Here is a 57,671-nt window from a genome sequence, read left to right as displayed (position 1 = left end):
GAAATCGACGCTGGTTTCAGGGATTCTCGCTGTCATTCTCGGGATCCTGGTCCTGGTATGGCCCGGCATCACCATTCTGGTCGCGGCGATTTTTCTCGGCGTCTATCTGTTGATCACCGGCATCTCCCAGCTCGTCCTGGCATTCAGTCTGCGCTCATCGGTCGGGGGGCGCGTGTTGCTGTTCATCGGCGGTGCCGCGGCACTCGTGCTGGCCGTGCTGTGCTTCATCAGCTTCTCCAACGACCTGCAATCAGCGGTCGAACTGCTGGCGATCTGGATCGGCGTCGGATTCGTCTTTCGCGGTGTCGCCACGGCGATGTCCGCCATCGGAGATCCCGCGCTGCCGGGCCGGATCTGGGAGATCATCATCGGCATCGTCAGCGTCATCGCGGGCATCATCATGTTCGTCGCTCCGTTGGAGGGGCTGGTCGCCCTGGCTCAGGTCACCGGCATCATCCTGATCGTCGTCGGGGTGTTCGAGGTGATCTCGGCCTTCGCAATCCGCAGCGGCGCCAAGCAGCTCAAAGCCGCGTTCTCGCCGCAGGGTTCTGCGTCGTGACGTAAGACACCGGTCAGGGTCATCCGCCGGTTCCCGACTATCTACTACACTTCGTCGTAGATTGATCTGAGACCTCGGAAGTAGGGCCAGATGGACGCTTTGGACGTGTCACGGTGGCAGTTCGGCATCACCACCGTGTACCACTTCATTTTCGTTCCGCTGACGATCGGATTGGCACCGCTGATCGCCGTCATGCAGACCGCGTGGGTGGTGACCGGCAACGAGAGCTGGTACCGACTCACGCGGTTCTTCGGCAAGCTGTTCCTGATCAACTTCGCGATCGGCGTGGCGACCGGCATCGTGCAGGAATTCCAGTTCGGCATGAACTGGAGCGAATATTCGCGCTTCGTCGGCGACATCTTCGGCGCACCGCTGGCATTCGAGGGTCTGGTCGCCTTCTTCGTCGAATCCACCTTCATCGGATTGTGGATCTTCGGTTGGACGCGACTGCCCAGGGCGATTCACCTGTTCTGCATCTGGATGGTCGCCTTCGCGGTCAACGCGTCGGCGTTCTTCATCATCGCGGCCAACTCGTTCATGCAGCATCCGGTCGGCGCCAAGTACAACCCGGAGAGCGGTCGTGCGGAGCTCATCGACTTCGTCGCCCTGCTGACGAACAACACTGCGGTCTGGGCCTTCCTGCACGTCGTAGCCGGATCTCTGCTCACCGCGGGCACCTTCGTCGCGGCGGTCAGTGCCTGGCTGATGGTTCGGGATCGGCGCCGGGCAGCCCGCGCCGAGAGCGTGGACGCCCCGGCCGCCGAACTCGCCGCCGACTCTGCCGGAATGTACCGCCCGGCAACGATTCTGGGCAGCGTGGTGGCATTGGCGGCCGTGGTCGTGCTGTTCTTCACTGGCGATGTCCAAGGCAAGCTGATGTTCGTCCAGCAACCGATGAAGATGGCGTCGGCCGAATCGCTGTGTGACACGGCGACCGATCCCGACTTCTCGGTGCTGACCGTCGGCACACACAACAACTGTGCCAGCGTGAGCCACGTGATCGAGGTTCCGTACGTGCTGCCCTTCCTGGCCGAGGGCAAGTTCAGCGGCGTCACCCTGGAGGGCGTCAACGATCTGCAGCGGCAATACGAATCACGGTTCGGCCCCGGCGACTACCGGCCGAACCTGTTCGTCACCTACTGGTCCTTCCGGGCCATGATCGGCCTGATGCTGGTACCGCTGACCTTCGCCCTGCTGGCGTTGTGGCTCACCCGCGGTCGTCGACTACCCGATCAGCGGTGGTTCGGCATTTTCGCCCTGATCACCCTGCCGACACCATTCCTGGCCAATTCCGCGGGCTGGGTGTTCACCGAGATGGGGCGTCAACCCTGGGTCGTGGTGCCCAACCCGACCGGTGACCAGATGGTGAGGCTGACCGTGCAACAAGGTGTCTCAGATCATTCGGCCGGCACGGTGTTCTTCTCACTCGCGGTCTTCACGCTGCTCTACGGCGCTCTCGCAGTCGTCTGGTTCTGGCTGATGCGTCGGTACGTCACCGAAGGACCCCAGGAACACGATTCCGAACCGGCACCTCCCACGCCTCCGGGCGAGGACGAGTCTGCCCCCTTGTCTTTCGCCTACTGAGAGGACTGATCGCAGATGGGACTCCAAGAGGTTTGGTTCCTCCTCATCGCCGCGCTGTTCCTCGGGTTCGTGGTGCTGGAGGGCTTCGATTTCGGTGTCGGGATGCTGATGGCACCGCTGGGCAGGGCGGGCGAAGGTGATCCGGAAAGCCGCAGACGAGCGGTGCTCAACACCATCGGACCGGTGTGGGATGCCAATGAGGTGTGGCTCATCACGGCGGGTGCTGCCATGTTCGCCGCATTTCCGAACTGGTATGCCACGTTGTTCTCGGCGTTGTACCTACCGCTGCTGGCAATCCTGTTCGGGATGATCCTGCGCATCGTGGGAATCGAATGGCGCGGCAAGATCGACGACACCAAATGGCGTAAATGGGCCGATCTCGGCATCGCCCTCGGATCGTGGTTACCCGCCATTCTCTGGGGTGTGGCGTTCGCAATCCTGGTGCGTGGTTTGCCGATTGACGCCGATCATCGCGTCAACGCTTCCATCGGTGACGTGCTCAACGCCTATACCCTGCTCGGCGGACTGGCCACCGCGTCGCTGTTCGCGTTCTACGGTTCGGTGTTCATCGCCCTGAAAACCGCTGGGCCCGTGCGCGATGACGCCTTCCGGTTCGCCCGGGCACTGACACTTCCGGTGATCCTGCTGGCCGGCGGCTTCGGGCTGTGGACGCAGCTGGCCCACGGAAAACCGTGGACCTGGGCGCCGCTGGCGGTCGCGGTTGTCGCGCTGCTGATCTCGGTCGCACTCATGTGGTCGCGGTCGCGGGAAGGCTGGGCCTTCGTCGCCACCGTGGTGGTCGTGGCAGCTGTCGTGGTCCTGCTGTTCGGTTCGATGTACCCGCATCTGTTGCCGTCCACCCTCAATCCGGAGTGGGGCGTGACGATCTACAACGGCTCGTCGACTCCGTACACCCTCAAGATCATGACCTGGGCGTCGTTGACATTGCTGCCACTGGTCCTGGTGTACCAGGGCTGGACGTACTGGGTGTTCCGCAAACGGATTTCGGCCGATCGCATCCCGGCGCCCGTCGGATTGTCACGGCGGTCGGTCTGAATCTCTGGCGCGCACTCGGCGTCCGCGGCGCCACCGGGTCGACGAAGGTTCTGCGGCGCCATCTCCTGGCGGCCGTGGCGTGCGGTGTGACGATCAGTGCCTGCACCATTGCCGCAGCCGTCGTGCTGGCCCACATCGTTGCCGCGATCATCACGGAACCGGGCTCGGCGACCCGCCACGGTGCGGCCCTCGCAACGTTGTCGGCGCTCTGGGTTCTGCGCGCAGGTGCACAGTGGCTCCAGGGCCGGCTCTCACAACGCGGCGCGACCGCCGTCATCGGCGAGCTGTCCGGCCAGGTGCTGCACTCGGTAACCGCCGAGCCGCCAAGGCGATTGGCGGCCGACCGCGATGCCGCCGCCGCGGTCGTAACCCGGGGCCTCGACGGGCTACGTCCCTACTTCACCGGCTATCTGCCCGCGGTGGTGCAGGCCGCGGTCCTGACCCCGCTGGCGGTGGTGGTGATGGCGTGCTACGACCTGCAGGCCGCGGCGATCGTGGTGATCGCCCTTCCCCTGATCCCGATATTCATGGTGCTGATCGGTCTGCTCACCGCCGAGCGGTCGGCGGCATCGCTTGCCGCGATGACCACCCTGCAGGCCCGGCTGCTCGATCTGGTGGCGGGCATCCCGACGCTGCGGGCGGTCGGCCGGGCCGGCGGATCGGTTCAACGGATCACCGAACTGGCTGCCGCGCATCGTCGTTCGGCCATGGCAACATTGCGGATCGCCTTCCTGTCCTCCCTCGTTCTCGAACTGCTCGCCACTCTCGGCGTCGCCCTGGTGGCGGTAAGCGTCGGTGTGCGGCTGGTGTACGGCGAGATCACGCTGGCCGCCGGGTTGACGGTCCTGCTCCTGGCCCCCGAGGTGTTCTGGCCGCTGCGCCGGGTAGGCGCGGCCTTCCATGCCGCACAGGACGGCAAAACGGCAGCAGAACAAGCATTTCGGTTGTGTGAGGCGTACGTTCCGACCGAAGGTGGAGCCCGGGTCCCCGATACCGCACCGACGATCGAATTGGACCCCATGGGCCCGCCGATCGAACCGGGCCGGATCACGGTGCTGACGGGCCCCAACGGCGCCGGAAAATCCACTGCACTGCAAGCGATCCTCGGATTGACCACGCTGCCGTCCGGGCCCGTGCGGGTCGACGGGGTCGATGTCTGCGACCTGGATCTGAAGGCGTGGTGGCACACCATCGCCTGGCTGCCCCACCGGCCGGTTCTCATACCAGGCACCATCCGCGACAACCTGGAGCTGCTCGGACCGCTCGACGACCTCGACCGCGCCTGCCGCGACGCAGGATTCGACGATGTCCTCGACGATCTTCCCGAAGGTCTGGACACTCAGATCGGTCGTACCGGCGTGGGCTTGTCCCTGGGACAACGCCAACGACTCGGGTTGGCCCGCGCCCTCGGTTCCCCGGCTCGGCTACTCCTGCTCGACGAGCCCACGGCCCATCTGGACGCCGCATTGGAGCAGCGGGTTCTGAAGGCTGTCGTCGCACGCGCACAGTCAGGTGCCACGGTGGTGGTGGTCGGGCACCGGGATCCGGTACTGGCCATCGGCGATCGCGTGATCACGATTGGTGCCGCACATGTTTCGTAGCGATCCCCTGCTGCGGCTGACAGTGGAACTGCTGCGGCCCCGGTTGAGCCGGGTGGTTCTGGCGAGTGTGCTCGGGGTTCTCTCTCTGGGCAGCGCACTGGCGCTTGCCGGCGTCTCGGCCTGGTTGATCACCCGGGCCTGGCAGATGCCCCCGATTCTCGACCTGTCCGTAGCCGTGGTCGCGGTTCGCGCGCTTGGTATCTCGCGCGGCGTGCTCGGCTACTGTCAGCGCCTGGCCGCGCACGATACGGCGCTGCGGGCCGCGGCAAATGCCCGTACCGGGCTCTACCGCAAGCTCGCCTCTGGGCCCGACGACGACGCGACGCGGCTGCCCAGCGGTGAATTGGTGGCCCGGGTCGGTAGCTCCGTCGATGAACTGGCGGACGTGGTGGTGCGCTCGGTACTGCCCATCGTGGTCGCCACGGTGCTCAGCTGTGTGTCGGTCGGCGTCATCGCACTCATCTCACCAAGCGCCGCAGCCCTATTGGGACTGTGTCTGCTGATCGCCGGAGTCGTCGCCCCGGCGCTGACAGCTCGCGCTGCCAGCGCCGCGGAATCCGTTGCGGTCCAATATCGTAGCGACCGGGATTCGGCGGCGATGCTGGCGCTGGAGCATGCACCGGAGTTGCGGGTCAGTGGACGCCTCGACGAGGTGATCGCGACCGCGCAGCGACGCCACCGAGATTGGGGACAGGCCGCCGACCGCGCCGCGGCCCCGGCCGCACTGGCCGCCGCCATGCCCAGCATCGCCATCGGTGTCAGCGTCCTGGGTGCGGTCGTCGCGGGCATCGCCCTGGCTCCGACGACCGCGCCGACCACCCTCGCCATCCTGATGTTGCTGCCCCTGTCCGCGTTCGAGGCCACCACCGCACTGCCCGATGCCGCCGTCGGGCTCACCAAGGCCCGCATCGCCGCACGGCGCCTGCTCGAGCTCACCGAGAGCGCTCCCGGGGCCCGCCGGCGGCCCGCGGCTCCGGCGGTCGATCTGCCCGCGGGCGGCCGGCTCGCCGTCGTCGGCCCCAGTGGTTCAGGCAAGACCACGCTGCTGATGGCGCTGGCCGAGCGACTCAACGAGAGTCCCGGGCGCGCAGCGTTTTTCGCCGAGGATGCACACATCTTCGAGACGACGGTGCGGGACAACCTGCTCGTCGTCCGCGGAGACGCCACCGACTCCGAATTGCTCGCCGCGATCCGGCGGGTGGGCCTCGGCGAGTGGCTCGCGGCCCTGCCCGAGGGCCTGTCGACCGTGCTCGAAGGCGGCCACACCGCGGTCAGCGCCGGGCAGCGACGCCGGCTGCTGCTGGCCAGGGTGCTGCTGTCAGATTTCCCGGTGGTTCTGCTCGACGAACCCACCGAGAACCTCGATGCAGCGGACAGCGAGCGAATTCTCACCGAAATCCTCACTCCCGGTGATTGGTTCGCCGCAGAGCGGTCCGTCGTCGTGGCCACCCATCACCTGCCGGACACGCTCGACTGCCCCGTCATCGGTTGCCCGCAGCCCGGCACTGCCGTCGGCGGGTAGCCTCACAGGCATGACCGACGAGCGATCAAACCCGCCCGGGTCTGACGAACCCCAGCCGGGCGGGCCTCCCCCACCACCGGCCTACCCCTACGGGCCTCCTCCGGGCGCGTATCCCGGGGCCTATCCATCAGCCCCGCCGCCCTACGGCGGATACCCGATGCAACCAGCTCCGCGCAGCCCCGCCAACGGGTTGGGCACCGCCGCGCTCGTGCTCGCGATCTTCGGCCTGCTGTTGACCTGGTCGGTGATCGGCGGACTGATATTCGGCGTCACGGCGCTGATCCTCGGATTCCTCGCCCACGGCCGTTGCCGGCGCGGCGAAGCCACCAACAGCGGAGTCGCCGTCACCGGAATCGCACTCGGCGCGATCGCCTGCGTGTTGTCCCTGGTGTTCATCGGCATCTGGGTCTACTACGGCAAGCAATGGTTCGACGACGTCGGCGGCTCCGACTACGTGCACTGCCTGCAACAGGCCGGCGACGACCCCGCGGCCCAGCAGCGGTGCGAAAACGAGTTCGAGCGCCGGGTCGAGGATTCGTTCGGTGTGACACCGACCCCTACGCGCTGAGCGGACTCAGGCCTTGGGCCCGCCGGGGAAATACTTGACGATGCCCTCTTGCACCACCGTCGCCAGCAACTGACCCGATGCGTCGAAGAAATGTCCGGTACCCAGACCGCGCGATTCGGCCGCGACCGGCGACGTGGTCGAATACAGCACCCATTCGTCGAACTTGATCGGCCGGTGAAACCACACCGAATGGTTCATCGTCACCGCGAAGATCCGGTCGAACCCCCAGGACAATCCGTGGGTGGTGATGATCGAATCGAGCACCGTGGTGTCCGAGGAGTACACCAGGGCGGCGCCGTGCAGCACCGGGTCGTCGGGCATCACGCCTTGGGTCTTGAGCCAGACCCGGTTGTGGTCGAGCTTGCCGCCCTTCTTGCGCATCACCCAGGCCGGATCGTTGGTGTAACGCCATTCGATCGGCCGCAGCGCTTCCACGAAAAGCGGAACCGTCTTCTCGTAGCCGCGTAGCAGTTCATCGATCCTGGGCAACGTGTCCGGATGAGGAACCTCCGGCGCCGGCACGCTGTGCTCCAGCCCTCGGCCGCCGTTCATGTACGAGGTCATCACGGTGGTCAGCAGGTTGCCGTCCTGCATGACGTCCACCCGGCGGTTGGCGAACCTGCGCTCGTCGCGCAGCCGCACGATGTGGAACTCCAGATCCTTCTCGGGATCGCCGCCGGCGATGAAATGCGCATTCAACGCGCTCGGCGCCAGCTTGTGCTCCAGCGTGCGGCCGCCCGCGACGAATGCCTGCGCGACCATCTGCCCACCGAAGGTGCGCACCGGGTTCTTGCTCGGATGCGAACCGATGAACAGATCGTCGCCGACGCGTTCCAGATCGAGGACAGCCAGCAGCTCCGCGAAATCCGGGTGTGTCAAGGAATGCCTTTCGAGATCTTTGCAGGCGCTCTTTGGCAGCCGACCACTCGCTAGAGGTCGTCCTCCCCGATGCGGTGCACGTGGATCAGATTCGTGGAGCCTACTGTGCCCGGAGGAGCGCCCGCGACGATGACCACCAGCTCACCGCGCTTGTAGCGGCCGAGTTCGAGCAGCGATTTGTCGACCTGGCGAATCATGTCGTCGGTGTTCGACATCTGGGGCACGATGAACGTCTCGGTGCCCCAGGTCAGCGCCAGCTGGCTGCGCACCTCGGGCAGCGCGGTGAACGCCAGCACCGGAAGCGGGGTGTGCAGCCGGGCCAGACGACGCACAGTATCCCCGGACTGGGTGAAGGCGACCAGCGCCTTGGCGTCCAGCCGCTCGCCGATATCGCGGGCCGCGTACGAGATCACACCGCGTTTGGTGCGGGGAGTGTGGGTCAGCGGCGGCACCGTGACCGAGTTGTCCTCGACGGCCTTGATGATGCGGGCCATCGTCTTGACGGCCTCCAGCGGGTACTTGCCGACCGAGGTCTCGCCGGAGAGCATCACCGCGTCGGCACCGTCGAGCACGGCGTTGGCGACGTCGGAGGCCTCGGCCCTGGTGGGCCGGGAACTTTCGATCATCGACTCCAGCATCTGGGTGGCGACGATGACGGGTTTGGCGTTCTCCCTTGCCATCTGGATGGCACGCTTCTGTACCAGCGGCACTTCTTCCAGTGGCAGTTCGACACCGAGGTCACCACGCGCCACCATGATGGCGTCGAACGCCAGCACGATGGCCTCGAGGTTCTCGACCGCCTCGGGCTTCTCCAGCTTGGCGATCACCGGGACTCGTCGACCGACGCGATCCATGACCTCGTGGACCAACTCGACGTCGGCGGGTGACCGGACGAACGACAACGCGACCAGATCCACGCCGAGCCGCAACGCGAACTCGAGATCGTCGATGTCCTTTTCAGACAGCGCCGGCGCCGTCACGTTCATGCCGGGCAGGGACATGCCCTTGTTGTTGGAGACCGGACCGCCCTCGGTGACCGTGCACACCACGTCGTTGCCGGTGATCTGCTCGACCACCAGACCGACGTTGCCGTCGTCGACGAGCACCCTGTCCCCCGGCCGGGCATCCTGGGCCAGCCGCTTGTAGGTGGTCGACACCCGATCGTGGGTCCCCTCACAGTCGTCGACGGTGATCCGCACCGATTCGCCCGCCGCCCAGTAGGTCGGCCCCTCGGCGAAGCGGCCGAGACGGATCTTGGGTCCCTGCAAGTCGGCGAGCACACCGACCGCATGACCGGTGGAATCCGATGCCGCCCGCACCCGCTTGTAGGCGGCCTCATGATCCGAATAGTCACCGTGGCTGAAGTTCAGCCGTGCGACATCCATACCCGCCTCGACCAGAGCCCGCACGGACTCATCCGTGCTGGTAGCCGGGCCAAGCGTACAAACGATCTTTCCGCGTCTGCTCACGTCATGTCAGCATAGTCGTTAATCGATTCAGACGACGGCCAGCGGCAGTGTGCCGGGCCGCACCGGAGACGGCAGATCCGACTCCCCCATCAGGTAGGCGTCCACCGCGTGCGCCGCGCTGCGGCCCTCGGCGATAGCCCACACGACCAGGGAGGCCCCGCGGTGCGCGTCGCCGCAGACGAACACCCCCGGGGCGTCGGTCTGCCAGTCCGAACCACAGGACACGGTCCCGCGTCGCGTCAGTTTCAGGTTCAACCCGTCGAGCAAGGCCATGTGTTCGACGCCCTCGAAACCGATGGCCAGCAGCGCCAGGTCACACGGAATCTGCAGCGACTCGCCCACCGGCGTGATCTCACGCCGGCCCTCGGCATCCCGGGTCACCCTGACCTCGGCGATCTCGATCGCCCGGACGTGACCGTTGTCGTCGCCGACGAACCTCTGCACCGCCACCTCGAAACGGCGTGCACCACCTTCGGCGTGAGCCGGGGAGGTGCGCAGCACCAGCGGCCAGGTGGGCCACGGCGAGAGCTCGTCATCACGCGTCTCGGGCGGCTCGGTGTTGTAGTCGAGCTGAGTCACCGAGGCCGCACCCTGACGGTGCGCGGTACCCAGGCAGTCGGCGCCGGTGTCACCGCCGCCGATGATCACCACATGCTTGCCCGCCGCCGAGATCGCCGCGGACGCGTCGCCCTCGCACTCCTTGTTGGCCGGCACCAGATGTTCCATCGCCAGGTGCACACCGTCGAGTTCGCGCCCGGGCACCTCATTGTCACGGCCGCGCAGCGCACCGACCGCCAGGACGACCGCCTGGTGGCGGTCGCGCAACTGCTCGACGGTCAGGTCGACGCCGACCTCGCATTCGGTGACGAATCGGGTGCCCTCGGCCCGCATCTGAGCCAGCCGCTGGTTGAGCACCGACTTCTCGAGCTTGTATTCGGGTATGCCGTAACGCAGCAGCCCGCCCACCCGGTTGTCGCGTTCATAGACCGTCACCTCATGGCCGGCCCGGGTGAGTTGCTGCGCGGCAGCCAAACCCGCGGGCCCCGAGCCGACGACCGCGACGCTCTTGCCGGTCCGTATCGCGGCAGGCTGGGGCTCGATGATGCCGTTCAACCAGGCGTGGTCGGCGATCGTCTGCTCGATCCGTTTGATCGTCACGCTGCCGCCGGTCTGCTCCTCGGAGATCGACAGCACGCACGCCGCCTCACATGGCGCCGGGCACAACCGCCCGGTGAACTCCGGGAAGTTGTTGGTGGCGTGCAGGCGATCGCTGGCCGCATCCCAGCGGCCGCGCCGCACCAGGTCGTTCCATTCGGGGATCAGGTTGCCCAGCGGACAACCCGCCTTGCCCGAGTGGCAGAACGGGATCCCGCAATCCATACAGCGACGCGCCTGTTGCGACACCTCGCCTGCGCGTTCGTTGGGATCCTCCCGCTCGTACACCTCGCGCCAGTCGCCCACCCGTTCCTCGACCGGCCGCTTGGCCGCCTCGATCTTGGGTACACGAAGAAATCCGGTCGGATCAGCCACGGCTGGCCTCCATGATCGCGCTGTCGACATCACGTCCCTCGGCCTTGGCCATCCGGGTCGCCTCCAACACACGCTGGTAGTCGGTGGGCATTACTTTGGTGAATTGCGCACTGCGCCTTGGCCAGTCAGCGAGGATCGAGCTCGCCAGCGTGCTACCGGTGTGGCGGGCGTGGTTGGCCACCACATCGTGCAACCAGGCCAGGTCCTCGGCTTCGAGCCGCTGCAGTTGCACCATGTCGGTGTTGACTCGGGCCGGGTCCAGACCGAGCACGAACGCAATGCCACCGGACATGCCCGCGGCCAGGTTGCGGCCTGTCTTGCCCAGGATCACCACCCGGCCACCCGTCATGTACTCGCACGCGTGATCACCCACGCCCTCGACGACGGCCAGCGCCCCGGAATTGCGGGCGCAGAACCGCTCACCGACCCGGCCACGCAGGAACACCTCACCCGAGGTGGCCCCGTAGAGAAGAGTATTGCCTGCGATCACGTTGTCCTCGGGCAGGAACAGCACATCGTCCGGCGGCCGCACGATCACCCGGCCTCCCGAAAGGCCCTTGCCCACATAGTCGTTGGCATCGCCGACCAACTCCAACGTGATGCCGGGCGGCAAAAACGCCCCGATCGACTGGCCCGCCGACCCGATCAGGGTGACGTGGATCGTGTTGTCGGGCAGGCCCGCCGCACCATAGCGACGGGTGACCTCGGAACCCAGCAGCGTGCCCACCGTGCGATTGACGTTGCGGACCGGAAGCTCCAGACGCACCGGGTGGGCGTCTTCCAACGCCCCTTCGGCGAGTTGGATCAGGGTGCGGTCGAGGGCTTGGTCGAGTCCGTGGTCCTGAGCGCGCACCCGCCGCCGCTGGGTCATGTTGCCGTGGGCATCGAGCGGTACGGCGAACACCGGGCTGAGGTCGAGTCCGCGGCTCTTCCAGTGCGCCACACCCGGTTCGGTGTCCAGCACCTCCGCATGACCCACAGCCTCGTCGATGCTGCGGAATCCCAGTTCGGCGAGGTAGCGGCGGATGTCCTCGGCGATGAAGGTGAAGAAGTTCTCCACGAACTCGGGCTTACCGTTGAACCGCGCCCGCAACTCGGGATTCTGCGTGGCCACGCCGACCGGGCAGGTATCCAAATGGCAGACCCGCATCATGATGCAGCCCGCCACCACCAACGGCGCGGTGGCGAAACCGAATTCCTCGGCGCCGAGCAACGCGGCCACGATCACATCGCGTGCGCTGCGCATACCGCCATCGCACTGCACCGTGATCCGATCACGCAAACCGTTGAGCACCAGGGTCTGCTGGGTATCGGCCAGCCCGATCTCCCATGGCGCGCCGGCATGCTTGAGCGAGGTCATCGGCGCCGCACCGGTACCGCCGTCATACCCGGAGATCAACACCACGTCGGCGTGCGCCTTCGACACCCCGGCCGCGACGGTGCCGACCCCGACGCTGCTGACCAGCTTGACGTGGATCCTGGCGTCGGCGTTCGCGTTCTTCAGATCGTGGATCAGTTGTGCGAGATCCTCGATCGAATAGATGTCATGGTGCGGCGGCGGCGAGATCAGCCCGACGCCAGGCGTGGAGTGCCGGGTCTTGGCGATGCTGGGATACACCTTGTACCCCGGAAGCTGGCCACCCTCACCGGGTTTGGCGCCTTGGGCCATCTTGATCTGGATGTCGGTGGCATTCACCAGGTAGTCACTGGTGACACCGAAGCGCCCGGAGGCCACCTGCTTGACCGCACTGCGCCGGCTCGGGTCGTAGAGCCGATCGACGTCCTCTCCGCCCTCGCCACTGTTGGACCGCCCGCCGAGATTGTTCATCGCGATGGCCATGGTCTCGTGGGCCTCCGCGGAGATCGAGCCGTAGCTCATGGCGCCCGTGTTGAACCGGGTGACGATCGACTCGACCGGTTCGACCTCATCCAGCGGGACCGGGGGCCGCAACCCCTTCTTGAGCTCGAACAGGCCGCGCAGCGTCCCGCCTTCCCGGGACAGTCGGTCGACTTCCTCGGAGTACCTGGCAAAGATGTCGCGGCGTCCCGTGCGCGTCGAATGCTGCAGCAGGAAGACCACTTCCGGAGTGAACAGGTGCAGCTCACCTTCTCGGCGGAAGGCGTATTCACCGCCGACCTCCAGCCGGCGGTGGACCCGCTCGGTGGGATTCTCCGGGTAGGCACGCCGGTGACGCAGCTTGACCTCCTCGGCCAGCACATCCAGACCGACCCCGCCGAGCTGGCTCGTGGTGCCGGTGAAGTACTGGTCGACGACGTCGTGGCTGAGCCCGATCGCCTCGAAAACCTGTGCGGCCGTGTAGGAGGCCACCGTGGAGATGCCCATCTTGCTCATCACCTTGACGACGCCCTTGCCAAGCGCTTTGACGTAGTTGCGCACGGCGGCGGTGGTTTCGATACCGGTGAGCTCACCCTCACGGATCAGGTCCTCGATCGACTCGAACGCAAGGTACGGGTTGACCGCGGCAGCACCGTATCCGATGAGCATGGCGATGTGATGGACCTCCCGGGCGTCACCGCTCTCCACCACCAGCGCCACCTTGGTGCGTTCCTTGGTGCGGACCAGGTGGTGGTGGACCGCCGAGACGGCCAGCAGTGAAGGGATGGGGGCGCGCGTGTGATCGGAATCGCGATCCGAGATCACCAGGGTGCGAGCGCCCTTGGCAATCGCCTCGGTGGCCCGCAACTGCAGGTCATCGAGCGCCTCGGACAACCCCTCACCACCACGTTCGACGTCGTAGAGGGCCCGCAACACGGTCGTTCGCAGACCCGGGTGCTCTCCGTCGTCGTTGATGTGGACGATCTTGCTCAGCTCGTCGTTGTCGAGAACTGGTGCACGTAGCACGATTTGGCGACAGGAGGCCGCCGAGGGTTCCAGCAGGTTCTCCTCCGGTCCCATCACGCGGGCCATCGAGGTGACCACCTCTTCCCGGATCGCGTCCAGGGGCGGATTGGTCACTTGGGCGAACAGTTCGATGAAATAGTCGTAGAGCAGCCGCGATCTCTTGGACAACACCGCGACGGGGGTATCGGTACCCATCGAACCGAGCGGCTCACCACCCGATGCGGCCATGGGCGTCAACAGAATCCGCAGCTCCTCTTCGGTGTAACCGAAGGCGATCTGGCGACGCACCACCGACTCGTGATTCGGCTGGATCCGGGACCGCTCGGGCAGGGTGCCGATATCCAGCAGTCCGGCGTGCAGCCACTCGCCGTACGGTTCGGCCGCGGCCAGCTGCTCCTTGATCTCGTCGTCGGGCACGATCCGCCCAGCGGCGGTGTCGACCAGGAACATCTTGCCGGGCTGCAGCCGGCCCTTGGCGACAATCTCGCCCGACGGCACGTCGAGCACACCACTTTCGCTGGCAAGGATGATCCGGTCATCGACCGTGCGCCACCAGCGACCCGGCCGTAAACCGTTGCGGTCCAACACCGCTCCCACCACCGTGCCGTCGGTGAAGGTGACGCAGGCCGGTCCGTCCCACGGTTCCATCAGCGAGGCGTGGAACCTCCAGAACGCACGCTCCGCCGAATCCATGGTGGTGGCGTTCTCCCACGCCTCCGGGATCATCATCAGCACCGCGTGCGGCAGGCTGCGTCCACCCAGATGCAGCAGCTCGAGCACCTCGTCGAAGGACGCCGAATCAGAAGCGTCAGCGGTGCAGATCGGCGACAACCGGCTCAGGTCACCGGGAATCCGGGCGCTGGCCAGCAGTGCCTCACGGGCATGCATGCGGTTGCGGTTACCCCGCACGGTGTTGATCTCGCCGTTGTGCGCGACGAACCGAAACGGATGCGCCAGTGGCCACGACGGAAACGTATTGGTGGAGAAACGACTGTGCACGATCGCGATCGCACTCAGACAGCGTTCGTCGCGCAGATCCGGAAAGTACTGCGGCAGCTGCATTGTCGTCAACATGCCCTTGTACACGATGGTCCGGCTGGACAGCGACGCGAAATAAACCGCCTCGACACCGGTGGCTTGCTCGGCCCGCTTGCGCAACGGGTACACCAAGCGGTCGAGCTCGATACCGCCCGCCCGGACGCCGTCGGATTCCGGCGCCGCGATGAACAGCTGATCCATGTGAGGCATGCACCCCAGCGCAGTCAGACCGATACCGGCCCCGTCGGGATCGACGGGCACCGTGCGCCAGCCCAGCACCTCAAGACCTTCTTCGGCGGCCAGTGCCTCGATGCGGGCGCGGGCGGCACTGCGCGCGTCCTCATCTTGGGGCAGGAAGCAGATGCCGGTGGCGAAGGTGTTGCTGCCGTCGGCGGCCGGGCCCGGCAGTGCGAAGTCGACCACGTGCCGCAACAACTCGACGGGCAGCTGCAGCAAGATACCGGCGCCGTCACCGCTGTTGGGTTCGGCGCCGGCAGCGCCGCGGTGTTCCAGATGCTCAAGCGCGGTCAAACCGTCGCTGACGATGCCGTGCGAACGACGGCCCTGAATATCGGTGATCATGGCTACGCCACAGGAATCGGCCTCATTGGCGGGGTCATATAGCCCCTGCGCATCTGGCAATGCCGAGAACAGCACTTGATCGCACCTCCGCAAGTCCGGAACATCCTGGTCCCGGGACTGCACCGGCCCGAATTTTCAGTGTATCAGCGCAGGTGGGCTACTACTGGGCGCTTGAGGTCGGCACCAGTGGGAAGCCCGGCAGATTCCGCACCACAGTCCAGACCACGACCGTCACGACAATCGTCAACACAGCAGGCAGCGGGAACAGCGCCTTGCCCAGCCTCCACCGCACCAGCAGCCACAGGATCAAGGCAGGCAGCCCGACCAGGGCAAAGACATTGTCGACGACTGCCGCGGCCACGTCGCCGTGCAGCAGGTCATGGGTCATCCGCAGGCCGCCGCAGGCCGGGCAATTCCACCCGGTCACGGCTTTGAACGGACACTCCGGAAACAAGAAACCCGGACGATGCGGATCGGCGACACCGATGTATGCGAGGGCGCCGGCCCCAAATACGCCCCCGGCCAGCAGCGAATATCGCCCCGCGGCCGCAGTGGTGGTGCGACCGCTATGTTCCATCGCGCAACGGACGCCCGTACGGGTCGCGGACCTTGTCGGTGAGGATCAGGACAGCATCGACAATGCCCCAGATGATGGCGCCGACGGTGCAGGTCAGCAGACCCACGATCAACTGGATGACGCCCAGTTTCGTATCGCCGATGTAGATGCGACCGATCCCGACGATGCCGAACAGCCCGATCAACTGCAATACGCCCGCGATCACCTTGGACTTGTCCGAGAACGGTTCCCCGGTGATCGGGTGGCGGCCGTACGGCGCACTCGGATCCCCATACACCGACGGATACGGGTAACCGGGCGGTGGCGGTGGGTAGCCTGCCGGGGGCGGAAAACTGGTCGGTGGTGGGCCATCCAACGAGTCCCCGGACCGAGACGGATCAGTCATACAGCCAGGATGCCAGAGCGCGGCCCGTTACCGGTTACGACGCAACCAGCGCCGCACCCGGCCACGTTGTTTGATCGGCTCGGGCTGAGCGACGGCAACGGGTGATTCATTCACTTTGACCTGGCCTGCGGCATCGTCGTCCTCGGGCGCGGACTCGTCGGTGACAGCATCATCCTCACCGTCGGCCTCATCCTGATCTGCATCCTCAGACTCTGCATCGGCGTCAGCCTCATCAGCAGTCTCGGAGTCCTCGTCCTCCGTCGCCTCGGTTTCCACCTCGGGCTCGTCCGACTCGGACTCGGTTTCGTCCGACTCGGATTCCTCAGCGACATCTTCGGCTTCGGCTTCGGCTTCGGCGTCGGAGGGATCCTCGTCTACTTCGGCCTCGGTCTCGTCGCCTTCGATCGGCTCGTCGATCTCAGAATCCTCGTCCGCGGCTGTCGCCTCCACCGAGTCCTGTTCAGGTTCGTCGGCGGTCGGTTCGGCGACGCCGATCTCTTCGGGCGCTTCCTCTGCCGCCTCTGTAGCTTCGTCACCGGTGTCGGCCTCGTCCAGGCCCTCAACCGCTTCCACGGCCTCAGGCTCGTCGGCGGATGTATCAGCAGCGGCCTCGTCGTCGTCCCCGGCTTCGGATTCCGGCTCGGATTCGGTCTCGGTGGGCTCCTCGGCGGTAGCCGACTCGGGCTCCTCGGTAGCTACCTCGGCTTCCGCGGCAGCCTCCGCCGCTTCCACCTCGGTGTCCTCGTCAGCCTCGGCCTCGGCTTCCTCGTCAACCGGGGCCTCAGCCTCGTCCTCAAGTTCCTCGACCTCGGCCTCGTCACCAGCGTCGGCATCGGCGGAGACCTCAGCGGCCTCATCGTCGGTCTCGGACCCCACGACGACCTCTTCAGCCTCGGACTCGGCTTCCGCGGCAGCCTCCGCCGCTTCCAGCTCGGTGTCCTCGTCAGCCTCGGCCTCGGCTTCCTCGTCAACCGGGGCCTCAGCCTCATCTTCAAGTTCCTCGACCTCGGCCTCGTCACCAGTCTCGGCATCGGCGGACACCTCAGCGGCCTCATCGTCGGTCTCGGACCCCACGACGACCTCTTCAGCCTCGGACTCAGCTTCCGCAGCAGCCTCCGCCGCTTCCAGCTCGGCGTCCTCGACAGCCTCGGCCTCGGCTTCCTCGTCAACCGGGGCCTCAGCCTCGTCCTCGAGTTCCTCGACCTCGGCCTCGTCACCAATCTCGGCATCGGCGGACACCTCGTCGGCTTCGTCAGCCTCGGCATCCGCGTCGTCCTCGATGTCATCGGCCTCTTCTTCGGCCTCTTCATCGGCGTCGGTGGCGATCGCCTTCAGTTCGATTGCCGCAGCAGCTTCGGCTCCGTCGTCCTCGCCGGCGCCGACCTCATCCGGATGCATGTGGTCGGCATCTTCGTCATCGTCCTGCCCGGCTACCGCCGCCGCCGCAACGACACCGGTTGTCGCCGCCGCCCCGACCAGCTCCTTGCCGACCTCGTCCAGAGCCGACTCGTCCTCTTCGTCATGGGTTTTGCCGGCCAAGGTCGCCGGATCTTCGCGTCCCTTGGTCGCGAGCATGATGTAGACGATGGCGCCGATGAACACGAACGTGGAGGTGAAGGTGTTCACGCGGATACCGGCGAACTCAGTCGCCGGATCGCTGCGCATCAACTCGATGATGAAGCGGCCCGCGCAGTAGCCGGCGACATACAGCGCGAAGAGCCGGCCGTGGCCGAGTTTGAACCTGCGGTCGGCCCAGATGAGCAGCGCGAAAACCAAGAGGTTCCAGAGCAATTCGTACAGGAAGGTGGGATGAACCACCTTGATGACCTCGCCGGTGGACATGCCGTTGAGATCGTCGGGCAAACCCGCGGCGTTCAGCCGTTTGTAGATCTCCAGGCCCCACGGCAGCGTGGTGTCACCGCCGTACAGCTCTTGATTGAAGTAGTTCCCGAGTCGACCGATCGCCTGCGCCAGGATGATTCCCGGTGCGATCGCGTCGCCGAACGCCGGTAGAGGTATCCCGTGCGAACGGCACCCGATCCAGGCTCCGACGCCACCGAGGGCGACGGCACCCCAGATTCCCAGGCCGCCCTGCCAGACCTGGAAGGCGGCACCGAGCCCCTTGCCGGAAGGTCCGAAATAGGTGGGCCAGTCTGTCATGACGTGGTACAGCCGACCACCCACGAGACCGAAAGGCACTGCCCACAAGGCGATGTCATAGATGACGCCGGCTTGCCCGCCGCGCGCCTGCCAACGCCGGTCGCCGATCACCAACGCCGCGATGATGCCCACGATGATGCAGAGCGCGTACGCGCGGAGAGGCACCGGCCCCAGATGCCAGACGCCCTGTGACGGGCTGGGCAAATACGCGAGCACGGTAGTGGTCAAGCTGAAATCCTCTGCCTAACGCCGTTGGCCAGTTCTTCGGTGAGGCGACGCACCGCATCCAGCCCCTCCTGCAGGGCCGACACCAGTGCCGACCCGACGATGACGCCGTCGGCGTAGGCGCCGATCTCGGCCGCCTGCTCTCCCGAGCGGACGCCCAACCCGACCCCGACGGGGATGTCGGACACTTCCTTGACGCGGCGCACCAACTCCGGCGCCGCGTTCGAGACAACGTCACGTGCCCCGGTGACGCCCATGGTCGAGGCGGCGTAGACGAATCCTCGCGAAGCGGTCACCGTCGCCGCGAGCCGCTCCGGCGTCGAGGACGGGGCGACGAGAAAGATTCGATCCAGATTGTGTTCCTCGGAAGCCGCGATCCAGTCGCCGGCTTCTTCCGGAATGAGGTCCGGGGTGATCAGACCATACCCACCGGCTGAGGCCAGATCACGCGCGAACGTGTCAACACCCTTGCGCAGCACCGGGTTCCAGTAAGTCATGACGACCGCGCGGCCACCGGCATTGCTGATCGCCTCGACCGCGGCCAAGGTGTCGCGCACCCGGACGCCGCCGGCCAGCGCGGCCTCCGCGGCGGCGGCGATCGTCGGTCCGTCCATGCCGGGATCCGAGTAGGGCACCCCGACTTCCACCAGATCGCAACCGGATTGGACCATCGCGGTCATGGCCGCGATGGATGTCTGTACATCGGGGAATCCGGTGGGCAGATAACCGATCAGCGCGGCACGGCCCTCCGCACGGCAGCCGTCGAACAACTCTGCCAGCCGGCTCATCCCGCGCTCCCCTCATCGAGCAGTCCGAACCACTTGGCCGCCGTCTCGACGTCCTTGTCGCCTCGCCCGGACAAGTTGACCACGATGATGGATCCGCTGCCCAGTTCCGATCCCAGTTTCAGTGCTCCTGCCACCGCGTGTGCCGACTCGATCGCCGGAATGATGCCCTCGCGACGGCACAGCAGCGAGAAAGCGTCCATCGCCTCGGTATCGGTGATCGGACGGTACTCGGCACGGCCGATGTCTTTCAGGAAGGCATGCTCAGGCCCGACACCCGGATAGTCCAAACCGGCGGAGATGGAATGCGATTCGATCGTCTGGCCGTCCTCGTCCTGCAACAGGTAGGAGAAGGAACCCTGGAACGCACCGGGCGAGCCACCCGCGAACGTCGCTGCGTGCCGCCCCGTTTCGACACCGTCGCCGGCGGCCTCGAAACCGACCAGCCGGACCGCCGGGTCATCGATGAAGGCGTGGAAGACGCCGATGGCGTTCGAACCGCCACCGACACACGCGGTGACCGCGTCGGGCAACCGGCCGGCCTGATCGAGGATCTGCGCCCTGGCCTCCATACCGATGACGCGCTGGAAATCACGCACCATCAGCGGGAACGGATGCGGGCCGGCTGCCGTCCCGAAGCAGTAGTAGGTGTCGTCGGCGTTGGTGACCCAGTCCCGGAATGCCTCGTTGATGGCGTCCTTGAGGGTTTTGGAACCAGCCTCGACCGAGACGACGGTGGCTCCCAGCAATCGCATCCGCGCGACGTTGAGGGCCTGGCGGGCGGTATCCACCGCGCCCATGTAGATGACGCATTCCAGACCGAGCAACGCGCACGCGGTGGCGGTGGCCACGCCGTGCTGACCGGCGCCGGTCTCGGCGATGACCCGGGTCTTGCCCATCTGGCGCGCCAGCAGCGCTTGACCCAGAACGTTGTTGATCTTGTGAGAGCCGGTGTGGTTCAGATCTTCTCGTTTGAGGAAAAGGCGTGCGCCGCCGGCGAACTCGGACAACCGGCTCGCCTCGTACAGCGGGGACGGTCGGCCGCTGTAGTGCCGCTGCAACCGGTCGAGTTCGTCGAGGAAGGCTTGGTCACCGCGGGCCTTCTCATATGCCGCGGTGACCTCTTCGATCACCGCCATGAGCGCCTCGGGCACCAACCGCCCACCGTAAGAACCGAAATGCCCAAGGGCGTCGGGGTCGTGAACGGTGGGTTCGGCAACGCCTGCGCTGGTACGAGGCAATTCAGGCCCCGCGAGATCCGCCATCAGAGTGTCTTTTCGTGCGAGCGGCTCATCGCCTGTTTCAGCGAGCCGGTTTCGGGCAGGACGGGTGTGTACCGGCGGTGACCAGATCGGCGACCGCGGTGCGGGGATCCCCGCTGGTCACCAGGCCCTCCCCGACCAGCACAGCATCGGCACCCGCGCCGGCGTAGGCCAGCAGGTCGGCGGTTCCACGAACTCCGGACTCCGCGACACGGATGACATTGCTGGGCAATCCCGGCGCGATCCGGCTGAAGCAGTCGCGGTCGACTTCCAGCGTCTTGAGGTCACGGGCGTTGACACCGATCACCGTGGCCCCGGCCTGCAGCGCCCGGTCGGCCTCTTCTTCGGTGTGCACCTCGACAAGTGCGGTCATCCCAAGGGATTCCGTGCGTTCCAGCAGCGATTCCAGCACTGGCTGCTCGAGCGCCGCCACGATCAGCAGCAACAGGTCGGCGCCATGGGCCCGGGCCTCATGGATCTGGTACGGCTTGATGACAAAGTCTTTGCGCAACACCGGGATTGACACCGCCGCCCGCACCGCGTCGAGGTCGGCCAGTGAGCCGTTGAACCTGCGCTGTTCGGTGAGAACACTGATGATCCGCGCGCCGCCGGCCTCGTAAGCCTGCGCCAGTTGAGCCGGATCGGCGATGTTGGCCAGCTCGCCCCGAGATGGACTCGCGCGCTTCACCTCGGCGATCACTGCAATTCCCGGTTCCCGCAACGCAGCCATCACGTTGAGCGGAGGAGGTGCGTCCTGGGCCCGCGCCTTGATATCAGCCAAGCTGATAACGGCCTCGCGGGCGGCAACGTCGGCGCGGACTCCCTCGATAATGGAGTCGAGCACTGTGGCCGAACTCATCGCCCGTCGGTTCCTTTCTGGTGCCTCCGGGCCGGTCCCGGTTGCCCTCCCTCGAAGGGTAGCCGTCGCCCCATCTTCACCATCCACCGGCCCTTATTGTCTCCGATCGCCGCCGTCACCGGTCGGATCCTGTCCTTCGTCCAGCGCATCCCAGAGCATTCGTTCCGACATCGGCTCACCACTGTTGTCACTCTTGACCGCTTCCCGCCGGGCTGCCGGCGCCGCGTAGCGGCCCGCAACACCACGCTTCGCACCATTGGCCGACCGCATCAGCATCACCGCACCGGCCAGCGCACACACCGCGGCGATCAGCGTCAACACCGCCCCGCCGTAGGAACGGCTGGTCCCGGTCAGCTGCGCCAGCGGGACAACTGCCAGGTCAGCGGCCCGCACCGCGACATCCTTGATCACCCACAGGCTGATCCCCAGATAGCCCATGCCCGCACTGGCCACCGCGATCAGCAGGGCCAGCAACCGCAGCGTCCACCCTCGCACGGCCAGCACCGCCACCGCGGCGGCCAGCACCAGCAACGCCAGCGGGATCAACGCCGTCGACCAGGACGCGCCGCTCAAAGTCGTGGTCTTGGGTTGTCCCAGCCCGTCGAACGAGCCCACCTCGACCCAGGTCATCCGGGACGCGACCCACAACACCACGGCTGCGACCACGAACAGCGCCTGCGCCGCCCGCGTCACGGCTCGGCCAATGTGTCGGCAGCGGCGATGGCGTTGAGGACGGCCTTGGCCTTGTTGGCCGACTCGTTGTACTCGTAGGGACCGTTGGAATCGGCGACGACTCCCCCGCCGGCCTGCACGTATGCCGTGCCTTCGCGCATCAGCGCGGTACGGATGGCGATGGCGAAGTCGGCGTTGCCCGCGAAATCCAGGTACCCCAGGACCCCGCCGTACAGACCCCGCCGGGTCTTCTCGACCTCCTCGATCAACTCCATGGCCCGAACCTTCGGCGCCCCCGACAGGGTGCCCGCCGGGAAACACGCCGTCACCGCGTCCAACGCGGTCTTGCCCTCGGCCAGCTCGCCGGTGACCGTGGACACCAGATGCATGACGTGGCTGTACCGCTCGATGTGGCTGTAGTCCTCGACGCGCACCGTGCCCGGGCGGCACACCCGCCCCAGGTCGTTGCGGCCCAGATCGACCAGCATCAGATGCTCGGCGCGCTCTTTCTCGTCAGCCAGCAGTTCCTTTTCCAGCAGCACATCTTCTTCCTCGGTGCTGCCGCGCCAGCGGGTTCCGGCGATCGGATGGGTGGTGGCCCGGCCGTCCTTCACCGTGACCAGCGCTTCTGGGCTGGACCCGACCACCGAGAAGTCCAGTCCACCATCGGTATTGGGCACATTGAGCAGGTACATGTACGGGCTGGGGTTGGTCACCCGCAGCATCCGGTAGACATCGATGGGGTCAGCCCCGGTGTCCATCTCGAACCGCTGCGACGGCACCACCTGGAAGGCTTCGCCAGCCTCGATGTCACCGACGAGTTTTTCCACGATCGCGGTGTATTCCTCCACCGTGCGCTGCGCGCGGTGCTCGGGCACCGGCCGGCTGAACGTGGCGACCGTGGAGGAAAGCGGCTGACCGAGGGCAGCGGTCATCACGTCCAGGCGCGCCACCGCATCGTCGTAGGCCTCGTCGACCCGCTCGTCGGTGCCGTTCCAGTTCACCGCGTTGGCGATCAGGGTGATGGTGCCCTCGTGGTGGTCGACGGCGGCGATGTCGGTGGCCAGCAGCAGCACCATGTCCGGCAGGCCGAGATCGTCGACCGCCAACTCCGGGAGCCGCTCGAGCCGGCGCACCATGTCGTAGGCGAAGTACCCCACCAACCCCGACGACAGGGGTGGCAGATCCGTCAGCGCCTCGGTCTGCAGCAGATCGAGGGTGGCTCGCAGCGCCGCCAGCGGCTCACCACCGCTTGGCGCGTCCTTGGGCGCGGTGCCCAGCCACACCGCTTCGTTGTCCCGGACCGTCAGCGCGGAGGGCGCACCGGCACCGATGAAGGACCACCGCGACCACGAGCGACCGTTCTCGGCCGATTCCAGCAGGAACGTGCCGGGGCGGTTGGCGGCGAGCTTGCGGTACGCCGACAACGGCGTCTCACTGTCGGCCAGAACCTTGCGGGTCACCGGGACCACGCGGTGTTCGGCGGCCAATGCCCGGAAATCCTCGCGTGATGTGGTGAGGGCGAGCGATGAGCCGGCGCCCGACGATCCCGACCCACGGGTGGCTGTGGTTTGCACGGGACCAATCCTCCCAGATCTACGCCACAGGCCCGGCATGCAGACGGCGTAGCCTGGGCAGCCATGACACAGATGAGGACGGGTGACACCGTTCCCGAGTTCGAACTGCCGGATCAGTCCGGCACCATTCGCAGCCTGACGAGCCTGCTCGCCGACGGCCCGGTGGTGCTGTTCTTCTATCCCGCGGCGATGACTCCCGGTTGCACCAAGGAAGCCTGTCACTTCCGCGACCTGGCCGCGGAGTTCACCGCAGCCGGTGCGAACCGGGTCGGTATCAGTACCGACCCGGTCGCCAAGCAGGCCAAGTTCGCCGACATCCAGAACTTCGACTATCCGCTGCTGTCGGACGCCGACGGCAAGGTTGCCGCCCTGTTCGGGGTGAAACGTGGCCTGCTCGGCAAGCTCATGCCCGTCAAGCGGACCACGTTCGTCATCGACACCGACCGCACCGTCCTCGGAGTGATCTCCAGCGAGATCAGCATGGACACCCATGCCGACAAGGCACTGGAGTTGCTCAAGGCGCGTTGACCGCTCGCAGCACCGCCGCCATCGATGCCGCCAGCACCGAATCGCTGCGGCCGCACGCCCAGCCGGTGCGTCCGTCCGCCCGATACTCCAGGTAAGTGACGGCGGTGCTACCGATCGACTGCTGGGTCAGGCTCAGCACCTCGATCCGATGACCGATCTCCTCGAGTGCGGCGCGCAGTGCGTCCACCGGACCGATGCCGCGATGGCTGCTGGCCACCGTGCGCCCCTCGTACATCAGGACGAGGTCGGTGACCGCGGAGGAGCCGGCACCGCCGGTGCGCCAGTCCTTGAGCTGCACCGGCCCCGCCGGGTCCAGATAGGTGGTCTCGAACAAGTCGAAGAGATCAGCGGCGGTGACCTCGGAACCACTTTCGTCGGTGTGCGCCTGAACGTGGCGGGCGAAGTCGATCTGCAGCCGGCGTGGCAACTCCAGCCCGTATTCGGTGGCCAGCAGGTACGCGATGCCGCCCTTGCCGGATTGCGAGTTGACCCGGATCACCGCATCGTAGGCGCGACCGATGTCGGCCGGGTCGATCGGCAGATACGGTACCCGCCAATCGATTTCGCTCTCCGGCCGTCCAGCGGCCACGGCCCTTGCGCGATGTTCGGCGAAGCCCTTCTTGATCGCGTCCTGATGGGTCCCGGAGAACGCCGTGTGCACCATGTCCCCGACATACGGATGGCGTTCATGGATCAGCATGCGGGTGCAGTGACTGACGGTGCGCGCGATCTCGTCGATGTCGGAGAAGTCGATCATCGGATCCACGCCCTGGGCATGCAGATTCAGCGCCAGGGTGGCGATGTCGACATTGCCGGTGCGTTCACCGTTGCCGAACACGCATCCTTCCACCCGCTGCGCACCGGCCAACACCGCGAGCTCGGCGCAGGCGATGCCGGTCCCCCGGTCGTTGTGCGGATGCACCGACAGGATGACGCTGTCCCGACGAGACACGTTGCGGTGCATGTACTCGATCTGGTCGGCGTACACGTTCGGGGTGGCGATCTCGACGGTGGCCGGCAGGTTGAGGATGACCGGACGGTCGGGTGTGGCCTGCCACCGTTCCGTCACCGCGTCGCACAGCTCGATCACGTAATCCGGCTCGGTGAGGTTGAACACCTCCGGGGAGAACTCGAACCGCACGTTGGGCATGCCGTCGGTGAACTCGAGGACGTCGCGCGCGCCGGCGAGGATCAAGTCGCGCAGCTCGGCACGGTCCTTGCCCAGTACGACATCGCGCCAGGTGGGTGCGGTGGCGGTGTACATGTGGATGACGACGTCGTTGCCGATACCGCGGACCGAGTCCACCGTCCGTTCGATCAGATCGCGGCGCGCAGGTACGAACACCACGATGGTGACGTCTGGCGGCGCGATATCGGATTCGGCCAGCAGCCGGACGAAGTCGAAGTCGGTCTGAGATGCGGATGGGTATCCGACCTCGATCTCCTTGTAGCCCATGGCGACGAGTAGTTCGAAGAACCGGCGTTTGCGGGCCGGGTCCATCGGTTCGGCCAGCGCCTGGTTGCCGTCCCGCAGGTCGACCGGCACCCACAGCGGCGCGGCGGTGATGCGGGCAGTGGGCCAATCACGTTGCACCAGAGGAACTTCGACGCGGTCGTAGACATCGGCGTAGCGGTGCGACGGCATCTGGGACTGCCGCTGGCGATTCCAGCGGGGTGCATGCGCCGGAATGTCTCCGGCCGGGGTGTTGATGGTGGGAAATGACGGATTCGTCATGAGAGCGCCTTCGGTCGGGTTGGAATTCGACCGGCACGACACAGCCCCACGGCAGGGGGCCGGTCGATTCAGGCCCCGCCGCGGCGGCTAAGCAGGAGGACGCGCGTCATGATGGGTAGACTATACACAACTCCTCAGACAAGTAGACAGGTTGTGATGACGTCCCAAGTTCAGCGTCACCCGCTGGCAGCCCAGACAGCTCAGCTCCTCCTGACGCGTATCCGCGAGGGCGAATGGCCGCTGGGCCATCGTCTTCCCGGCGAGACGACCCTGGCCGCGCAGCTCGGCGTAGGCCGCTCCACCCTGCGCGAAGCCATCCGCGAACTGTCCGGCAAGGGTGTGCTGGAGAGTCGCCAGGGCGCCGGCGTGTTCGTGACAGCGCTCGATGCCGCCGAAGACTGGGACACCGTGCTGCGTCGTGCCACCATCGTGTCGGTGATCGAGGCACGCATCGCCATCGAAGCCGAGGGCGCCGCACTGGCCGCGACACGTCGCACCCCCGCCGACATGCGCGCGATCCGTCGCACCCTCGCCGCCCGCGGTGTGGTCGGCCAGTCGGTACCCGACCACGTCGATGCGGATATGGCGTTTCACCGAACGGTGATCGCCGCGGCCCACAACGAAGTGCTCATCCAGTTGTTCGACGCCTTCCTGCCCCGGCTACGGCTGGCCATGATCGACATGCTCAAGATCCGGCCGATCGCCTCCGAACCCTGCGATCACGCCCTGCACCAGCAGCTGGCCGAGGCGATCATCGCCCGCGATCCCGAGGCCGCCGCAGCGGCCAGCAGAACCCATCTGAGCTCACTGAAGGAGTCTTTCGCATGACCCCGGTCCTCGACATCACCGAGGTGACCTTCCGCCGCGACGGCAAGCAGATCATCGACGGCATCTCCCTGACCGTGCAGTCCGGTGAACACTGGGCACTGCTGGGCCCCAACGGTGCCGGCAAGAGCACGCTGCTGGGTTTCTGTGCCGCCGTGACATTTCCGACGACGGGGACAGTGCGGGTGCTCGGCGGCCAGATGGGCCGCACCGACCTGGCGGTGCTGCGCCGCTCCATCGGTCATGTGAATCCCCGACACCGCCTGCAATACCCACTCACAGTGCGTGAGGTGGTCCTCACCGGCATCACCGCCACCATCGACATCGCCGCGCACTGGACGCCCACTGCCGAGCAGGAACGCCGAGCCGAGGAGCTGATCGACACCGTGGGACTCTCGGCCCGGGTCGACGCGATCTGGCCGACGCTGTCGCAGGGCGAACGAGGGCGCACCTTGATCGCCCGGGCGTTGATCGCCGATCCGCAGCTGCTACTGCTGGACGAACCCACCACCGGGCTGGACGTGGCGGCCCGCGAACAACTACTGGAAACCCTTGACACACTGGATGACTCGCATCCCGATATGGCCTCGATCCTGGTCACCCACCACCTCGAGGAACTGCCCACGAGCACCACGCACGCACTGCTGATCGCAGAGGGGCGCACGGTGGCCAGTGGACCGGCCCGCGATGTGGTCAACACCGACAACGTGACGACCGCGTTCGCGCATCCGGTGACGGTCGGCTATGACGACGGCAGATGGAGTGCGCGGGCCAAGGCCAGTTCGCGGGTGCTCTAAGCCTGACGCTCGGGCTCGGCCGGGTTGTTGCGGCGTCGGCGTGCCTCACGGTGCCGGGTCACCGGCGTGGTGTCGATGACGCGCGCGACCATGGTCGCCAGGAACCGCGACGGCTGCAGTCCGGGTGGCACGGTGTCATGCCGGATCGCGATGTCGGGTAGAGCGGCCAGGGCTTCGTCCACCGCAGCCGTGGCCACATCAACGATCTCGAAAAGGGTGTCGGGTTCGGCTTTCTCGATGCTGTCGACTTCCTCGTCAGCAGTTTCGGTGACCTCAGAGTCATAGTCGATCATCACCAAGGCGACGGCGTGATAGGCGTCGTCCTCGGTACCGAGCTTGCCCAGCAGGTCGATGAGCCACTCGGCCTTGTCCGGCTCGGTAGTCAGAATCGTCGAGCGCAGGCCGTAGACGAACCCGAGGGCCGACAGCGGGTGGCGCAGCCGAAGATTCTTGGCGTCGCCGTAGCTCTCCTCGACCCGGTTGGCGGCATTCTTGCCGAAGCTCGAATCCATCCGTTTGGTGCTGATCAGCAATTCCGGGCCGGTGTCCCAGTCCGACATCACCACGTCGACCTGCTTCATGTAGTGCTTGCCCAGCACGCTGGCACTCGACCCGGCAACGCCTTTCATCGACCGGCGCAGCCGTTGCTCGATCAGGTGGCGTTCCTTTTGCGGAAGTGCCTCGAGCAGGTTGGCGATGGCGCCCGGCATGATGCGCGGGTCGGTGGGGCGCGGCCACACCGCATCCGGATCGAACCCGGCGCGCCTCAGCTCGTAGGCCAGCCACACATCGAGGGCCAACGCCGGAACCCCGGTGGTGGACGGCGCGTTCAGGAATAACGGCACACCGAGCAGCTTGCGCAGAACCCGGAAATCGGGAACGAAGGTGAGCTCACCGGCGACCCGGACCCAGGGGTTGGTGTGCACGCCCGCCGGCGCCGCGTCGGCCACGATCCGGTCGAAGATGGCCCACGCGGTGGCCTTGGTCGACGGTTCAGCGGGCACGCCGAGACCTTACCGTCCGGCGCGTCGCCAATGAATCGCGCGCGATCCGAACGGGTTCCAGGGCGATTCGGCCGGCCAATCCCAATGCGTCGTCGACGAGGCGGGTCGCCTCGAGCAGGGAGCCACGCTCCAGCAGCGTTCCGACGCGGCGGCGCACCGCCCGCAACTCATCGGCGCGCGCAGATACCAGCTCAGGGGAAGGCACCAGCCAACGGTCGGCCTCACGGGGTTCGATCTTGAGAATGCCGCCGCCGTAGGAGCGCCCGACGATCTCGGCATGCAGCACTGTCACCGAGTTCAGCGCAGCCAACCCCAGCACGTCGCGGCCCAGCGTCCGAACGCCTTCGCGCAGGTACACCCCGTGCACCGAGTTGAGGTGATGAGCCTTGACCCGATTGGTGATCAACCGCGGGGTGTCGGCATTCATACAGGTCAGCAGCAGGTCAGCCGGAATCACCAGCGGCACCAGATACCAGGGCCGACGTACCCGGCACTTGTAGGCCAGATGCACGCCGGCGGCATGACCGGCGTCGATATAACGCTGCGCCGCGGCCGAGGGCGTCCCGGTCGGGCGGAACAGGTGGATCGACCGGCCGTCCTCCCCCAGCCTGGCCAACTGCTCCGGGGAGAGTGTCAGACCACGCAAGTGGGCGCTGCCCGGCGGCGACAACGGCAACAGATCAGTGGGCCGCAGCCCGAGTTCACGGACGCGCTCCGGGGACAGCGCGAAGTAGCTGTTGTTGCCGGTCACCATGCCCAGCGTGGTATCGCCCCACGTCTCGAGCATGGTGAAGTGCCCATCGGTGTGCAGACCATGGATCGCGTCGACCGGCGCGTTACCGATCAGGCCGCTCACCCACTTGTCGGAAGGGTCACGAGGTGACCAACGACGCTGTACGAGTTCAGATCTCAGCGAATCCGCGTTGCGGGCCCGATGGATGACGGCGTGTCCGCAAGGCCCGCCCCCATAGCCGTCGGCGAGCAGCAACACCACATCCGCCTCGGCCTCGGGAAACACCTGCTCGTCGAACATCACCAACTCGACACTGGCGAACCGGTCGAACAAGAACTTCCGGACTGCCGACGCGTAGTTCACGCTGAGCAATTCCGCGGGCAACACCAGTGCCAGCCGGCCGCCGGGCTTCAGGAACAACGCCGCATGCACCGTGAACGCCGCCCAACTCGATGCCAGGCCCGACAGGGTCACCCCGGCTTTGAGCGCTGCTCGGCGGGACTGCGCCCGAGTGGCGCCGCGGAAATCCTGATAACGGATGTAGGGCGGGTTGCCGATCACCGCGGTGTATCCAGCACGCGGTTCGATCGTGAAAAAGTCGGCCGTCCTGATGCGGGCCGTGCCGCCGGCCGCGGCGACGCGCCTGCGGGCGGTGGCCGCGCTGGCCGCGTGGAGTTCCACCCCGTCGACTCTCGGCTGGGTAACGCCCAATTCGGCCAACCGGGTGACGGCCTCGACCACGAACGCGGCCTCCCCTGCCGCGGGCTCGAACACCGCGTCATCAGCGGACCGGATGGCCCACCGGGTGAGGTAACGCGAAATCTCCGGTGGGGTGAAGAACGCACCGCGCGCTTTGCGGGCCGCGGCAGAATCGCCGTTGGCCGGCCCAGCGCTCTCAGTCACCCCGCCATTGTCAACGACACCACCGACAAGCATGGGGACCGCAACGCGGTTCGGCGGCTTCGACCATCACCGAGACTGCAGCCAGGGACAAAAATCTGGCTGATCTCGTACCTCAGAGCAATCTCGACGCCAATGCGTCAGTCGGAAAGCAGCACGTCCGCGTCGAAGCACGTGTGCGCCCCGGTGTGGCAGGCAGCGCCGGTCTGATCGACCTCAAGCAGCACCGTGTCGCCGTCGCAGTCCAAGCGGACCGAGTGGACGTACTGTGTGTGCCCCGACGTCAGGCCCTTCACCCACTGCTCACTCCGGGAGCGTGAAAAGTACGTGGCCTCACGGGTTTCCAGCGTGCGGGCCAATGCGTCGTCATCCATCCAGGCGACCATCAGCACCTGACCGGTGGACCGCTCCTGCGCCACGGCGCAGAACAATCCGTCGGCGTTGCGCTTCAAGCGTGCGGCGATGGCCGGGTCCAAAGCGCTCATCGGACGACACCTCGATCTGTCCTCTTCGCTGCGCTCATCGTGCACCTCGGCTCTTCGCGCAAGCGCTCATCGGACGGTGATCCCTGCGTCGCGCATCGCCGCCTTCACCTCACCGATGGTCAGCTCCCGGAAATGGAACACGCTGGCGGCCAGCACCGCGTCCGCCCCGGCCTGCACGGCGGGCGCAAAATCGGATACCGCACCGGCTCCGCCGCTGGCGATCACCGGGACGCCCACCGCCGCGCGCACGGCACGCAGCATCGGCAGGTCGAAACCGGCCTTCGTACCGTCGCGGTCCATCGAGTTGAGCAGGATCTCGCCGACGCCCAGTTCGGCGCCACGCGCGGCCCACTCGATCGCGTCGATTCCGGTGCCGCGGCGCCCGCCGTGGGTGGTCACCTCCCACCCCGAAGGGGTCGGCTGATCGCCGGCCGGCACGGTCCGAGCATCGACACTGAGGACGATGCACTGGGAGCCGAACTGACGGGCCAGCTCGGCCAGGAGTTCCGGCCGCGCAATAGCGGCGGTGTTGACCGACACTTTGTCGGCACCTGCGCGTAGCAGCACGTCGACATCGTCGACCGAACGGACCCCGCCGCCCACGGTCAGCGGGATGAACACCTGCTCGGCGGTGCGCTTGACCACCTCGAGCATGGTGGACCGACCCGACGAGGACGCGGTCACGTCGAGGAAGGTCAGCTCATCGGCGCCCTCGGCGTCGTAGGCAGCGGCGAGCTCGACGGGATCGCCTGCGTCACGCAGGTTTTCGAAGTTGACGCCCTTGACCACCCGGCCGGCGTCGACGTCGAGGCACGGGATGATCCGCGTCGCGACATCACTGATGGTGCTCACAGGTAGTCCTCCGGATTGCCAGCGGATTTCACGAGTTCCAGCATGCGTTCGTGCACGCCGGGCGCGGCGGCCAGAGCCGACTTGGATTCAGACGTCCACGGATCACCGGCCAGATCGGTCACGATGCCACCGGCGGCACGGACCATAGCCACACCGGCGGCGTGGTCCCAGATGTGATGTCCGAAACTGATGGCCCCGCCCAGGATTCCGGCCGCGACGTAGGCCAGATCGACCCCGGTGGCGCCGTGCATCCGCACCCGCGAGCACACCCGACTGAGATTGGACAGCACCTCAACGCGGTACCGGCCGGGGAATCGTCCGCGGGAGTCGATGTTGAAGGTCTGGATCCCGATGATCGAGTCGGTCAGGGTCGGTGATCCGAGTGCCGGGAGCGCGGTGCCGTTGTCGCGCACCGGCCCTCCGGCGAGCGCCGTATAGCGCTGTCCGGTGAACGGCAGCCAGGTGAGGCCGGCCACCGGCTCGCCATCGGCCAGCAGGCCCAGCAGAATCGCCGCCATCGGCGAACCGGCCGCGTAGTTGAAGGTGCCGTCGATCGGGTCGAGTACCCACACCAGCGGCGAATCGATGGGTTCACCGCCGAATTCTTCGCCGTGCACCCCGATCCCGGTGGCCTCGGTCAGTGCTCGGACCACCTGCCGTTCGATCGCCAGATCGACCTCGGTGGCGAAGTCGTTGCCCTGCTTGCTCACCGCGGATTCGGCGCGGTGTCCGGCGATGAACGGCACGGACGCCGCGTCGAGGATCTCGGTCGCCGCATCGACCAGTGCGGCCAACTTCGACGGGTCCAGGGCGGCCACCCGCTTATCCGCTGACCGCGGCCAGCGCCTGCGGCAAGGTGAACCGTCCGGCGTAGAGCGCTTTCCCGACGATCGCACCCTCGACTCCGTGGCCGGTCAGAGTGGCGATCGCCCGCAGATCATCAAGGCTGGACACCCCGCCGGAAGCGATCACCGGGGCGTCGGTGCGGTCGGCGACCGCCGCGAGCAGTTCCAGATTGGGGCCCGTGAGGGTGCCGTCCTTGGTGACGTCGGTGACGACGTACCGCGAACACCCTTCGCGATCAAGACGATCCAGGACGTCCCACAGGTCGCCCCCGTCGGTCTCCCAACCGCGGCCGCGCAGCCGCCAGCTGCCGTTCTCGAATTGCACGTCCAGCCCGACGGCCACCCGGTCGCCATATTCGGCGATCGCGCCACGGCACCAGTCGGGGCTTTCCAGCGCTGCCGTGCCGATGTTCACCCGGGCACAGCCGGTGTCCATGGCGGCCTTCAACGAGTCGTCGTCGCGGATGCCGCCGGACAGTTCGACTTTCACGTCGAGCTTGCCGACCAGGTCGGCCAGCAGCTCGCGGTTGCTGCCGCGGCCGAAGGCGGCGTCCAGGTCCACGAGGTGGATCCACTCGGCGCCGTCGCGCTGCCAGGCCTGTGCGGCCTCCAGTGCCGAACCGTAATCGGTCTCACTACCTGCCTTGCCCTGCACCAGACGCACCGCTTTGCCGTCTACCACATCGACAGCCGGCAACAGAATCAAACTCACAGTCCCTCAACCCAATTCGCGAGCAGCGTCGCACCGGCGTCGCCGCTCTTCTCCGGATGAAATTGCGTAGCCGACAACGGGCCGTCTTCGACGGCCGCGATGAACGGCACGTGATGCGTTGCCCAGGTCACCAGTGCATCCCGGTTACCGGACCACTCCTGGGCGGCGTACGAATGTACGAAGTAGAAGCGCGTGTCTGCGTTGAGCCCCTTGAACAGCGTGCTGCCTGCCGCCGCGTCGACGACGTTCCAGCCCATGTGCGGAATCACCGGGGCCTCCAGTCGGGTCACGGAGCCGGGCCACTGACCGCAACCGGTGGACTCCGTCCCGAACTCCACCCCGCGGGCGAACAGGATCTGCATGCCCACACAGACGCCCAGAACCGGGCGTCCGTTCTGTAGGCGGTCGGCGATGATCTTCTCGCCGCCGATCGCGCGGAGCCCGGTCATGCAGGCCTCGAACGCACCGACACCGGGCACCACCAGACCGTCAGCCGCCGCGGCAGCGCCGGGATCTGCCGTGACCTCGACGTCGGCACCCGTGCGCTCCAACGCTCGCTGGGCCGAGCGCAGATTGCCCGATCCGTAATCGAGCACGATGACCTTCTTTGTCACAGGGTGCCTTTGGTGGACGGAATGCCGGTCACCCGCGCGTCGTATTCGACGGCCTGACGCAGCGCGCGGGCCACCGCCTTGTACTGGGCCTCGGTGATGTGGTGCGGGTCGCGGCCGTACAACGTGCGCACGTGCAATGCGATGCGGGCGTTGAATGCAAGCGATTCGAACACGTGCCGGTTGATCACGGTGTGGTACGGCGCGCTGGAGCCGGCGATGGTGAATTCGACCATGAACTCGGGCTCCCCGGTGTGTACGAAGTACGGCCGGCCGGACACGTCGACCGCGGCGTGCGCCAACGTCTCGTCCATCGGGATGAAGGCGTCGCCGAACCGGCGGATGCCCTTCTTGTCGCCGAGGGCCTCCCCGAGCGCCTGCCCCAGCACGATCGCGGTGTCCTCGATCGTGTGGTGCCCCTCGATCTCGATGTCGCCCTTGGCGTGCACGGTGAGGTCGAAACTTGCGTGGGTGCCCAGCGAGGTCAACATGTGGTCGAAGAACGGCACGCCGGTGTCGATGTCGACAACACCGGTGCCGTCGAGGTCGATCTCGACGACGATGTCGGATTCCCTGGTTTTGCGTTCGACTTTCGCGCGACGGCTCACGATGCTCCTACCGGGCTGTTGGCGGGCTGAAGTTCAGTGGCGGCGAGATCGGCGCTGGCGGCCAGAAACGCGTCGTTCTCCTCGGCCAGACCGATCGTGGTGCGTAGGAAGCCGGGGATGCCGACGTCGCGGATCAAAATTCCCTTGTCCAGGTAGCGCTGCCAGCTGACCGGAGCGTCGGCGAACTCGCCGAACAGCACGAAATTCGCATCGCTGGGAATCACCCGATAACCGAGGCGGCTCAATTCCGCACTCACGCGGTCACGTTCGGCGGCCAGGGTCGCCACGCTGGCCAGCGTGTCATCGGCATGGCGCAGCGCCGCACACGCGGCGGCCTGGGTGAGTACGGACAGGTGATACGGCAGGCGCACCAGCAGCAGCGCGTCGATCACCGCAGGTGCGGCGGCCAGGTAGCCGAGCCGTCCGCCGGCGAAGGCGAACGCCTTGCTCATCGTGCGGGTGACGATGAGCTTTGTCGGGAACTCGTCGATCAGGGTGACTGCGCTGGGCTGCGACGAGAACTCGCCGTAGGCCTCGTCGACGATCAAGATCCCGCCTGGCTCAGAAGACAAAGCCTCAAGCAGACGGCGTAGGTCGTCGACCGAAACGCTCTGTCCCGACGGGTTGTTCGGGCTGGCAACGAACACCACGTCGGGTGTGCGTTCCTTTAAGGCCGCCACAGCTACGTCTACGGCAAGCCCGAAATCGTCAGCCCGGGCGGCCTGCAGCCACTCGGTCTGGGTGCCGTCGGAGATGATCGGGTGCATCGAGTACGACGGCACGAACCCGATCGCGCTGCGTCCCGGCCCGCCGAAGGCCTGCAGCAGCTGCTGCAGGATCTCGTTGGAACCATTTGCCGCCCACAGATTGTCGACGGTGAGCTGCACGCCGGTGGCCGCGGTGAGATAGGCGGCCAGGTCGGTGCGTAATGCCACCGCGTCCCGGTCGGGATAGCGGTGCAGCTCGGCCGCGACCTCACGGACCGAGGCGGCGACGTCGTCGATCAATGCCTGGGTCGGCGGGTGCGGGTTCTCGTTCGTGTTGAGCCGGACCGGGACCACCAATTGCGGTGCGCCGTAAGGCGATTTCCCGCGCAGGTTCTCGCGCAGCGGCAGATCGGCCAGCGTCACGTCCTGTGCGCTCATCAGCGCCCTCTGCTCTTCGCGCAAGCGCTCATCACCGCTCAAACCTCCGTCGTACCGCCTCGCCGTGCGAGGGCAGGTTTTCCGCCTTGGACAGTGTGATGACATGTCCGGAAACGTCCTTGAGTGCGGCCTCGTCGTATTCGACGACGTGGATGCCACGCAGGAAAGTCTGCACGGACAGGCCACTGGAATGCCGGGCGCAGCCGGCGGTAGGCAGTACATGGTTGGACCCGGCGCAGTAGTCGCCGAGGCTGACCGGAGACCAGGCACCGACGAAAATGGCTCCCGCAGAACGGATCCGGCCGGCCACATCGGATGCATCCTTGGTCTGGATCTCCAGGTGCTCGGCGGCGTAGGCATTGACCACCCGCACCCCCGCCTCGATATCGTCGACCAGCACGATCGCGGACTGCTTACCCGAGAGTGCTACCCGGACGCGCTCGACGTGCACCGTGGTGGCCAACTGACGGGTGAGCTCGCGGTCGGTGGCCTCAGCCAGCGCTTCGCTGTCTGTGACCAGCACGCAGGCCGCCATCTCGTCGTGCTCGGCCTGGCTGATCAGATCCGCGGCGACGTGTACCGGATCGGCCGTGCCATCGGCCAAGATCGCGATCTCCGTCGGGCCGGCCTCGGCGTCGATGCCGACCTGCGAGCGGCAGATCCGCTTGGCGGCGGTCACGTAGATGTTGCCGGGGCCCGTGATCATGTCGACCGGCGCGAGTTCGGCACCATCGGTATCGGTGCCGCCGTAGGCCAGCAGCGCCACGGCCTGCGCACCGCCGACAGCCCACACCTCTTCGACGCCGAGCAGGGCGGCGGCCGCCAGGATGGTCGGGTGCGGCAGGCCGTCAAATTCCGCCTGCGGCGGGCTGGCGATCACCAGCGAATCGACGCCCGCGGTCTGTGCGGGCACCACGTTCATCACGACGCTCGACGGATAGACGGCGTTGCCGCCGGGCACGTACAGCCCAACGCGCTCGACCGGCACCCAGCGTTCGGTGACCGTGGCACCGGGGGCCAGCGTGGTGGTGGTGTCAGTGCGGCGCTGGTCGGCGTGCACGGTGCGAGCGCGGTCGATCGCGACCTGCAATGCAGCGCGTACGTCGGGATCAAGCTCGGCCAGCGCGGCAGCCAGTCTGGCAGCCGGCACCCGCACGGTATCGGGCCGGATGCCGTCGAACGTATGGCCGTAGTCCAGGGCAGCCTTCGCGCCGTGCTCGGCGACGGCTTCCACGATCGGGCGGACCTTGGGCACCACTGCGTCCACGTCGACTCCGCCGCGGGGCAGCGCGGAACGCAGCTGCGCAGCGTTGAGTACACGGTTACGCAGGTCGATTCGGGACATCTGAAACTCGGCCATCGGTTCAATTGTCCCTGATCAGTCCAGTTGATAAAAATCCGTCGCCGGTTGCCGCCGACCCGACCCGCCGTAGGGTAGTTCCAGACTGCCGAATGGAGCCCTGAATGTCCGCGAAAGACCACCCGAACAACGCCCCCGGCGTACCGATGCTCATGCCGCCCGCGTTGGAGCGGTTCCAGATCAAATACATAAACCCGCTGCTGAAACCGTTCTCCAAGCGGTTGCCCGGATTCACGGTCATCAAGCATCGCGGCCGCACGTCCGGCACGCCGTACGAGACGATCGTCACCAGCTACCGCAAGGACAATCTGCTCGCGGTGACGCTGATGCACGGCAAGACCAACTGGGTGAAGAACGTGCTGGCGGCCGGCGAGGCCGACGTGCACCTGTTCAGCGGCGACGTCAAGATCACCAACCCGCGGGTGTTGCCGGCCGGTACGGATGACCCGACACTCCCCCGTATCCCCAGGACCGCCGCGCGCCGGATGGGTGTCTTCGTGGCAGATATCGTTTGACACGCTCGCCAGACTGCTTACATGACCTGGCAGATCTGGCTGGCGTTTCTCGGAGCGTCGATCGCCATCAGCGTGTCCCCCGGAGCCGGGGCGATTCTGTCGATGGCCACCGGGCTGACTCACAGCGTCCGCCGCGGCACGTGGAGCGTGTTGGGGCTGCAGATCGGACTGATGCTGCAACTGGTGTTGGTGGCCGTCGGGTTGGGCGCCGTCGTCGCCGGCTCGGTCCTGGCCTTCCAGATCGTCAAATGGCTGGGTGTGGCATACCTGATCTACCTGGCGGTCCAGCAGTGGCGCAGCGCCTCGCAGGACCTGCACGCGCGGATGGGTGGCACCGTCGAGCGAAGCCGGCTGGCACTGATGATGCGGGGTTTCCTGGTGAACACCACCAACCCGAAAGGCCTGGTGTTCCTGCTCGCCGTGCTGCCGCAGTTCGTGGTGCCGACGGCGCCGCTGCTGCCTCAATACCTGACGATCGCCGCAACGATGGTCGCCGTCGACGTTGTCGTGATGAGCCTCTACACGGGGCTGGCCGCACGGCTGCTCAACTGGCTGCAGACACCGCGTCAGCAGACCATCCTGGGCCGGGTGTTCTCCGGGCTGTTCGCCACCGCCGCCGTGGTGCTCTCACTGGTCCGCCGTGGCGCGACTGCCTAGCTACCCGTCAAGCTTTCCAAAGCGCCCTTGATGATCGGCGCTGCTTGCTCCATCGCAACCCGTAAGGGACCGGCGGCTTCGTGTGGCAGCACATCGCGGGACCAGAGGAAACGGCAGCGCTGTGGCCCTTCTGCCATCACCGTCATCACTGCGTTGTCGTGCTCCGGTGGTGCGGTGTCGCCGATCAGTGAATATGCGATTCGGCTGGCCTGATCGTCGCGGCTGACCAGGCGCTCACGGGCGACGAAACCATCGGCGAACGTCACGATCCGAATATCGCCGTCGGCCTCGGAGGATGTCACGAAGCCCGGCGCCATCCGCACCGGTCCGTCCGCCCAATCACCGATCACCTGCCACACGAGGGAACTGTCCGCTTCAACACCGAATTCAAGGTTGATCCATGCCATGGCAACAGTCTGGCCAGGCGCTGACCTCGTGTCTTGAACATTCTTGCGCGCTGTCGGTGCCGGCCCGGACTGTCGGTCCCGACGGCTACCGTGCGAGAGGTGTTGACCGCCGAGACCCTGATCGCGCGACCTGATTTCAGCGTCGCGACGTGGAACTGCACCGGCGGTGGTGCTGACTGGTCTGAGCCCGAGTGCCCCGTCGACGGACGGTTCGTGCTGGTGCGTTCGGGAGGCTTTCGCCGCCGCGGATCCGGCGATCCGGTGGGGCACGATGCAACGCTGGGCTACCTCGGCGAGCCCGGTGAAAGCGAGCAGTTCGCTCATCCGCACGGGGGCGACGCCTGCACGTCAGTACAGCTCAACGCCCCGAACTGGTGGCAGCTCGCCGGCGATCCGGGACGGGCGGGGCCCGCCGCGGTGTATGTGGACGCCCGGCTGGAATTGACGCATCGACGGTTGCTGGCCAGCCATCAACACGATCCCGATTACGAACTCGCCGAGAACCTGGTGCAACTCGTGGGCACAGCGCTGCGCGCCGCCGCGCAACGACCGGTGCCGGCCGCCGATGCGCCGGGGCGGCCCGCCGACCGTCGGATGGTGGCTCAGGCGCGCGACGCGATCAGGCAAGACGATGACACAGCCGCGGGACTGTTCTCCCTTGCCGGTGCTCTCGGGGTCTCCGCGTACCGGCTGAGCCGATCGTTCAGCAATGAACTCGGAATCTCGGTGACGCGGTATCGCAACCGGGTGCGCGTCGGAAAGGCCCTCGACTTGCTGCAACGCGGTGAGTCCACGATGGCCGACGTCGCCGCCGGACTGGGCTTCGCCGATCAGGCGCATTTGTGCCGGACAGTGCGCCAGCACACCGGCTACACGCCGAGCGCGGTTCGGCGCGAATTGCGCCCGGCATCCCCTCGTTAGGTGTCGAGACCGATGTCGAGCACCCGCACCGAATGCGTGAGGGCGCCGATCGCCAGGTAGTCGACGCCGGTCCCGGCGTAATCGGCAGCACTCTCCAGTGACAGGCCCCCCGAAGATTCCAGCAGCGTCTTGGGCGAACGCGTGTCGCGGCGCTGGACCGCGATCTGGGTTTGCCAGACGGGGAAGTTGTCGAGAAGCACCAGCTCCACGTCAGCGGAGAGCACGTCGTCGAGTTGTTCGAGCGAATCCACCTCGACCTCGCACGGCAGATCGGGCGCCTCGGCGCGGACAGCCTTGAGTGCGGCCAGCACCGAGCCGGCAGCGGCGACGTGGTTGTCCTTGATCAGCGCGGCGTCGCCCAGGCCCATCCGGTGGTTGACGCCGCCGCCCACACGGACCGCGTACTTCTGCAGGGCGCGCAGACCCGGCAGCGTCTTGCGCGTATCGCGGATCTTGGCGTGGGTGCCGGCCACCGCGTCGACCCAGGCCGCGGTCGCGGTGGCGATCCCCGACAAGTGACACATCAAGTTCAGCATGGTGCGCTCGGCGGTCAGCAGACCCCGGGTCGGTGCCTCGACCGTCAGGATCGCCGAACGCGCCTCCAGTCGGGCGCCATCCTCGACGCGGTCGATGACGCGGTAGCCGTCCGCGCCGAGCACCTCGTCGAGCACCAACAGTGCGATGTCGACACCGGCAGCCACGCCCGGCTCCCGGTTGACCACCGAGGCGGTGGTCATGGAATCGGGGCCCACGGTAGCAATGGTCGTCACATCCGGGCCGTAACGCAGGTCCTCTTCGAGCGCCCGGCTGATCGTGGCACGCGCCTCGGCCAACTCGACATCCGAAAGTGCCATCAGCACACCACCTCTGCGGTGTCGAGTGCGGGACGGCCTGCAGCGGCACGAATCGTCACGGAATGCTCCTGGGCAGGGTCGGTTTCGGGGTGATCGCCGCGATGGTGGCAGCCGCGACTTTCGGTACGGGCCAGCGCCGCGACGGCGATGGCCTGCGCGGTCGCGGTGAGCGCCGCGTCCTCAAAGCTCTGGCGGCCGGCGGGCGAGACGGATCGCGCATCGCCCAGAACGTCATCGAGGGTTCGCAGGCCCTCGGCGTCACGGACCACCGAGGCGTACTCGGACATATTGCGCTGCAGCACTTTTCGGTCAACGAACTCTCTGCGACGCTCCTGCGGAGCCTGTGCGCGTACCGAACCGACCATGCTCGAGTGCTCGGCTGCGGCGCGGCCGGCCCGGCCACCGACGACCAGCCCTTCCAGCAGGCTGTTGGAGGCCAAGCGATTGGCCCCGTGCATCCCCGTGCGGGCCACCTCGCCCGCGGCGAAGAGGCCGGGCAGTTCGGTACGCCCATGCACGTCGGTGACCACACCGCCACAGCTGTAATGGGCACCGGGCACCACCGGAATGGGTTGGCGGGTCGGATCGATACCGGCCGACACACACGCCGCCGCCACCGTCGGAAAACGGCCGGCGAACTGCGAGATGCCGCGGGCGTCGAGGTATACGCACGGGTCACCCGTGGCGCTCAGCCGGGCGTCGATGGCCGCGGCCACCACATCGCGCGGGGCGAGGTCTCCCATCGGATGAACGCCCTCGGTGACCGAATTGCCCTGCGAGTCGATGAGTACAGCGCCCTCACCGCGCAGCGCTTCAGTGATGAGCGGGCGCCGCCCACCGCCGTTCTCGACGTACAGCATCGTCGGGTGGAACTGCACGAACTCGATGTCGCGAACCGGCACACCGGCCCACAGCGCCAGCGCGATGCCGTCGCCGGTCGAGCCGCCCGGATTGGTGGTGGCCGCATACACGTGGCCGAGGCCGCCGGTGGCCAGGATGACCGACGGCGCATGGATGATGCCCAGGCCGTCCTCGTTGCGGACGAGCACTCCGGTCACCGCGGCGCCGTCGTGCAGCACCTCACACGCCACATGGTCGCGGCGGATGTCCAGGTTGGCGGCCGCGACGTCGAGCGCCCGCTGCACCTCGGCGCCCGTGGCATCGCCGCCTGCGTGAATGATCCGGCGTCGGGTGTGCCCGCCCTCACGGGTCAATGACCAACGCCCGGGAGTGGTTTCGTCGAACCGGGCGCCGTCGGCAACCAGATCGGCGACCGCTCCGTAACCCGCCTCGACGATGGAGTGCACCGCGTCGGGATCGCACAGGCCGCCGCCGGCCGCGACCGTGTCCGCGACGTGCGCCTCGACCGAGTCGTCGGTGTGCGGCAGTACCACCGCGATGCCGCCCTGGGCGTAGAACGTCGCGGTCTCGCGGGCCTTGCTCAGCACCACCACGCGGCGGCCGTGACGGTGCGCGGCCATGGCCGCCACCAGCCCCGCCACCCCGGTGCCGACCACGACGACGTCAGCACGCTGCTGCCACAACGTCGAAGTGCCGCAGGCGAAGCGGCCCCGGGCGGTGCCCGTGGGAGTCATTCTCCGCCGCCGGGCTGGCCGATCGCAATCATCCGCTGCACGCTGGCACGGCCCAGGCGGGCGGTTTCGGGATCGACGTGCACCTCGTCGGCGCCTTCGATCAGGCAGCGCAGCAGCGCGGCCGGAGTGATCATCTTCATGTAGGTGCACGACGCGCGGTCGTTGACCGCCAGGAAGTCGACTTCCGGTGCCGCCCTGCGCAACTGGTGCAGCATGCCGACCTCGGTGGCCACGAGCACCTGGCGCGCCCGGGTCTCGCGGGCGGCGTCGAGCATGCCTCCGGTGGACAGGATCTTCACCCGCTCCTCGGGGACCGCGCCCTCACCGGCCAGGTACAGAGCCGAGGTGGCACATCCGCATTCGGGGTGCACGAAGAGTTCGGCGTCGGGGTGCGACCGGGCCTGGGCGGCCAGCTCGTCGCCGTTGATCCCGGCGTGCACGTGGCATTCGCCGGCCCAGACATGCAGGTTCTTACGGCCGGTCACGCGGCGGACATGGGCGCCCAGGAACTGGTCGGGGCAGAACAGCACATCGCGGTCTTCGGGGATCGAGGCCACCACCTCGACGGCGTTCGACGAGGTGCAGCAGACGTCCGTGAGGGCCTTCACCGCGGCGGTGGTGTTGACGTAGGAGACGACGACCGCACCGGGGTGCTCGTCCTTCCACTCACGCAGCTCCTCGGCCGTGATCGAATCGGCCAGCGAGCAGCCGGCCCGCTGATCCGGGATCAGCACGGTCTTGTCCGGGCTGAGGATCTTGGCCGTCTCGGCCATGAAGTGCACCCCGCAGAACACGATGGTGTCCTCAGGAGCCTCGGCGGCGATGCGCGAGAGCGCCAGAGAATCACCGACGTGGTCGGCGACGTCCTGGATTGCCGGCAACTGGTAGTTGTGCGCCAGCAACGTCGCACCGCGCAGCTCCACCAGGCGACGGATCTCAGCGGCCCACTTCTCGTCGCCGTCGACGCCGGAATAGCCGCCGGGGCCATCGACGATCTGTTCTGCCAAGCCCCCCGCGAGGGTGCCATTGAGAGCGGTCACGCCGACCTCCTCCACTAAGTCAGGTTTTCGACTTATAATCGAAAACATGCCTTATGGTAACACCGCTCACGAAGTGCTCGCCGTCGTGTTCCAGGTTCGCGGCCTCGATTCGCGCCAACCCAGCCTCCACGTGCTGCTATGGCAGCGCGCCCTCGACCCCGAGCGCGGCAAGTGGTCCTTACCGGGCGGACGGCTGGACGACGACGAGGACTTGACGAGTTCGGTGCGCAGACAACTGGCCGAGAAGGTCGACCTGCGCGAACTGGCCCACTTGGAGCAGCTCGCAACATTCTCCGATCCCAGACGAGTTCCGGGTATCCGCACCATCGCGTCCACATTCCTGGGCCTCGTCCCCTCTCCCGCCATCCCGGCGCTGCCGCCGGACACCCGGTGGCATCCGGTCAGCGACCTACCTCCGATGGCTTTCGACCATGCACCGATGGTCGAACACGCACGCACCCGGCTGGTGGCCAAGATGTCGTACACCAACATCGGATTCGCCTTGGCACCAAAAGAATTCGCACTCTCCACGCTACGAGACATCTACAGCGCCGCACTCGACCATCAAGTCGACGCCACAAACCTGCAGCGGGTGCTGGAACGGCGCAAGGTCATCATCCGCACCGGCACGACCGCTCGATCCGGCCGTAGCGGCGGGCGTCCCGCGGCGCTCTACCGCTTCACCGACTCGCGGTACCGCGTCACCGACGAATTCGCCGCACTGCGCCCGCCTGGGTGAGTCGACTAGCTTCTTAGACGCTCCTTAAGTAACAATGCCCTGATGGACTTGGGCAGCGCGGCCAGCATCTCCGCGGCGGAATGGATCGGTCGAGCGCCTCACGAGGATCTCGACCCGGCCGCTCGCCCCGTGCTCCCCCACAAGGATCCGTTCTACGTTCCGCCCGCGGGGTTCCAGCACGCCGAACCAGGGACCGTCCTGCGCAGCCGCGACGTAGAGCTGGCCTTCCTGGGGCTGATCCCGCAGCGCGTGCAGGCCACGCAGCTGCTGTATCGCTCCACCGACCGCAACGGGATCCCCGAAGCCGCTGCCACCACCGTGATCGTTCCGGCCGACGCGGCAGCCGACTGCCACGTGGTGTCCTACCAGTGCGCGATCGACGCCATCTCGGCCCGATGCTTCCCCTCGTACGCCCTGCGTCGCCATGCCAAAGCCACCGGCTCGCTGGCACAGCTCGAATTCCTGCTGATATCGGCTGCCCTGGCTGAGGGATGGGCGGTGTCGGTCCCAGATCATGAGGGCGTCAACGGCATGTGGGGCGCGCCGTACGAGCCCGGCTACCGGGTGCTCGACGGCTTGCGTGCGGCGATCAACGCAGAGCAGCTGTCGCTGTCACCGAACGCACGCATGGGCCTCTGGGGATACTCCGGCGGCGGCCTCGCCAGTGCCTGGGCCGCGGAGATGGCCGGCAGCTACGCGCCCGAGCTCAACATCGTCGGCGCCGTCCTCGGCTCCCCCGTCGGCAACCTTGGAAACACCTTCCGCCGACTCAACGGCACCGTCTTCTCGGGGCTACCAGCCCTGGTGGTGGCCGCCCTCGCCGACATCTATCCCAACCTCAACCGGGTGATTGCCGAGCACGCGACGATCGAGGGGCGCAAAGTTCTCGACCGGCTGCACCGCATGACCACCGTGGAAGCGATCGTGCGGATGTTCCGCACGGACATGGGCGATCTGGTCGACATGCCGCTGGAGGACATCCTCGACGGACCCGAGGTCAGCGAGGTGTTCCACGACACCAAACTCGGTGTGGCCGTACCCGTTCCGCCGGTGCTGATCGTGCAGGCCGTGCACGACGAGATCATCTCGGTCGACGACATCGACGAACTCGCCGACACCTACCTGGCCGGTGGTGCCGACGTCACCTACCACCGCGACATGTTCAGCGAACATCTGCTCTTGCACCCGTTCTCGGCGCCGATGGCGCTGCGCTGGCTGACCGACCGGTTCGCCGACCGACCGCTCACCGCCAACCTGGTCAGATCCAAGTGGCCGACCCTGCTCAACCCCATCACCTACATGGGCATGGCCAGACTGGCCAAAATCGCCACCAAAGTCGCCCTCGGCCAGACGGTAAGGCGACGTCCGCTCTGATCTGCCGGACGCTGGCAGAATGGGGGTAGATGCGCTATATCCGTCAGCTCCCGACGGTGGCCCTGCGCGACAGCGTCGACCACCTGTGGTGTCTTGCGGACGGACCCACCTATTCGGTGGAACGCATTCTGCCCACCGGCACCACCGAACTTGTCGTCAACCTCGGCGCTGACACCATCGCCATAGCGAACAACCAAGGCTCACAACGATTTCCTGGAGTCGTGGCCTCCGGACCGTACACCGAGCCGTTCGATATCGACGCACGCGAGCACACCGCCATGGTGGGCGTGCATTTCAAGCCCGGCGGTATACGTGCAGCCCTCGGAATATCACCACACGAACTCGTTGGTTCCCACCTCGATCTCGACGCGGTGTGGAACGGCGCGGCTGCCGACCTCCGCTGCCAGATATGCGAGGCAGAGACTGTTACGCGACGCTTCGCCATCGTCGAAAGCGCACTGCTCACCCGGTCACGTGCGGACGGCGGACTGACCCGCGAAGTGGCCTTTGCGGTGAACGCGCTCAGCCTCACCCGCCGACCATCGATCGACACGCTGGCCCACGAGGTCGGCTTCAGTCACCGCAGGCTTATCCAACTGTTCACGACCCAGGTCGGAATGCCGCCCAAACGGTTCGCCCGCCTGCAACGGTTCCGCCACGCACACGAGGCCGTGTCTTTGGCGTCGTCACCGCCGAACTGGTCCACCTTCGCCATCGAACTCGGGTACGCCGATCAGTCACACATGATCCGGGAGTTCCAGGAATTCTCCGGAATGACCCCTACCCAGCAACTACGCCAGAACCGATACGCCGCGAAGGACGACCACATCCCGCTCGCGTTGTAGGTCAATTTTGTTCAATACATCCGCCGCCAGGTTCGGAAGACTGCGGTCATGTCTGGACACATCACCTACCGAACCGGCGCGGTCCGCTACCAGGTCACCGATGTCGAGCGAGCGGTCGCCTTCTACACCGAGCACCTGGGGTTCGATGTCACCCTGCGGGGAGGATCGGCATTTGCGTCCGTAGTCAACGGCAACCTCACCCTGTTCCTGAGCGGCCCGGGCAGCTCGGGCGCCCGCCAACTGCCCGACGGCGCCACGCAGAAACCCGGGGGCTACAACCGCATCGTGCTCGAGGTCGATGACCTCGACGCGGCCATCACCGAGTTGCGCGGAGCCGACGTCACGTTCCGCAACACGGTGGAGACGGGCCCCGGTGGCCGGCAGGTCCAGCTGAGCGATCCCGACGGAAACCCCGTCGAGCTGTTCGAAGCGGCGGCTGCTGTCACACCCCGGGCGGGCTGACCACCGGCGGGATCACCGGATAGGTCGGCGTCTGCACTGGCGGCCACGCCCCCAGGTCATCGCGCACCGTAGAGACCGCGATCAACGCGTAGACCATCGCCGCCATGGCGGCCGGGAACAGGATCGTGCCGGCAATCTGCAGCGAGGAGTGGCCGAAGAATACCGACGCCGCTTCCACGACATAGTGGACACGGTGTTCCGGCGTGACGGGGGCGCCCGCGATGTCGAGCGAACCGAACCGCCAATGGGCAAGTGCCGCACCGACACCGGCAGCCACCGCCGTAGCCACCGCACAACCGACAGCCAACGCGGCGACCATGACCGGCCCGCGATGAGGAGTCCACTGCCACACCGCCACCGCCGCGACGACGCCCAGGACGACCAGCAAGCCAACGAACATGAACGCCGAGGTGAAGAAGTGGTCGGACTCGCCGCCCAGATAGGCGTGCACGCGCTCCCCACTACGGGTCAGTGCCACCACGCCGTGCACTCCCGGAGCCAAGAAAGCCCACAGGGCGCCGAGCGCGGCGCCGGCCAGGGCAAGAGCAGCGATGACGATCATGACCGCACGCTCACGCGAAACTCGCGGCGCGCCAGAAATATCGGCAGGTGAACTCACCGGGACATGCTCTTCGCCCGAGAGGCTCATTGGTGCCTTCTGCTCTTCGCCCGAGAGGCTCATCGGTGCCTTCTGCTCTTCGCCCGAGAGGCTCATCGCCGCGTATCCAGGTCCATCGAATCCACCTGCCCATGCCTCGAACACTTGGCCCACCACCCGGTCGGCCGCACCTGGACGATCATCCGGCGCCCGCACTCAGCGCAGAACCGAGGTGGTTCCAGACCGAGCTGGGCCGCGGTAGGAACGACATTTCCGTCCGCGGCGTCAGCCTGGACCCCGGTGTAGACGTTGTACAGGCCGGCACCGACGGGCGCGGGCAGCGCCGGCGTTTCTGCCATCTCGGAGATCACCACACCCCTGTTCTACAGGCTGGCGTTCAGGGCTTTGATCGGCATCTGCAGATCGTCGAGCAATTCGAGGTCCGACTCGGCCGGTCGGCCCAGCGTGGTCAGGTAGTTGCCGACGATGACGGCATTGATTCCGCCCAGGATGCCCTGCTTGGCGCCGAGGTCACCGAGGGTGATCTCACGGCCGCCGGCGAAGCGCAGCATGGTGCGCGGCAGTGCCAGGCGGAACGCGGCCACGGCCTTGAGCGCCTCGGAAGCCGGCAGCACCTCGAGATCGCCGAAGGGCGTGCCCGGGCGCGGGTTGAGGAAGTTCAGCGGCACCTCGTGCGGGTTCAGCTCGGCCAGATTGGCGGCGAACTCGGCACGCTGTTCGAGCGTTTCTCCCATGCCGAGGATGCCGCCGCAGCAGACCTCCATGCCGGCCTCGCGCACCATCTCCAATGTGCCCCAGCGCTCTTCCCAGGAGTGGGTGGTGACGACGTTGGGGAAGAACGACTGCGCGGTCTCCAGGTTGTGGTTGTAGCGGTGCACGCCCATGTCCTTGAGGCGGTCCACCTGCTCCTGGGTCAGCATGCCCAGCGAGCACGCGATCTGGATGTCGACCTCGTTGCGGATCGCCTCGATACCTGCGGCCACCTGGGCCAGCAGCCGCTCGTCGGGGCCACGCACCGCGGCCACGATGCAGAACTCGGTGGCACCGGTCTTGGCAGTCTGCTTGGCGGCCTCCACCAGGCTGGGGATATCCAGCCATGCGCTGCGCACCGGGGAGGCGAACAGGCCCGACTGCGAGCAGAAGTGGCAGTCCTCCGGGCAACCGCCGGTCTTGAGGCTGATGATGCCCTCGACCTCGACCTCGGGACCACACCACTTCATGCGGACCTCGTGGGCCAGGGCCAGCAGCTCCTCGAGCTGGTCGTCGGGCAGCTGCAGCACCTGCAGCGTCTGGTCCTTGTCGAGGCCGACGCCACGCTCCAGCACCTGCTCGCGAGCTACGCCCAATACGTCCACGGCTGCCTGCGTCACGAAATGTCCTCCTGTGGATCATGTTGCCGGTCGGGCCGACACTTGAACACGTCGGCGGGCCGACACTTGAACACCGTTCAGGCTAGGGTAACGGTGTGCAACTCCACAAACCCGACGTGGTGGATGCGGCGACGGCCATCCTGGACAACTACGGCATCGCCGACCTCACGATGCGACGCCTGGCCCGTGAGCTCAATGTCAGCCCGGGCGCGTTGTACTGGCATTTCGCCAACAAACAAGAACTGCTCGGAGCGGTAGCCGACCGTATCCTGCAACCCGTTCGCATCGAGAGCACCGCGTCGGCCTGGCCGGGCAGAATCCACCAGACCTGTGTGGCGCTGCGTGACGCGCTGCTCTCGCACACCGACGGGGCCGAGCTCGTTTCAGCCAGTTTTGCGGCCGGGCAGTCCCAGGTCGTGGGCGAGATCGTCACCCAGCTCGCCGACGCCGCCCGGCGTGCCGGCGTGATGTCGCCGGATGACGAGTTGGCCGCCCGCACGGTCCTCTATTACGTACTGGGATTCACCGCCGATGAACAATCTCGGCTGCAGTGGGACGCCGCGGGCGCACTGACCGACGAGCAGTCGGTGCTGAACCAGGACACCGCACGGCAATTCGCCTTCGGTCTCCAATTACTCGTCGACGGATTGGCCGTGCGGGGCGCCAGCACGCTCAGCTCCGGGCGCGACCTGCCGCAACACAGCCAGAGTTGAGCATCACCCGGTCAGCCGATCGGGTGCTCCTCGCGCTTGTCGCCGTCCCAATGCCGTAGTCCCACTACCGCGCCGACGATCTCGGCGGGCCGTCCGGCTATCCGCATCGCTGTGGCCAGCCTGGCCGGAGCCACCCGCCGCGCCAGCGTCACATGCGGTGTCCAGTTCCCGGGTTCGGCATGAGGCATCGGAGCCGGCTCCACGTACGGCAGACACAAGCGGTACACATCGGCCTGCACATCGAGCAGTTCAGCGGTCGGGACCAGCAGCCGCGCGAGTACGCCGGCCGCACGACCGAAGATCAGCGTCGCGCCGATCCGGCACGGCAGCGGGAATCGGGCCGCCACCCCCGCCAGCGCCAGCTCCGCTTGAGGATCGATGTGCTGGGCAACGGTCAATGTCGCGTGCGGCCGGCTCGCCGGCGCCTGGCTGGGAATGTCCGCGTCGCGCAGTGAATCCCAGATTCCGCGAACCACGGATTCGGTGTCCGGGTCGAAAACCAGCTCAACGGAATGGACCATGTCAGAGAAGTCCGACCAGCCAGTCCCGATCGAAAGCGTCAGCGCACAGTTTCTCGAACGCGGCGGCATCGAGGCTGCCGGCCCCGGCCGGGAGCACCGCACGCACAGGCGCGAGCCGCGCCAGCGCCTCCCGATTGTCCGACTCCGCGACGCCAGGGTCCTCCGGCCAGGTCCCGATGACCAGACCTGCGCAGATAATACCTTGTCCCGCAAGCGATTCCAACGTCAACGCGGTGTGGTTCAGGGTTCCCAAACCCGGAGACACCACCACCAGAACGGCTGCCGACAGGTCCGCTGCCAGATCACGCACAGTGACGCCGTCGGCCCCCAATTCGACCAGGAGGCCACCGGCACCCTCGACCAAGGTCAGCCCGCCGGCAATCTCGGCGCCACGGACAGCGTCCACCAGTTCCGCGCGGGCAGGCAGTGCGCACCCGGACCGGTCCGCTGCTGCGACCGGCGCCAACGGCTCCGGATAACGCCATCCCCCATGCAGGTTGTCCACTCCGGACAACCGGTTCACCTCGCCGAGGTCGTTGTCACCATCGACGGTTCCGGTCTGCACCGGCTTGCACACCGCGACGTCGAGACCCGCCAGGCGAGCCGCACAGGCCAAAGCGGCGGTCGTCACCGTCTTCCCGACGCCGGTGTCGGTGCCGGTCACGACCAGCGTGCTCACAACCGGACCTCGGACAGGACCTCGGTCAGCACCTGGCGGGCCAGATCCATCTCGTCGGCGGTCAGCGACGCCCTGGCGGTCAGACGTAGTCGGGAGGTGCCCTCGGGAACCGTCGGCGGGCGGAAGCAGCCCACCCGCACGCCTCGGTCCAGGCAGGCCGCGGCCGCGGCCACCGCGACCTCGGGCGCACCCAGGATCACCGACACCACGGCCGAGTCGGGCACCGCGGTGTCCCCCGATATCCGTGCCAGTTCGGCGGCATGGTTCAACACGGCCTGCGCCCGATGCGGTTCGTCGATCAGCACCCGCAGCGCCGCCCACGCCGCACCGACCGCTGCCGGCGCCAGCCCCGTGTCGAAGATGAAGGGACGGGCCGCGTCGATCAGATGGGCGCGGATCGCCTCGGGGCCGAGCACCACACCGCCCTGGCTGCCCAGCGCCTTCGACAACGTCGTCGTCATCACCACATCCGGCGCTCCGGCCAGGCCGGCCTCGTACAGCAGGCCCTGCCCGCCCGGGCCGCGCACACCGAGCCCGTGCGCCTCATCGACCAGCAGCAGTGCGCCATGGCGGCGGCAGACCGCATGCAGCTCTCGCAGCGGCGCCAACGCACCATCGGTGCTGAACACGGATTCGGTGAGCACCACTGCACGTTCCTCGGCACGCGCCGACAGCACGGCATCGACCGCGTCGACGTCGCGGTGCGGTGTGACGGTCACCCGGGCGCGGGACAACCGGCACGCGTCCACCAGCGATGCGTGGGTGAGTGCGTCGGAGACCAGCAGCGAGCCGGGACCGGACAACGCGACCACAGCGCCCAGGTTGGCGGTGTAACCCGAGGAGAAGACCAAAGCCGACTCGGCGCCGACGAACGTCGCCAGAGCGGTTTCGAAGCCTTCGTGCAGTTCGGTGTTTCCGGTGACCAGCCGGGACCCGCCCGCACCGGCACCCCATGTTCGCAGCGCTTCGACGCCACCGTCGAGAACCCGCGGGTGTTGCGACAGGCCCAGATAGTCGTTGGAGGCCAGATCCAGCTCGGTGGCCACGGCGGGCCGGGCGCGCAGCTCACGACGGAGCCCGGCCTGCCTGCGCTGCTGCTCGACGCCGGCCAACCAGGCCAGCGGTGAAAGATCCGTGCGCGTCACGTGGTGCTCCTCGGTGCCGACTGTTGAGCGCGTCGGCGGTGGCCGACTGTTGAACACGTCGGCGGTGGCCGACTGTTGAACACGTCGGCGGTGCCGACCATTGAACACCGTTCAGGTTAGTGCACGGGCCACGCCGACCATGCCGGCGGTGATCTGCTCCACCTCCTGCGGTGTGCAGATGAATGGCGGCATGGCGTAGATCAGCTTCCCGAACGGACGCAGCCAGACTCCGTGACGCAACGCCGCCAACGTGGCCACCGGCATGTTCACCGGCTCCCGCATCTCGATCACGCCGATGGCGCCGAGCACCCGGACATCGGCGACGCCCGGCAGCGCGCGAGCCGGCTCGAGACCCTCCCGCAGCCCGACCTCGATCTCGGCCACCCGGGTCCGCCAGTCGCCGCTGATCAGCAGTTCCACCGCCGCCACACCCACCGCGCAGGCCAGCGCGTTGGCCATGAACGTCGGACCGTGCATGAGGACTCCGGGCTGTCCCTCGCTGATGGTCCGCGCGACCTCTCGCGTGCACAACGTCGCGGCGAGCGTGATGTAACCACCGGTCAGCGCTTTCCCGACGCACATGATGTCGGGGCTGACCCCGGCGTGCTCGGCGGCGAACAACGTGCCGGTCCGGCCGAATCCGGTGGCGATCTCGTCGAAGATCAGCAACACGTCATGGCGATCGCAGATCGCGCGCAGGTCCGACAGGTAGCGCGGGTCGTGAAAGCGCATCCCGCCGGCGCCCTGTACGACGGGTTCCACGATCACCGCGGCCAATTCGTCGGCATGCTCGGCCAGCTGGCGTTCGAACTCCTCGCTGTAGGACGGCTGATAATCGGCGGGAACGGCCGGCGCGAAAATTTGAGCCGCCAAGACGTCAGTCCACAGGGAGTGCATGCCGCCGTCGGGATCGCACACGCTCATCGGGGTGAAGGTGTCGCCGTGATAGCCGCCGCGCCAGGTCATCAACCTGTGCTTGGAACCCCTGCCCAGGCTGCGCCAGTACTGCAGCGCCATCTTGACCGCCACCTCGACCGACACCGACCCGGAATCGCTGAAGAACACCGTCTCCAGGCCCTCGGGGGTGAGTTCGACCAGCAGTTGAGCCAACCGTGCGGCCGGTTCGTGGGTCAGACCGCCGAACATGACGTGGTTCATGGTGGCGAGCTGATCCGAGATCGCCCGGTCCAGCACCGGGTGCCCGTGTCCGTGCACGGCGGTCCACCATGACGCCATCGCATCGATCACCTCGATCGGCGCGCCATCGACAGGGTCGATCACTGTCAGCCACGCGCCTTTGGCACCGACCGCCACCACCGGCGGAAGCGCCTCCGCGCTCATGGCGCTGTAGGGATGCCAGATGTGGGCCGCGTCGATGGCATTGATCTGCGCCGGGGTCAGCTCAGCCACAGTCGCGCAGCCTAGCGCTTTGCTCACAGACTGTGACGCACGCATCCGAAATATGAGCGGCAGGCCGATGTTAGGTAAATTGGCCTCGACCATGAAAACCCTTGACGCCCCCCGGACGGAGCCCGGCACCGAATCCGGTTCCGTTCCACGCGCGGCAATGGGTACCCGTACATCGGGTTTCTACCGCCACGATCTGGACGGACTGCGCGGTATCGCGATCGCTCTCGTAGCGATGTTCCACATCTGGTTCGGCCGGGTTTCCGGTGGTGTCGACGTTTTCCTGGCACTGTCCGGATTCTTCTTCGGCGGCAAGATGCTCCGGATCGCGCTCAACGCCGACGCTCCGCTGTGGCCGTTTCCCGAAGTGGTCAGGCTGATTCGCCGATTGCTACCCGCACTCGTCGTGGTACTTGCCGCAGCTGCGGTGCTGACGATCCTCGTGCAGCCCGAGACGCGTTGGGAAACGTTTGCTGACCAAAGCCTGGCAAGCCTGGGCTACTACCAGAACTGGGAGCTGGCCAACACTGCCGCGAACTACCTTCGCGCCGGTGAGGCGGTCAGCCCGCTGCAGCACATCTGGTCCATGTCGGTCCAGGGGCAGTTCTATCTGGCGTTCCTGCTGCTGGTCTTCGGGTTCGCCTTCCTGGGGCGTCGGCTGTTCGGCCGCCACCTGCGCACCGCGTTCATCGTGTTACTGAGCGCGCTGACCATCGCATCCTTCGTGTACGCGATCATCGCGCACAACAACGACCAGGCCACCGCCTACTACAACAGTTTTGCCCGCGGTTGGGAGCTGCTGATCGGCGCACTCGCCGGCGCCCTGGTCCCGGCGGTGCGGTGGCCGATGTGGCTGCGCACCGTGCTGGCAACCGTCTCACTGGCCGCGATCGTGTCGTGTGGCTGGTGGATCGACGGAGTCAAAGAGTTTCCCGGGCCGTGGACACTGGTTCCGGTCGGGGCCACCGTCATCTTCATCCTGACCGCCGCCAACCGGACCGACGATCCGAGCGTGGGCCAGCGGTTGCCCGCCCCGAACCGGATGCTGGCGACCAAGCCGTTCGTGTCACTGGGATCGATGGCGTACTCCCTCTATCTGTGGCACTGGCCGTTGCTGATCTTCTGGTTGTCGTACTCGGGCCACGCCCACGCCAACTTCCTCGAGGGCACGATCGTCCTGCTGATTTCGGGGGTTCTGGCCTGGCTCACCACGCGCTACATCGAGGAGCCGCTGCGATCGCAGAAGGCAAAGGCCACCACCACACCGGCCGTGCCGTGGCGGGTTCGGCTGCGACGACCCACCATCGTGCTCGGCTCCATCGTCGGACTGCTCGGTGTGGCACTGACGGCGACCTCGTTCACCTGGCGCGAGCATGTCACCGTGCAACGCGCCAACGGCAAGGAACTGTCCGGCCTGTCGGCCCGCGACTATCCGGGAGCACGGGCACTGATCGACCACGCGCGGGTGCCCAAGCTGCCGATGCGTCCCACGGTGCTCGAGGCCAAGGATGATCTGCCGGCCTCGACCACCGACGGCTGCATCAGCGATTTCGGCAACACCGACATCATCAACTGCACATACGGCGACAAGAACGCGACGCGCACCGTCGCAGTGGCGGGTGGCTCCCACGCCGAGCACTGGATCACCGCACTGGACCTGCTGGGCCGACGACACCACTTCAAGGTGGTCACCTACCTCAAGATGGGTTGTCCGCTGACCACGGAAGAGACGCCACTGGTGATGGGCGACAACCGCCCGTACCCCAAGTGCCACGAGTGGAACCAAAAGGTGATGGCCCAGCTCATCACCGACCGCCCCGATTACGTGTTCACCACCTCGACCCGGCCGTGGAACATCAAGGACGGCGACGTCATGCCAGGTACCTACATCGGAGTCTGGGACACGCTCTCCCAGAACAACATTCCGGTGCTCGCGATGCGCGACACGCCGTGGTTGACCCGAAACGGCCAGCCGTACTTCCCGTATGACTGCCTGGCCAACGGCGGCGACTCGATCTCGTGCGGCATCGAGCGGTCCAAGGTACTCTCCGACCACAACCCCACACTGGATTTCGTCGGAAGGTTTCCTCTGCTCAAGCCACTCGACATGAGCGATGCGGTGTGCCGTAAGGACTATTGCCGCGTGGTTGAGGGAAATGTGTTGATGTACCACGATTCTCACCACATCTCCACGACATACATGCGCACGATGACAGGTGAACTCGGCCGTCAGATGGCAGCGGCGACCGGTTGGTGGTGAAGGCATGCCGCCGTCGTCCGAAGTGCCAACCTCAGTTCCCACGCCGATGTCGACCGTCTGGCCTGGTGAGCCCTATCCGCTCGGCGCCACCTATGACGGTGCGGGCACCAACTTCTCGTTGTTCTCCGAAGTCGCCGAACGCGTCGAACTGTGCCTGATCGCCAAGGACGGTACCGAGCACCGGATCAACCTCGAAGAGGTCGACGGTTACGTCTGGCACGCCTACCTGCCCACCGTCACCCCCGGACAGCGTTACGGCTATCGGGTGTACGGCCCATGGGATCCCGGCAGCGGACATCGGTGTGACCCAAGCAAGCTGCTGCTGGACCCGTACGGCAAGTCGTTCCACGGTGACTTCGATTTCAGCCAGGCCCTGTTCTCCTACGACTTGACGGCCGATCCTGCTGGTACCGGAAGCCCGCCGCAGGTCGATTCCCTGGGACACACCATGACCAGCGTGGTGATCAACCCGTTCTTCCAATGGGGCTCGGACCGCGCACCCAAAACTCCGTATCACGACACGGTGATCTACGAGGCACACGTCAAGGGGATGACCCAGACGCACCCCGGAATCCCCGAAGAACTCCGCGGCACGTATGCGGGGTTGAGCCATCCGGTGGTGATCGAGTACCTCCAGTCGCTGAACATCACCGCGATCGAGCTGATGCCCGTGCACCAGTTCATGCACGATCACCGGCTGCTCGACCTCGGACTGCGAAACTACTGGGGCTACAACACCGTCGGGTTCTTCGCCCCGCACTTCCAATATGCGGCCACCCGGCACGCAGGCGGTGCGGTAGCCGAGTTCAAGACCATGGTCAAGGCGTTCCACGACGCGGGGATCGAAGTCATCCTCGATGTGGTCTACAACCACACCGCAGAGGGAAACCACCTCGGTCCGACCATCAATTTCCGGGGCATCGACAACGCCGCGTACTACCGGCTGCTCGACGGACAGCCGGAGTACTACAAGGATTTCACCGGCACCGGCAACAGCCTCAACGCCCGGCACCCGCACACCCTGCAATTGATCATGGACTCATTGCGGTACTGGGTGCTGGACATGCACGTCGACGGCTTCCGATTCGACCTGGCTTCCACGCTGGCCCGCGAATTCTATGACGTGGACCGGCTTTCGGCGTTCTTCGATCTGGTCCAGCAAGACCCGGTGGTCAGCCAGGTGAAGCTGATCGCCGAGCCGTGGGACATCGGCGAGGGCGGCTACCAGGTCGGCAACTTCCCAGGTTTGTGGACCGAATGGAATGGGAAATACCGCGATACTGTGCGCGATTACTGGCGGGGTGAGCCCGCGACCCTGGGCGAGTTCGCCTCCCGGCTGACCGGTTCCTCGGATCTGTACGAGGCCACCGGCCGCCGCCCAGGCGCCAGCATCAACTTCGTCACCTGCCACGACGGATTCACCCTCAACGACCTCGTGTCCTACAACGAGAAGCACAACGAGGCCAACGGTGAGGACAACCGCGACGGCGAGAGCCACAACCGGTCCTGGAACTGCGGTGTCGAGGGGCCGACGGACGATCCCGACATCGTGGCCCTGCGCGCCAAGCAGATGCGCAACATCATGGGAACGCTGATGCTCTCCCAGGGCACTCCGATGATCGCCCACGGTGACGAGATCGGCCGGACCCAGCGGGGCAACAACAACGTTTACTGCCAGGACTCCGAATTGTCCTGGATGGACTGGTCGCTCCTCGAGACCAACGCCGATCAGGTGGATTTCACCCGCAAAGTGGTCGACTTCCGCAGGCGGCACCCCGTGTTCCGGCGCCGCCGGTTCTTCGACGGTAAACCGATCCGCAGCGGAGACCAGGTCCGCGACATCGCGTGGCTGACCCCGTCGGGAACCGAGATGACCCCCGAGGACTGGGGCACCGGTCTGGGCACCTGTGTGGCCGTGTTCCTCAACGGCGAAGCCATCGAGGCTCCCAACGCCCGGGGGGAACGCGTGGTCGACGATTCATTCCTGTTGTGTTTCAACGCCAACGACCACGAGCAGGATTTCGTCACGCCGAACGGCGACTACGCCAAGGAGTGGACTGCCGACCTGGACACGGCCGACCCGACGGGAACTTCCGAACTGGTCGTGGCCGCGGGCGAGAAGATCTCGCTGCAGGCCCGGTCACTGCTCGTACTTCGCAAGACGGCCTGACATGGCGAGCCCGGTCCTGTCCACGTATCGGCTCCAGATGCGTGGCGACGGCTGCACATTCGACGATGCGGTGAATCTGCTCGACTATCTCGACCGCCTGGGCGTCTCGCATCTGTATCTGTCGCCGATCCTCACCGCGGCAGAGGGATCCACGCACGGTTACGACGTCACCGACCCCACCACGGTGTCGTCCGCGCTCGGCGGTCCGGACGGGTTGCGGCGGCTGTCCGAGGCGGCCCGCGCTCGGAACATCGGCCTGATCGTGGACATCGTGCCCAACCACGTCGGCGTCGCACACCCGGAACAGAACCGCTGGTGGTGGGATCTTCTGACACACGGCCGGGGGTCGGTCTATGCCGACTACTTCGACATCGACTGGGAACTGGATGAGGGTCGGATTGTCTTGCCGGTCCTGGGTTCCGACAGCGATGTCGCCGATCTGGTTGTCGACGGCGAACTGCTGCGACTGGGTGACCTGGTTTTCC

54 protein-coding genes (2 of these 54 cut by a window edge) are annotated in these 57,671 nt (G+C 66.6%); 20 read left to right on the top strand and 34 right to left on the bottom strand.

All coding sequences use genetic code 11. The annotated features are described in order from the left end of the window. From H977_RS0109795 to H977_RS0109770, 6 genes are all read left to right on the top strand, one after another. On the top strand, positions 1 to 559 hold the 3' portion of the coding sequence (locus tag H977_RS0109795) for an HdeD family acid-resistance protein (RefSeq protein WP_036475529.1). 41 nt of this gene lie to the left of the window's left edge; the window shows 559 of its 600 coding nt (coding positions 42-600); its start codon lies beyond the left edge, outside the window; its stop codon occupies positions 557 to 559. Positions 560 to 649: 90 nt separating this feature from the next. Further along, entirely contained in the window at positions 650 to 2,143 is a 1,494-nt protein-coding gene (locus tag H977_RS0109790) for a cytochrome ubiquinol oxidase subunit I (protein ID WP_029107694.1), read from the top strand. 15 nt (positions 2,144 to 2,158) lie between these two features. Continuing rightward, positions 2,159 to 3,199 (top strand): cytochrome d ubiquinol oxidase subunit II, encoded by a 1,041-nt coding sequence (gene cydB / locus H977_RS0109785; RefSeq protein WP_029107693.1) that lies wholly within the window; start codon positions 2,159 to 2,161, stop codon positions 3,197 to 3,199. A gap of 50 nt (positions 3,200 to 3,249) precedes the next feature. Then, positions 3,250 to 4,800, top strand: a complete 1,551-nt coding sequence (gene cydD, locus H977_RS0109780) for a thiol reductant ABC exporter subunit CydD (protein ID WP_029107692.1) — start codon at positions 3,250 to 3,252, stop codon at positions 4,798 to 4,800. Then, positions 4,790 to 6,322 (top strand): ATP-binding cassette domain-containing protein, encoded by a 1,533-nt coding sequence (locus H977_RS0109775; protein WP_029107691.1) that lies wholly within the window; start codon positions 4,790 to 4,792, stop codon positions 6,320 to 6,322. The genes cydD and H977_RS0109775 overlap by 11 nt, the downstream gene beginning before the upstream one ends. A gap of 10 nt (positions 6,323 to 6,332) precedes the next feature. Continuing rightward, a complete protein-coding gene (locus tag H977_RS0109770) occupies positions 6,333 to 6,890 on the top strand; it encodes a DUF4190 domain-containing protein (RefSeq protein WP_029107690.1) in 558 nt (185 codons plus the stop codon). A 6-nt stretch (positions 6,891 to 6,896) separates the two neighbouring features. On the opposite strand, the gene H977_RS0109765 is transcribed toward H977_RS0109770, so the two are convergent. The 12 genes from H977_RS0109765 to H977_RS0109710 all read right to left on the bottom strand — a co-directional run bounded on the left by H977_RS0109765 (position 6,897) and on the right by H977_RS0109710 (position 23,753). After that, on the bottom strand, positions 6,897 to 7,769 hold the full coding sequence (locus tag H977_RS0109765) for an acyl-CoA thioesterase II (RefSeq protein ID WP_029107689.1): 873 nt from the start codon (positions 7,767 to 7,769) through the stop codon (positions 6,897 to 6,899). Positions 7,770 to 7,819: 50 nt separating this feature from the next. Then, complete coding sequence (gene pyk, locus H977_RS0109760; RefSeq protein WP_029107688.1) at positions 7,820 to 9,238, bottom strand: pyruvate kinase; 1,419 nt, start codon at positions 9,236 to 9,238, stop codon at positions 7,820 to 7,822. A gap of 27 nt (positions 9,239 to 9,265) precedes the next feature. Continuing rightward, on the bottom strand, positions 9,266 to 10,768 hold the full coding sequence (locus H977_RS0109755; RefSeq protein ID WP_029107687.1) for a glutamate synthase subunit beta: 1,503 nt from the start codon (positions 10,766 to 10,768) through the stop codon (positions 9,266 to 9,268). After that, the gene (gene gltB / locus H977_RS0109750; protein ID WP_029107686.1) at positions 10,761 to 15,326 is read right to left on the bottom strand and encodes a glutamate synthase large subunit; all 4,566 of its coding nucleotides are present in this window, start codon (positions 15,324 to 15,326) and stop codon (positions 10,761 to 10,763) included. Before gltB ends, H977_RS0109755 begins: the two co-directional genes overlap by 8 nt. 85 nt (positions 15,327 to 15,411) lie before the next feature. Then, positions 15,412 to 15,828, bottom strand: a complete 417-nt coding sequence (locus tag H977_RS0109745) for a DUF2752 domain-containing protein (protein ID WP_029107685.1) — start codon at positions 15,826 to 15,828, stop codon at positions 15,412 to 15,414. Continuing rightward, positions 15,818 to 16,213, bottom strand: coding sequence for a TM2 domain-containing protein (locus tag H977_RS32840; protein ID WP_036475524.1), 396 nt, complete (start codon positions 16,211 to 16,213; stop codon positions 15,818 to 15,820). Before H977_RS32840 ends, H977_RS0109745 begins: the two co-directional genes overlap by 11 nt. Positions 16,214 to 16,240: 27 nt before the next feature. Continuing rightward, the gene (lgt, locus tag H977_RS0109735) at positions 16,241 to 18,601 is read right to left on the bottom strand and encodes a prolipoprotein diacylglyceryl transferase (protein ID WP_029107683.1); all 2,361 of its coding nucleotides are present in this window, start codon (positions 18,599 to 18,601) and stop codon (positions 16,241 to 16,243) included. Continuing rightward, complete coding sequence (gene trpA / locus H977_RS0109730; protein ID WP_029107682.1) at positions 18,598 to 19,386, bottom strand: tryptophan synthase subunit alpha; 789 nt, start codon at positions 19,384 to 19,386, stop codon at positions 18,598 to 18,600. The genes lgt and trpA overlap by 4 nt, the downstream gene beginning before the upstream one ends. Next, positions 19,383 to 20,648, bottom strand: a complete 1,266-nt coding sequence (trpB, locus tag H977_RS0109725; protein WP_029107681.1) for a tryptophan synthase subunit beta — start codon at positions 20,646 to 20,648, stop codon at positions 19,383 to 19,385. Before trpB ends, trpA begins: the two co-directional genes overlap by 4 nt. 37 nt (positions 20,649 to 20,685) lie before the next feature. Continuing rightward, complete coding sequence (gene trpC / locus H977_RS0109720; RefSeq protein ID WP_029107680.1) at positions 20,686 to 21,504, bottom strand: indole-3-glycerol phosphate synthase TrpC; 819 nt, start codon at positions 21,502 to 21,504, stop codon at positions 20,686 to 20,688. Between the two features lie 93 nt (positions 21,505 to 21,597). After that, positions 21,598 to 22,197: a TIGR02234 family membrane protein gene (locus tag H977_RS0109715; RefSeq protein WP_029107679.1), complete on the bottom strand. Its 600-nt coding sequence runs from the start codon at positions 22,195 to 22,197 to the stop codon at positions 21,598 to 21,600. Beyond that, positions 22,194 to 23,753, bottom strand: a complete 1,560-nt coding sequence (locus H977_RS0109710) for an anthranilate synthase component I (RefSeq protein ID WP_029107678.1) — start codon at positions 23,751 to 23,753, stop codon at positions 22,194 to 22,196. The genes H977_RS0109715 and H977_RS0109710 overlap by 4 nt, the downstream gene beginning before the upstream one ends. Before the next feature lie 72 nt (positions 23,754 to 23,825). Between H977_RS0109710 and H977_RS0109705 the strand changes: the two genes are divergently transcribed. After that, the gene (locus H977_RS0109705) at positions 23,826 to 24,281 is read left to right on the top strand and encodes a peroxiredoxin (RefSeq protein ID WP_196808205.1); all 456 of its coding nucleotides are present in this window, start codon (positions 23,826 to 23,828) and stop codon (positions 24,279 to 24,281) included. Here the strand turns inward: H977_RS0109705 and H977_RS0109700 are convergent. Next, a complete protein-coding gene (locus tag H977_RS0109700) occupies positions 24,268 to 26,016 on the bottom strand; it encodes a 2-isopropylmalate synthase (protein WP_036475639.1) in 1,749 nt (582 codons plus the stop codon). The two genes, H977_RS0109705 and H977_RS0109700, sit on opposite strands and share 14 nt — an antisense overlap. Positions 26,017 to 26,172: 156 nt before the next feature. Here H977_RS0109700 and H977_RS0109695 point away from each other — a divergent pair, with 156 nt between their 5' ends. Beyond that, complete coding sequence (locus H977_RS0109695; protein WP_029107675.1) at positions 26,173 to 26,844, top strand: FadR/GntR family transcriptional regulator; 672 nt, start codon at positions 26,173 to 26,175, stop codon at positions 26,842 to 26,844. Further along, a complete protein-coding gene (locus H977_RS0109690) occupies positions 26,841 to 27,638 on the top strand; it encodes an ABC transporter ATP-binding protein (protein WP_029107674.1) in 798 nt (265 codons plus the stop codon). Before H977_RS0109695 ends, H977_RS0109690 begins: the two co-directional genes overlap by 4 nt. Here H977_RS0109690 and H977_RS0109685 read toward each other — a convergent pair. The 10 genes from H977_RS0109685 to hisD all read right to left on the bottom strand — a co-directional run bounded on the left by H977_RS0109685 (position 27,635) and on the right by hisD (position 36,893). Further along, positions 27,635 to 28,642, bottom strand: coding sequence for a hypothetical protein (locus H977_RS0109685; protein WP_029107673.1), 1,008 nt, complete (start codon positions 28,640 to 28,642; stop codon positions 27,635 to 27,637). The genes H977_RS0109690 and H977_RS0109685 overlap by 4 nt on opposite strands. Further along, entirely contained in the window at positions 28,632 to 30,311 is a 1,680-nt protein-coding gene (locus H977_RS0109680; RefSeq protein ID WP_036475522.1) for an N-6 DNA methylase, read from the bottom strand. Before H977_RS0109680 ends, H977_RS0109685 begins: the two co-directional genes overlap by 11 nt. Before the next feature lie 104 nt (positions 30,312 to 30,415). Then, positions 30,416 to 30,760, bottom strand: coding sequence for a phosphoribosyl-AMP cyclohydrolase (hisI, locus tag H977_RS0109675; protein WP_029107671.1), 345 nt, complete (start codon positions 30,758 to 30,760; stop codon positions 30,416 to 30,418). Positions 30,761 to 30,826: 66 nt separating this feature from the next. Then, positions 30,827 to 31,612 (bottom strand): imidazole glycerol phosphate synthase subunit HisF, encoded by a 786-nt coding sequence (gene hisF / locus H977_RS0109670; protein WP_029107670.1) that lies wholly within the window; start codon positions 31,610 to 31,612, stop codon positions 30,827 to 30,829. Beyond that, on the bottom strand, positions 31,609 to 32,430 hold the full coding sequence (locus H977_RS0109665; protein WP_196808197.1) for an inositol monophosphatase family protein: 822 nt from the start codon (positions 32,428 to 32,430) through the stop codon (positions 31,609 to 31,611). Before H977_RS0109665 ends, hisF begins: the two co-directional genes overlap by 4 nt. A gap of 4 nt (positions 32,431 to 32,434) precedes the next feature. Next, positions 32,435 to 33,169, bottom strand: a complete 735-nt coding sequence (gene priA / locus H977_RS0109660; RefSeq protein WP_029107668.1) for a bifunctional 1-(5-phosphoribosyl)-5-((5-phosphoribosylamino)methylideneamino)imidazole-4-carboxamide isomerase/phosphoribosylanthranilate isomerase PriA — start codon at positions 33,167 to 33,169, stop codon at positions 32,435 to 32,437. After that, entirely contained in the window at positions 33,166 to 33,783 is a 618-nt protein-coding gene (gene hisH, locus H977_RS0109655; protein WP_029107667.1) for an imidazole glycerol phosphate synthase subunit HisH, read from the bottom strand. The genes priA and hisH overlap by 4 nt, the downstream gene beginning before the upstream one ends. Further along, the gene (gene hisB / locus H977_RS0109650) at positions 33,780 to 34,388 is read right to left on the bottom strand and encodes an imidazoleglycerol-phosphate dehydratase HisB (protein WP_029107666.1); all 609 of its coding nucleotides are present in this window, start codon (positions 34,386 to 34,388) and stop codon (positions 33,780 to 33,782) included. The genes hisH and hisB overlap by 4 nt, the downstream gene beginning before the upstream one ends. Continuing rightward, on the bottom strand, positions 34,385 to 35,533 hold the full coding sequence (locus H977_RS0109645) for a histidinol-phosphate transaminase (protein WP_029107665.1): 1,149 nt from the start codon (positions 35,531 to 35,533) through the stop codon (positions 34,385 to 34,387). The genes hisB and H977_RS0109645 overlap by 4 nt, the downstream gene beginning before the upstream one ends. Before the next feature lie 31 nt (positions 35,534 to 35,564). After that, positions 35,565 to 36,893, bottom strand: a complete 1,329-nt coding sequence (gene hisD / locus H977_RS0109640) for a histidinol dehydrogenase (RefSeq protein ID WP_029107664.1) — start codon at positions 36,891 to 36,893, stop codon at positions 35,565 to 35,567. 104 nt (positions 36,894 to 36,997) lie between these two features. Here hisD and H977_RS0109635 point away from each other — a divergent pair, with 104 nt between their 5' ends. Next, positions 36,998 to 37,408, top strand: a complete 411-nt coding sequence (locus H977_RS0109635) for a nitroreductase family deazaflavin-dependent oxidoreductase (RefSeq protein ID WP_029107663.1) — start codon at positions 36,998 to 37,000, stop codon at positions 37,406 to 37,408. 21 nt (positions 37,409 to 37,429) lie between these two features. Further along, positions 37,430 to 38,065, top strand: a complete 636-nt coding sequence (locus H977_RS0109630) for a LysE family transporter (RefSeq protein ID WP_029107662.1) — start codon at positions 37,430 to 37,432, stop codon at positions 38,063 to 38,065. Here the strand turns inward: H977_RS0109630 and H977_RS0109625 are convergent. Then, positions 38,062 to 38,472, bottom strand: coding sequence for an SRPBCC family protein (locus H977_RS0109625; RefSeq protein WP_029107661.1), 411 nt, complete (start codon positions 38,470 to 38,472; stop codon positions 38,062 to 38,064). The two genes, H977_RS0109630 and H977_RS0109625, sit on opposite strands and share 4 nt — an antisense overlap. A gap of 99 nt (positions 38,473 to 38,571) precedes the next feature. Here H977_RS0109625 and H977_RS0109620 point away from each other — a divergent pair, with 99 nt between their 5' ends. Continuing rightward, positions 38,572 to 39,393 carry a helix-turn-helix domain-containing protein gene (locus tag H977_RS0109620; RefSeq protein WP_029107660.1) on the top strand — a complete coding sequence of 274 codons (822 nt, stop codon included), beginning with the start codon at positions 38,572 to 38,574 and terminating at the stop codon, positions 39,391 to 39,393. On the opposite strand, the gene nadC is transcribed toward H977_RS0109620, so the two are convergent. The 3 genes from nadC to nadA are packed head-to-tail and all read right to left on the bottom strand — an operon-like array spanning position 39,390 to position 42,882. Next, the gene (nadC, locus tag H977_RS0109615) at positions 39,390 to 40,247 is read right to left on the bottom strand and encodes a carboxylating nicotinate-nucleotide diphosphorylase (protein WP_029107659.1); all 858 of its coding nucleotides are present in this window, start codon (positions 40,245 to 40,247) and stop codon (positions 39,390 to 39,392) included. The two genes, H977_RS0109620 and nadC, sit on opposite strands and share 4 nt — an antisense overlap. Continuing rightward, positions 40,247 to 41,842, bottom strand: a complete 1,596-nt coding sequence (locus tag H977_RS0109610) for an L-aspartate oxidase (RefSeq protein WP_029107658.1) — start codon at positions 41,840 to 41,842, stop codon at positions 40,247 to 40,249. The genes nadC and H977_RS0109610 overlap by 1 nt, the downstream gene beginning before the upstream one ends. Next, positions 41,839 to 42,882 carry a quinolinate synthase NadA gene (gene nadA, locus H977_RS0109605; RefSeq protein ID WP_036475637.1) on the bottom strand — a complete coding sequence of 348 codons (1,044 nt, stop codon included), beginning with the start codon at positions 42,880 to 42,882 and terminating at the stop codon, positions 41,839 to 41,841. Before nadA ends, H977_RS0109610 begins: the two co-directional genes overlap by 4 nt. 46 nt (positions 42,883 to 42,928) lie before the next feature. On the opposite strand from nadA, the gene H977_RS0109600 reads away from it, so the two are divergent. Genes H977_RS0109600 through H977_RS0109585 form a run of 4 tightly spaced genes read left to right on the top strand, consistent with a single transcriptional unit; the run spans position 42,929 to position 46,302 of the window. Further along, positions 42,929 to 43,621: an NUDIX hydrolase gene (locus H977_RS0109600; protein ID WP_029107656.1), complete on the top strand. Its 693-nt coding sequence runs from the start codon at positions 42,929 to 42,931 to the stop codon at positions 43,619 to 43,621. Positions 43,622 to 43,660: 39 nt separating this feature from the next. Then, the gene (locus tag H977_RS0109595) at positions 43,661 to 44,995 is read left to right on the top strand and encodes a lipase family protein (protein ID WP_029107655.1); all 1,335 of its coding nucleotides are present in this window, start codon (positions 43,661 to 43,663) and stop codon (positions 44,993 to 44,995) included. Between the two features lie 29 nt (positions 44,996 to 45,024). Further along, positions 45,025 to 45,840 carry a helix-turn-helix domain-containing protein gene (locus H977_RS32835; protein ID WP_051288761.1) on the top strand — a complete coding sequence of 272 codons (816 nt, stop codon included), beginning with the start codon at positions 45,025 to 45,027 and terminating at the stop codon, positions 45,838 to 45,840. Between the two features lie 48 nt (positions 45,841 to 45,888). After that, entirely contained in the window at positions 45,889 to 46,302 is a 414-nt protein-coding gene (locus H977_RS0109585; protein ID WP_029107654.1) for a VOC family protein, read from the top strand. Here H977_RS0109585 and H977_RS0109580 read toward each other — a convergent pair. The 3 genes from H977_RS0109580 to bioB all read right to left on the bottom strand — a co-directional run bounded on the left by H977_RS0109580 (position 46,283) and on the right by bioB (position 48,291). After that, positions 46,283 to 46,951 carry a DUF2567 domain-containing protein gene (locus H977_RS0109580; protein WP_029107653.1) on the bottom strand — a complete coding sequence of 223 codons (669 nt, stop codon included), beginning with the start codon at positions 46,949 to 46,951 and terminating at the stop codon, positions 46,283 to 46,285. The genes H977_RS0109585 and H977_RS0109580 overlap by 20 nt on opposite strands. A gap of 62 nt (positions 46,952 to 47,013) precedes the next feature. Next, the gene (bsaP, locus tag H977_RS0109575) at positions 47,014 to 47,259 is read right to left on the bottom strand and encodes a biotin synthase auxiliary protein BsaP (RefSeq protein WP_036475631.1); all 246 of its coding nucleotides are present in this window, start codon (positions 47,257 to 47,259) and stop codon (positions 47,014 to 47,016) included. A 24-nt stretch (positions 47,260 to 47,283) separates the two neighbouring features. Further along, complete coding sequence (bioB, locus tag H977_RS0109570) at positions 47,284 to 48,291, bottom strand: biotin synthase BioB (protein ID WP_029107651.1); 1,008 nt, start codon at positions 48,289 to 48,291, stop codon at positions 47,284 to 47,286. A gap of 95 nt (positions 48,292 to 48,386) precedes the next feature. Between bioB and H977_RS0109565 the strand changes: the two genes are divergently transcribed. Beyond that, the gene (locus H977_RS0109565; RefSeq protein WP_029107650.1) at positions 48,387 to 49,004 is read left to right on the top strand and encodes a TetR family transcriptional regulator; all 618 of its coding nucleotides are present in this window, start codon (positions 48,387 to 48,389) and stop codon (positions 49,002 to 49,004) included. Between the two features lie 11 nt (positions 49,005 to 49,015). On the opposite strand, the gene H977_RS0109560 is transcribed toward H977_RS0109565, so the two are convergent. From H977_RS0109560 to H977_RS0109545, 4 genes are all read right to left on the bottom strand, one after another. After that, on the bottom strand, positions 49,016 to 49,525 hold the full coding sequence (locus H977_RS0109560; RefSeq protein WP_029107649.1) for a 2'-5' RNA ligase family protein: 510 nt from the start codon (positions 49,523 to 49,525) through the stop codon (positions 49,016 to 49,018). A gap of 1 nt (position 49,526) precedes the next feature. Then, positions 49,527 to 50,204 carry a dethiobiotin synthase gene (bioD, locus tag H977_RS0109555; RefSeq protein ID WP_029107648.1) on the bottom strand — a complete coding sequence of 226 codons (678 nt, stop codon included), beginning with the start codon at positions 50,202 to 50,204 and terminating at the stop codon, positions 49,527 to 49,529. Further along, positions 50,201 to 51,349 carry an 8-amino-7-oxononanoate synthase gene (locus H977_RS0109550; RefSeq protein ID WP_029107647.1) on the bottom strand — a complete coding sequence of 383 codons (1,149 nt, stop codon included), beginning with the start codon at positions 51,347 to 51,349 and terminating at the stop codon, positions 50,201 to 50,203. Before H977_RS0109550 ends, bioD begins: the two co-directional genes overlap by 4 nt. Positions 51,350 to 51,460: 111 nt before the next feature. Next, positions 51,461 to 52,759 (bottom strand): adenosylmethionine--8-amino-7-oxononanoate transaminase, encoded by a 1,299-nt coding sequence (locus H977_RS0109545; RefSeq protein ID WP_029107646.1) that lies wholly within the window; start codon positions 52,757 to 52,759, stop codon positions 51,461 to 51,463. Positions 52,760 to 52,850: 91 nt separating this feature from the next. Here H977_RS0109545 and sucT point away from each other — a divergent pair, with 91 nt between their 5' ends. The 3 genes in view from sucT to treY are tightly spaced (at most 4 nt apart) and all read left to right on the top strand, a layout consistent with a single transcriptional unit that may run on beyond the window. After that, complete coding sequence (sucT, locus tag H977_RS0109540; protein ID WP_029107645.1) at positions 52,851 to 55,016, top strand: acetyltransferase SucT; 2,166 nt, start codon at positions 52,851 to 52,853, stop codon at positions 55,014 to 55,016. Between the two features lie 4 nt (positions 55,017 to 55,020). Beyond that, a complete protein-coding gene (gene glgX / locus H977_RS0109535; RefSeq protein WP_036475518.1) occupies positions 55,021 to 57,186 on the top strand; it encodes a glycogen debranching protein GlgX in 2,166 nt (721 codons plus the stop codon). A gap of 1 nt (position 57,187) precedes the next feature. Beyond that, positions 57,188 to 57,671, top strand: the beginning of a protein-coding gene (gene treY / locus H977_RS32830) for a malto-oligosyltrehalose synthase (RefSeq protein ID WP_036475516.1). It continues 1,784 nt past the right edge of the window; the window shows 484 of its 2,268 coding nt (coding positions 1-484); its start codon is at positions 57,188 to 57,190; its stop codon lies beyond the right edge, outside the window.

The organism is Mycobacterium sp. URHD0025 (assembly GCF_000426065.1).
Taxonomy (GTDB): domain Bacteria; phylum Actinomycetota; class Actinomycetes; order Mycobacteriales; family Mycobacteriaceae; genus Mycobacterium.
The sequence above is the reverse complement of the archived record's forward strand: the minus strand, read 5'-3'. Positions and strand labels throughout refer to the sequence as shown.

Excerpts from the sequence above, each read along its gene's own strand:
- H977_RS0109790 (WP_029107694.1), top strand. The coding sequence starts at position 650 with ATGGACGCTTTGGACGTGTCACGGTGGCAGTTCGGCATCACCACCGTG.
- cydB (WP_029107693.1), top strand. The coding sequence starts at position 2,159 with ATGGGACTCCAAGAGGTTTGGTTCCTCCTCATCGCCGCGCTGTTCCTC.
- H977_RS0109775 (WP_029107691.1), top strand. The coding sequence starts at position 4,790 with ATGTTTCGTAGCGATCCCCTGCTGCGGCTGACAGTGGAACTGCTGCGG.
- H977_RS0109770 (WP_029107690.1), top strand. The coding sequence starts at position 6,333 with ATGACCGACGAGCGATCAAACCCGCCCGGGTCTGACGAACCCCAGCCG.
- H977_RS0109745 (WP_029107685.1), bottom strand. The coding sequence starts at position 15,828 with ATGGAACATAGCGGTCGCACCACCACTGCGGCCGCGGGGCGATATTCG.
- H977_RS32840 (WP_036475524.1), bottom strand. The coding sequence starts at position 16,213 with ATGACTGATCCGTCTCGGTCCGGGGACTCGTTGGATGGCCCACCACCG.
- trpA (WP_029107682.1), bottom strand. The coding sequence starts at position 19,386 with ATGAGCCGGCTGGCAGAGTTGTTCGACGGCTGCCGTGCGGAGGGCCGT.
- trpB (WP_029107681.1), bottom strand. The coding sequence starts at position 20,648 with ATGGCGGATCTCGCGGGGCCTGAATTGCCTCGTACCAGCGCAGGCGTT.
- trpC (WP_029107680.1), bottom strand. The coding sequence starts at position 21,504 with ATGAGTTCGGCCACAGTGCTCGACTCCATTATCGAGGGAGTCCGCGCC.
- H977_RS0109705 (WP_196808205.1), top strand. The coding sequence starts at position 23,826 with ATGAGGACGGGTGACACCGTTCCCGAGTTCGAACTGCCGGATCAGTCC.
- H977_RS0109700 (WP_036475639.1), bottom strand. The coding sequence starts at position 26,016 with ATGACGAATCCGTCATTTCCCACCATCAACACCCCGGCCGGAGACATT.
- H977_RS0109695 (WP_029107675.1), top strand. The coding sequence starts at position 26,173 with ATGACGTCCCAAGTTCAGCGTCACCCGCTGGCAGCCCAGACAGCTCAG.
- H977_RS0109690 (WP_029107674.1), top strand. The coding sequence starts at position 26,841 with ATGACCCCGGTCCTCGACATCACCGAGGTGACCTTCCGCCGCGACGGC.
- H977_RS0109680 (WP_036475522.1), bottom strand. The coding sequence starts at position 30,311 with ATGCTTGTCGGTGGTGTCGTTGACAATGGCGGGGTGACTGAGAGCGCT.
- hisI (WP_029107671.1), bottom strand. The coding sequence starts at position 30,760 with ATGAGCGCTTTGGACCCGGCCATCGCCGCACGCTTGAAGCGCAACGCC.
- H977_RS0109645 (WP_029107665.1), bottom strand. The coding sequence starts at position 35,533 with ATGAGCGCACAGGACGTGACGCTGGCCGATCTGCCGCTGCGCGAGAAC.
- hisD (WP_029107664.1), bottom strand. The coding sequence starts at position 36,893 with ATGGCCGAGTTTCAGATGTCCCGAATCGACCTGCGTAACCGTGTACTC.
- H977_RS0109635 (WP_029107663.1), top strand. The coding sequence starts at position 36,998 with ATGTCCGCGAAAGACCACCCGAACAACGCCCCCGGCGTACCGATGCTC.
- H977_RS0109630 (WP_029107662.1), top strand. The coding sequence starts at position 37,430 with ATGACCTGGCAGATCTGGCTGGCGTTTCTCGGAGCGTCGATCGCCATC.
- H977_RS0109625 (WP_029107661.1), bottom strand. The coding sequence starts at position 38,472 with ATGGCATGGATCAACCTTGAATTCGGTGTTGAAGCGGACAGTTCCCTC.
- nadC (WP_029107659.1), bottom strand. The coding sequence starts at position 40,247 with ATGGCACTTTCGGATGTCGAGTTGGCCGAGGCGCGTGCCACGATCAGC.
- H977_RS0109610 (WP_029107658.1), bottom strand. The coding sequence starts at position 41,842 with ATGACTCCCACGGGCACCGCCCGGGGCCGCTTCGCCTGCGGCACTTCG.
- H977_RS0109600 (WP_029107656.1), top strand. The coding sequence starts at position 42,929 with ATGCCTTATGGTAACACCGCTCACGAAGTGCTCGCCGTCGTGTTCCAG.
- H977_RS32835 (WP_051288761.1), top strand. The coding sequence starts at position 45,025 with ATGCGCTATATCCGTCAGCTCCCGACGGTGGCCCTGCGCGACAGCGTC.
- H977_RS0109585 (WP_029107654.1), top strand. The coding sequence starts at position 45,889 with ATGTCTGGACACATCACCTACCGAACCGGCGCGGTCCGCTACCAGGTC.
- H977_RS0109580 (WP_029107653.1), bottom strand. The coding sequence starts at position 46,951 with ATGAGCCTCTCGGGCGAAGAGCATGTCCCGGTGAGTTCACCTGCCGAT.
- bsaP (WP_036475631.1), bottom strand. The coding sequence starts at position 47,259 with ATGGCAGAAACGCCGGCGCTGCCCGCGCCCGTCGGTGCCGGCCTGTAC.
- H977_RS0109560 (WP_029107649.1), bottom strand. The coding sequence starts at position 49,525 with ATGGTCCATTCCGTTGAGCTGGTTTTCGACCCGGACACCGAATCCGTG.
- sucT (WP_029107645.1), top strand. The coding sequence starts at position 52,851 with ATGAAAACCCTTGACGCCCCCCGGACGGAGCCCGGCACCGAATCCGGT.
- glgX (WP_036475518.1), top strand. The coding sequence starts at position 55,021 with ATGCCGCCGTCGTCCGAAGTGCCAACCTCAGTTCCCACGCCGATGTCG.